The following is a 43,629-nucleotide window of genomic DNA, read 5'->3' as shown; positions in this document are numbered from 1 at the left end:
CCTAATATTAAATTAGTTCAGTATTTTTTTGATAAACTCTCGTCTATCGATATTTTTATAAACTCGGCACTCGAAAGTGCTCGGTTATCTCTTTGTGATGTCTTTACCGTTAATGTCAATGATCTTTATCTATTTCTGATCTAATTCGCAAATATTGTTTTTGGCTCTATTTGCTTTTTTAAAATTAAACCATCGATGTGGAGAATAAGGGAGTCGAACCCTTGACCTCCTGCGTGCAAGGCAGGCGCTCTAGCCAGCTGAGCTAATTCCCCCTCTAGTAGACTTCAGATTTTAGATCTCAGATTACAGACTTTATGGTCTGACATCTGATGTCTTATATCTTCCCGTCTTATAATTAGTAGTCTCGGGCAGGCTCGAACTGCCGACCTCTACATTATCAGTGTAGCGCTCTAACCAGCTGAGCTACGAGACTCTGTTATGAGTAATTAGTGATGAGTAATAAGTAATACTTCTTGCTCCTCTTCATTCCCCAATCTCTTTCCCTAATACTAATTTCTAGTGGGTTTTGTATTTTTAATATAATCAACCAAACAAAAAACTAAAGCTTGAACTTTAAGTAAGTTCTGTATCTTGCGATACTAATTTTTTTATCGTCTTTAAGACGCTCTAAAATGAGATGTTCCAGCCGCACCTTCCGGTACGGCTACCTTGTTACGACTTAGCCCTAGTTACCTGTTTTACCCTAGGCAGCTCCTGTTACGGTCACCGACTTCAGGTACCCCAGACTTCCATGGCTTGACGGGCGGTGTGTACAAGGCCCGGGAACGTATTCACCGCGCCATGGCTGATGCGCGATTACTAGCGATTCCAGCTTCATAGAGTCGAGTTGCAGACTCCAATCCGAACTGAGACCGGCTTTCGAGATTTGCATCACATCGCTGTGTAGCTGCCCTCTGTACCGGCCATTGTATTACGTGTGTGGCCCAAGGCGTAAGGGCCGTGATGATTTGACGTCATCCCCACCTTCCTCTCTACTTGCGTAGGCAGTCTCACTAGAGTCCCCAACTTAATGATGGCAACTAGTGACAGGGGTTGCGCTCGTTGCAGGACTTAACCTAACACCTCACGGCACGAGCTGACGACAACCATGCAGCACCTTGAAAAATGTCCGAAGAAAAGTCTATTTCTAAACCTGTCATTTCCCATTTAAGCCTTGGTAAGGTTCCTCGCGTATCATCGAATTAAACCACATAATCCACCGCTTGTGCGGGCCCCCGTCAATTCCTTTGAGTTTCATTCTTGCGAACGTACTCCCCAGGTGGCTAACTTATCACTTTCGCTTAGTCTCTGAAGCTTGCGCCCCAAAAACGAGTTAGCATCGTTTACGGCGTGGACTACCAGGGTATCTAATCCTGTTCGCTCCCCACGCTTTCGTCCATCAGCGTCAGTTGTTGCTTAGTAACCTGCCTTCGCAATTGGTGTTCTAAGTAATATCTATGCATTTCACCGCTACACTACTTATTCCAGCTACTTCAATAACACTCAAGACCTGCAGTATCAATGGCAGTTTCACAGTTAAGCTGTGAGATTTCACCACTGACTTACAGATCCGCCTACGGACCCTTTAAACCCAATAAATCCGGATAACGCTTGCACCCTCCGTATTACCGCGGCTGCTGGCACGGAGTTAGCCGGTGCTTATTCGTATAGTACCTTCAGCTACTCTCACGAGAGTAGGTTTATCCCTATACAAAAGAAGTTTACAACCCATAGGGCCGTCGTCCTTCACGCGGGATGGCTGGATCAGGCGCTAACCCATTGTCCAATATTCCTCACTGCTGCCTCCCGTAGGAGTCTGGTCCGTGTCTCAGTACCAGTGTGGGGGATCACCCTCTCAGGCCCCCTAAAGATCGCAGACTTGGTGAGCCGTTACCTCACCAACTATCTAATCTTGCGCGTGCCCATCTCTATCCACCGGAGTTTTCAATAAAAAACGATGCCGTTTCTTATATTATGGGGTATTAATCTTCCTTTCGAAAGGCTATCCCCCTGATAAAGGCAGGTTGCACACGTGTTCCGCACCCGTACGCCGCTCTCAAGATCCCGAAAGATCTCTACCGCTCAGCTTGCATGTGTTAGGCCTCCCGCTAGCGTTCATCCTGAGCCAGGATCAAACTCTCCATTGTATGTTTGTCTGACTCACTCAAAGTTTTTTAACGCTTTAGTTTTTCCTTACTTGGTTGTTATATTGTATGTCAATGATCTTTATATCTTCCGCTTTTCAACGAAGCAATCTTTCTGTCAGTGTCGCTCCGTATTTGCGAGTGCAAAAGTAAAACTTTATTTTGATTCGACCAAATGTTTTGAAAGAAAATTTTAAAGTTTTTTAAGTAACCTTAATCTCTTTCCTAACCCTCAATCCCTCTACTCCTGCGCTCCCTTAATTGGGACTGCAAAGATACAAACTTTATTTTAACTTGCAACTTTTAAATCCTAAAAATTAAAAGTTTTTTTTTCGTCTGTCTCTTTCGTAAAGTATAATGTTTATGCTTATTTAAAAGCTCTTCTGCGCTTACTGAATCCCTTTCGTTTTTCAGTGGGGCAAAGATAGAAACTTCATCCATTACCCGCAAGTTTATTTAACATAAAATTCATATTCAGGTAATGTTTTATCCTTAAAGCACTGGTACTATGAGAGAAAAATTTTAAACATTTGTTTGGGGATTGGAGGGAAAGGATCCAAGGGGATGAAAGTTGGAAAGAAATGGGGTGTTTTTATATGATATACCATCTCTATAATGATGGGTAATGGGTAATGGGTAATGGGTAATGGGTAATGGGTAATGGGTAATGGAAGGTATACATTATATATAATACATGGGCTAAGTTTTCAGAATTATTTTGAAATAGGTTTGGGCTAAAGCCAATGGCTGGGCGTTTATTTTATTTGAGTGGGCTAAAGCCCACTCCTATTGATGGATTTCTGTACGTTGGAAATTATAGATAGAGGTTTATTTTAATAATGCGATGTTGAGATCCTTAAGGATGACAAAAATGGTGCGAGGGAAAATAGATAAATAAAGAGAATGGAGGATATGATGGTTATTCTCTAAGATTGTTTTATAGAAAAACGCTGTGTTTTTTTTTATTTCCCACAGAGGACACGGATTTTCACAGATGATAGTGCTGGTTGTATTGTGAATAGCTTTCTGGTATATCTAATTGAAAGAGCCACTCGATCTTCTTAAAGGAATAGGTAGCTTTTGTGGGAGTTCTTACCGGAATAGAAGATTAAACCTCGCCAATGACAAAGACTTCAGGAGATGTGATGTATACTTATATATAAGAAGACAGGTTTTTATAAAAACCATCCTCTATTACTTATTACTCATTATTTATAATATATGTCCACTACCCTAGCCCCGATAGTAACGGTTACCCCGCAACAAGGTTTGGAGAGGTGGAGGGTTTGAACCTTGGAGGGTAAAGGCGTGAGGAGTAAGAGTGGATAGCGGGAAATAGCTCCGGAAAAGTTTTATGGAATAATTTTAATTGATTAGGATAATTAAAAACAAGATCAAATTTGAAAAAATTCATTTTTTTGCTGGAGTCGTTAAAGATTTTTTAATCTATTATATCTTAAAAACGAGAATTTCAATGGCTATAAGTCATAAATACAGTGACTTTTTACGTTGTCATTAATCAATTGATCCTTATCTGTTAAGACAATAAACATAGAAATAATTTTTTCTCAAATGATAGTACTATTTTTGTTAAATTTGCCGTTTTACATAGAAATGTAAGAACATTTTATTTTTATATATATTTTAAAAAACTGCATACTTTTTGTTTGTGCTAATTGCCTGAAGAAACGAATGATGTTAAACAACAACTCCAAAAAACACTATTTTTTATTTTTTTTCCTGACCATTACCAGCTTCGCATATGCTCAAAACAGGGCCAGCGGAAAGATTGTTGATGCCAAAAACAACAAAGAGGTAAACAAAGTTGATATTTTTATTAACGATAGCAAGGCTCCAATCCTTACAACAACTTCGGGAAGTTTCAGTGTTCAGTCCGACAGTATTATTCAAAGGTTAAGATTTGCCAGAAAGAACTATACCACAGAAACTATTGACGTTACTCCTGAAAATGCGGAAAATATTTTTGTTCAGCTTTCTCAGGCCAAGGTAAGCAATATTCAGGAAGTTGTGATCCAGGCTGGAAAACCTAAATATAAAAGCAAAAAGGAAAACCCGGCTTATGCCATTATGCAAAAGGTTTGGGCTCAAAAAAGAAATAACGGTCTGGAAAAGTTTGATACTTATTCTTACAAAGAATATGAAAAGACTCAATTTGACCTTAATAATATAGACAGCGCTTTTATGAAGAAGAAAATCTTCAATAAGCTGGATTTTATTTTTGATTACGCAGATTCTACTGCCAGTGGAAGGCTTGGCCTTCCTATATTCCTAAATGAAGCTGTTTATGAAAATTATGGTAAGAATAAGCCGGACAAAGACAGTAAAAGAACATTGGTTGCTCAAAAAACTTCAGGATTTCAAGATAATCAGGTCATTACTGTTTCCGCAAAGAACCTTTACAGGGATATCAATATTTATGATAATACTTTAAATTATTTTGATATTGGATTTCAGAGTCCGGCAGGAACAGATGGATTCGGAACCTATGACTATAATCTTGTAGATACCATTTCTATTCGTGGAGAAAAGGCTTTTCAGATAAGATATCAGCCTAAGCGTAAGGATGTGCTGGCATTTCAGGGAAATCTTTATATAGATACAGATACTTATGCTGTTCTGGGAGCGACTTTAAGATCAACACAAAAAATCAATGTTAATTTCGTGAATAGTGTTTATACGCAACTGGAATATGACAATCCGGATGAAACAACATTCCTTCCTAAGAAATTGGTTACTGAGGTTGAGATGAGTCCTTTTTCAAAGAAGAAAGGATCTAAGAGTATTATTGCGCGAAAATCTGTTGATTATTCTAATTATGAATTCAACATTCCTCTTGATCCGAAAGTTTTCAAACGAAAAGAAGAAGAATACGATGATAAGTTTACTGATAAAGAGGAAGCTTACTGGACAAAGGCAAGACCTGATACTTTATCTAAATCTGAACAGGGTGTTTATAAAATGTTGGATCAATTACAACAAACGCCTAAATTCAACCGTATGGTAAAATTATTTGAGACTCTGGGTTCCCGTTATTATAATGCTTTTAAAGGCGTGGACTTCGGACCTATTTTCTCCATATATGGCAGAAATGAAGTGGAAGGAGACAGAATCAGAATCGGGGCAAGATCTTATTTTGGTTTGAATGACCCTTGGAGAGTTCAATTCTATACTGCTTACGGATTTAAAGACCATCAGGTAAAATATGGAGCTGAAGCACGATATATGTTCAACAGGCTTAATCGATTTATGATTGGAGCCGGAACCAGCAGAGACATTGTTCAGCTAGGAGGACAGCTTACATCTGGTGACGGAGTGGCATCACGTTCTTTATCTTCAAGTACGTTTTTTGCGAGAGGAGAGAATATTTCTTTAAGTTCTGTAAATCAGACAAGTGTTTTTGCTGCTATTGAACCCTGGAAAAACATACAGATAAGAGTTGATGGAGTTATGCAAAGTATCAAGTCTGCCATTCCGGAAAAATTTAACCTTATGTATTATCAGCCGGATGGTCAACTAAGAAAAACGGTAAATGATTCTCATGTTACCATTAGTTTGATCGCTAAACCGGGCGCAAGATTTTCCCAAACCGGAATTGACAGGTATCAGGCAAGAAACCTGGCTCCTACTATTGTACTAAGATACACAAGAGGTATTGAAGGTTTATTCAATGCTGATTTCAACTATGATAAGCTGCAGTTTATGTTCTACAAACCATTTTTGATCGGAACATTAGGGAAAACCGTTGTGAGTTTCGAAGCCGGTAAAAATTTCAACACAGTTCCTTTGGCTTTACAGAATATTATTCCAGCTAACCTTTCTTATGGTTTGGTTCCGAATACGTTCTCACAGCTTAATTATTATGAATTTGTAGCCGATGCTTATACGACTCTTCATTTGGAACACCATTTTAATGGTAAAATATTGTCTTATATTCCTTTAATCAAAAAGCTAAAGTTTAGAGAAGTAGCTTTTATACGAGCAGCTTACGGGACTTTGAGCGATGCATCCAAAGCAATTAATGTGGAAGGTTTTAAATACTCTGCTCCAAGTGAACATATTTACTATGAATATGGATTTGGTATTGAAAACATTGGTATTGGAAACTTAAGATTATTCAGAGTAGATTTTAACTGGAGAGGAAATTATCTTGACAGACCTGATATTTCAAAATTTGGCGTTAAGGCTGGAATTCAGGTAGGATTCTAAGTAAATAATATGATATAAAGAATCGGCGGCTTCTTCGAAGCCGATTATTTTATTATTCTTTAAAAATTAACACTGGCAAGGCATAATTTCTTCTACTGCATTTGGGCAGTATTGTTGCTGCCAAGGAGTAAGCCCACACCATTGAGCACATGTTGTTGCCAAAAAATCAGGACACATATAGTCATTTCCTGCAATGATTGACTTCAATTGCTTCTTTGTAATTTTTTTATAATTTTTCACATCTATAGAATAATTTGCATTAGATACACTCACAAGGCTCTTCAAAGATATTACTCGGACAATGTAACTTTTGCCATGTAGTCCAACGGCACCATGCATTACAAGAACTTGCTACAGGAGGACAGTTTCCTGCCCCACCATTAATTACTTTCAGATTCTTTTTTGTTAATTTTTTCAGATTTTTCATAGTATTTAGTTTTAATTAATTATCTATTCTATATATTTTTTGATTTCTAGAACTCCTCTAGAATTTATTGAAGCAGATAAATTGAAAAACACTGCTTCTCAGAAACAATGCCTTCAGCTTTATTTTTATTTATTCATCGCAAGGCATACATAGCACTTCAAGTAAACAACGTTGTCTCTGCCGCGGTGTCCATCTGCACCAATTGAAACAATCATCTGTTACAGGAGGGCAATATTCTGAACCTCCGTTAATATTTTTCAGGCTCTTCTTTGTAAGTCTTTTTAAATTCTTCATAGGATTCTATGTCAATTTTCTGACTGTTTATATGAAATAGACTAGCAGTCGCAAGGCATATCAATAACCGCATTGGCACAATGAGCTTTTTGCCATGCACTCCATCCACACCATTCGCTGCACCATGAAGCTGGAATTGGACATCTCTCCCCTCCAGCAATTGTTTTCAGCTGTCTTTTTGATAATTTTTTTAAATTTTTCATAGTATTAGTTTTAATTTGTTACCTACTCTATAAGCTTTTCGGCTTCCGCATGTGATTTGTTATTTGATATACAGCAAATATATAAATATTTCACTGCCCGTAGATTATTTATAATAAATTTAACTTTTAGATAAGAAAAACAAAAAAAAAGCCTCAGCAAAAATGCTGAGGCTTTAATTTTTATAAAACGCTTACAATTATGCGTTTGGCTCTACAGATACGAAAGATCTGTTGTTTGCTTTCTTTCTGAAAACTACTTTACCATCTACTAATGCAAACAAAGTATGATCTTTACCGATTCCCACGTTATCACCTGGGTGGTGCTGAGTACCTCTTTGTCTAACAAGGATGTTTCCTGCAATAGCAGCCTGTCCTCCGAAAATCTTCACACCTAATCTTTTAGAGTGAGACTCTCTACCGTTCTTGGAACTACCGACTCCTTTCTTGTGTGCCATTTTATTACTGGATTATTTGTTAAGTGCTTTAAATTGATCGATATTCTTAATGATAGCAGCATCTACTTCTTCATGAGTAAGGATCTTCTTTTCTAATTCAACTTTAACTGCTTTACCTAAAGTAATTAAAGTTTCTCTGTTCTCTTTAGACTGAGACAAGTTGTTTTTCTTTAAGTGATAGTTCAACTCGTGATCTTCACTAAAGTTAACAGTTGCGTTGTCAGAAAGAACTTCAGACTTTACAGTTTCTTTTTTAGCTGCTTTTTTAGCTCCGCCTTCAAATCCTGTAATACCAGTGATTACGATTTGAGTTAAAGATTGTCTGTGACCGTTTTTAACTTTGTAACCTTTTCTTCTTTTCTTTTTGAAAACGATTACTTTATCAGCTTTTACGTGGTCTAGGATCTCTGCTTCCACAGTGATTCCGCTTACAGCTGGGGCGCCTACAGTGATTGCTCCGTTTACAGTAAGAAGAACTTTATCGAAAGAAACTTTTCCTCCTTTGTCTCCTTTTAAACGGTTCACAAACAACTTCTGGTCTTGCTCAACTTTGTATTGAAGCCCTGCTATTTCTACAATTGCAAACATTGTTTATAAATTTTTAGTTATTTCGAGGTGCAAATATACAAATAAAATTCTAATCACCTTACAATCAAAGCAATGTTTTTTATTGAAAAAATATATTCACTATGTTTTGAATAATTTTTACTACTAAAGTGCTCATACATAAAAGATAATTTCTTACCTTCGTTTTACCAACTAAATAATTATATGAAAAGAAACTTTAATCTCTGCTTTATAGCAGGCGCTATTGCTGCATCATTCCTGACAGCATGTAGTGATGACAAAATGGAAGAAGCTGCTCTTCCTCAACAGGAAAGCCTTAGTGCAAAAATTGAACAACCTGGAGCCGTTGAAAAAAATTGCTCTTATGTTGATAACAACTGGAGCTCCAATTCTGTTTTAATGACCGGACTTCAGAATGCCACAGACACCAATTTTATGAATGCTCAAATGACTAAAATTGCAAGTTTATGGGGAAGAAGCAATCCTACTCTGCGTTTTGTGAACGATGCATCCAATTTTAATTCAACGTATAATGCGATTTCCTATTCTACAGGAAAAATCTATTATGGATACGCCATCTATTATGATGCAAAAGCAAAAGGCGGTGATATTGTCAATGCGATGATTCTTGCTCATGAGTATGGACATCAGCTACAGTATATCTTTGGACTTCCTTCAGTCAATGAAAATACGGCAAGACCTAATGAGCTTGAAGCTGACGGTTTCGCAGGATATTATCTAAGAAGACCAAATGGTTATAACAAAACAAATTTCTCTGAAATTGCCGCTGCTTACGAATTTGCTCAAAGCATTGGAGATTATCAAACCAGTAGCCCAGGACACCATGGTACTCCTGCACAGAGAAGATCAGCTGTTCGTTTAGGTTTCCTTTTAGGACAGTATGACCTTAATGCATCCAACTTTGATTACAATTTCTTCTATTATTACCAGGGAGTTCTTAATGGAACTTACAAAATGGCTAAAAACAAGGTAAACCCAGAAATTGACGCCTACATGAGCCAATATATAGATGAATTAAGAAAAATTCAGTCCGGAGAAATTTCAGCGGAAGAATTTAAACATCTTCAATAAAGAAACATTCATTTTTAGCATATTTAAGAAAGGAGGCAGATCATCAGGTTCTGCCTCTTTTTATTTGATTTGAAAAATAACGGAAGTTTATTTACTTTTGACCCCATATCTATCATAATGAACAGAGATCTCTATATTGACTTCGCCAAAGGATTGGCTACCCTATCCATTATCTTTATCCATACAGCTTTCTGGTCGGGGCAGTTTTATATTCCTGCAGAAGTAAGGGTCTTTTCCCTTGTTTTTGATGTTGCTTTATTTTATGCATTAAGCGGAATCACTTCAGGAACTAATATTGAGAAAACGTTCTATAGATTGCTCAAATTACAGATCACTTATATGATCTTTGTGACTTTTCTGTTCTTTTTGGATTATTTCTTTAAGGTATTTGGTCTTTCATTCTTTTCTTTGGAGTGGCTGCAGAGTTTTTATTCAACATTTGGATCAAAATATTCCACAACCAGCATTTCAACCATCCCTCAATGGCAGAACCTGGGCAACTGGTATCTTCATCAATATACCAATGCTGATACTTTCCCAGTAGTAATGGGAAGCTTTTGGTATCTTAAAGTCTATTATATTCTTACCGTTTTAGGAGTATTAATCTTAAGATTTTTCCCAAATCATATCAATTGGTTCATTGGGCTTTGTATAGGCCTCACTTTATTATTCAACATCTTCCCGGAATATTACCCAACAGGACAGGTGGGCTATGTAGCCTTTTACATGACAGTATTCTTAATTGGAAACAGAATGCGTGGAAAAAAGATTCCCACTAAAATTGTTCCTGTTTTATATACCCTTGTAGCAGTAGCTTTAATATGGATGTTCTGGTATTACGGAAATGAAATTTTCTATAAGATCAATAAGAATAAATTTCCGCCACAGATTCCTTATATTATTTGGGCGCAGTTTTCATTAGTTACCTTATTCGTTCTTTATAAAAGATTAAAAGTCACTAAAGAAAATCTCATCACTTATATAGGTAAAAATGCTATCTTCTTCTATTTTGCACAGGGGATAAGCTCTTCCTTAATTTACTTTCTGGTGGTTCCTCTGAAAGAAAATATGCCTTGGTGGCTCTTGATGGTTATCATTTATATCATTAATATTATTCTAGCATTCGCTATTTCTGCAGGATTGAAAAAAGTAGATGCATTGGGATGGAATATTCTTGAATTTTTAAAAAAGAAAACAGCTGTTAAAGACTAATTTTCTTACTAAAGGTTCCTGAAAGATCAATTCTGAGACCCAAAGTGAAAACACTCTTTTCTCTTTCTCCTGCTGCTGTTTTTCCCATAGAAAATCTTTGTTCGCTATAAATTTGAGCAAATCTGAAGGGAGAATATGAAAGTCCTACAATAATATCATTCTTTTTGAATCCGGGATCCAGGTGATATTGTTCTGATATATCCTTTAGATCCGGAACGTAAAGATTATATCCTGCTAAAACCGAGAACTTCTGGAATTTATATTTCCCGAAGACTTCTACTCCTTTGGCATTGAAAACGGTTGTAAGAGGTAATGATCCCATCGCAGGATCAAGGTAAGAACCTTGAGAAAAATCTCCATTTTTCTGTACTACTCCAACAATACTAAAATCGATGATTGGTCCAATATATTTAGTTCCTAAAGAAAAATAAGTAGGTTGCCCTGTTAGCCCAATAATTCTTCCGGCATTGACAAGATCGTCACTAAGTAAAGCTCTGTTATAAGCAGCTCCTGCAAAAAAACCTTCTTTTATCTCATATTGAAGAGAAGCTCCGAATCCATCAATAAACTTAGCATTATTTCCTCCTCTGGCCTGAATCTGCCCACCAATATAGAATGGGCCGAAATGATTTCGATAAATAACTGCCTGATCTGCGCGCCCGGTTCCTGTTTCTCCACCATCCGTTCCTCCGATAAATGTGGCGGATGCCCGTGCTCCAAAAACATTAAACCGGTCTGTATAAGCAGTAACATCACGATAAACACTCCATTGTTTTCCGATGGTAAGGGTTCCGAATTTTCCGAAATCTAATCCTAAATACCCGAGACGGTTACCAAAAACCTGATGTTTTTGTGCTGACTCTACACTAAAAAAACCGCCTGACAAATTTCCGTCAACATTAAAGGAGGTACCTCCTTTAAACATATTCAACTGAATTTCGCCTCCTGCAATAAACCCAAAGTCACGTTTTTTAATATTTACTTCCAATCCAATTCTGGAAGCATTTTCCTGAAGTTCCAACTTATTATCATATGCCGCCAAATGTCCGCGAAGGCTTGCATAGGGCTTGAACAAGATTTCAAGTGAATCTTTTGTCTCCTGCGCCTGCATGTTTCCTACCCCTATAAAAAGTAATAAATATCCTATTGACAAACAGAACGGTCTCCTTATATTCATTCGAATGATTATCTGATTATTAGTTTCGTTACTAGATAGAAATTTAAGAAAAAATATAATAATCCAAGAGCTTTGCCATTTATAAATACGGCATAAAACAAGCGCCTCGTTAAACAAAACCTAACAGAATATAAATTCTACCTCATCAAAAGTACCGAATATGCCTAATTTGTTTTAAATTTACAAAAATTTAAAACATGTTTAAGTTGAAACTCCCAACCGATCCAAGGTGGGCAAACATTGCGGAAGGAAACATCGAAGAAATTTTAACGGATCATGCATGGTGCGAACAAAAAGCGGCTACCAATGCCATTGGTCTGATCACAATGCTTCCTGAATATCCGGAGATCGTGACAGAACTTCTTGCTATTGCCCAGGAAGAGCTGGATCATTTCAATCAGGTTCATGAGATCATTAAAAAGCGCGGGTATCAATTTGGAAGAGCCAGAAAGGATGATTATGTAAATGAACTTGCCAAATTTATCATCCAAGGAAGCAGAGAGGATCTTATTGTAGACAAAATGCTTTTTGCAGCCATGATTGAAGCCAGAAGCTGTGAAAGATTTAAGGTTCTTACTGAAAATATCAAAGATGAAGAACTTAAAGTCTTCTACAGAGAGCTTATGATCTCTGAAGCCAACCATTATACAACTTTCATTGCATTTGCAAGACAGCTTGGAGATCCTGAAAAGGTAAATGAACGATGGGAAGCCTGGCTGGAATATGAAGCCAATATCATTAAATCCTACGGAAATAAAGAAACCATTCACGGTTAAAAATATAAACAGTAAAGAATAAACGTTGAAGAAACCAAGCTTTGAAAGTATTGCCAATCTATTCCTGAAAAACTTTTTTCAGGGGCTGGTTATCATTGGACCAATCGGACTTACAATTTTTGTAATTTGGTATATTGTAAGCGCAATAGACAATCTTGTTCCTTCACTTGCAAAACAGGTTCCGGGGCTTGTTTTCGTTTCAATCATATTACTTACTGCTATTTTAGGCTATCTTGGAAATAAATTTGTGGTGGGAAAATTCTTTTTTGACACCATGGATAGCTTACTGGAAAAAACACCGGGAGTAAAACATATTTACACTCCTACCAAGGACGTCATGTCCTCTTTTGTGGGTGACAAGAAAAAATTCAACGATCCTGTATGGGTAAAAACGAATGAAAATCCGGAAATCTGGAGAATCGGCTTTTTAACTCAAAAAGAAATGTCGGACGTTGACAAGCATAATTACGTTGCGGTATATTTACCCCATTCTTATGCCATTTCGGGCTGGGTAATTGTTACTGAAGAAAAAAACATCAAACCTGTAGTAGGAATGACTGCTGCTTCTGCTATGAAGTTTGCAGTAAGTGGCGGTGTTGCCGGGTTCCATTCTGATGAGAATATATTTAAAGCACCGGAATAATACCTATTCTTCTTTAGATGTACATTGATGAATTTGAAAAATATTTTCAAACACATTTTCTTTTACACACAATTTAAAAACATACCAACCCATGAATTTACCGTACGCGGAACCTTTCCGCATTAAAATGGTGGAAGAAATCCACCAATCCACAAGAGCTGAAAGAGAACAATGGCTTAAAGAAGCAAATTACAATCTCTTCAATCTAAAATCTTCACATGTTTATATCGATCTTTTAACAGATTCCGGAACCGGAGCAATGTCTGACAAACAATGGGCTGCATTGATGACTGGAGATGAAAGCTATGCAGGGTCCCGTTCTTTTGAGCAGCTGCAGAATACTGTTGAAAAAATTACCGGATTCAAATACTTATTACCTACTCACCAAGGAAGAGCTGCTGAAAATGTACTATTCTCCGTTTTGGTGAAAGAAGGTGATGTAGTTCCCGGAAATTCTCATTTCGATACGACAAAAGGACATATTGAGTTCAGAAAAGCACATGCCATCGACTGTACGATTGATGAAGCTTTTGATATCAATGACCTTCATCCTTTTAAAGGAAATATCAACCTTGAAAAACTTGAAGAAGTTTATAAAAGCAATCCTAAGGAAAATATCCCTTTCTGTCTGATTACAATTACCTGTAATTCTTCCGGAGGGCAGCCTGTCTCTCTGGAAAATATGAAAGCAGTAAAAGCTCTTTCCGACCAATACGGTATTCCGGTATTTTTTGATTCCGCAAGATTTGCAGAGAATGCATACTTCATTAAGAAAAGAGAGCAAGGGCAGGAAAACAGAAGCATCAAAGAGATCTGTAAAGAAATTTTCTCTTATGGTGAAGGAATGACAATGAGTTCTAAAAAAGACGGGCTCGTAAATATTGGAGGTTTTATCGCTTTAAATAACGAAGAAATCTTCAGAAAAGCATCAAATTTCACTATCATCTATGAAGGGTTCATTACTTATGGAGGAATGGCTGGAAGAGACATGGCAGCTTTGGCGGTAGGTCTTAATGAGGCTACAGAGTTTGCTTATCTCGAAAGCAGAATTTCTCAGGTTGAATATCTTGGAAACAAACTTATTGAGTATGGAATTCCGGTTCAGAAACCCATCGGAGGACATGCTGTTTTCATTGATTCTTTAAATTTCCTTCCTAATGTTTCCCGAGAGGAATATCCGGCCCAGACTTTAGGTCTTGAGATCTATAAAGAAGCTGGAATCAGAACTGTAGAAATCGGAACTTTATTGGCAGACAGAGATCCTGAAACGAGGCAAAACCGTTATCCAAAACTGGAATTGGTACGTCTTGCGATCCCTAGAAGAACTTATACCAACAATCATATGGACTATATTGCTGCCGCAATAAAGAACGTATATGAAAGACGTGAAGAAATCGCGAAAGGGTATAAAATTACATGGGAGCCTGAAATATTAAGACATTTTACTGTGCAGCTTGAAAAAGCATAAATATAAAAACAAGCCGGAATTGATTTCCGGCTTTTTTATATTGTTCAATTATTCCACAAATACCTTTCTCAAAATCTCACTTATAGATCTTTATATTTTTACTCTTTTCATCTAATTTCTCAAAAACCAAGAATCAATTTAATTCATTTTTTAAAAATAATGAATGATTTTAATTTACTTTTGTACCATAAAAACAGACCGAAAAGTATTTAAACACCAACCTGAAAAAAACCATTATTCCGAACATGAACAAAATTGCTGTCGTGGGCGCTGGTATTTCCGGCTTAAGCATGGCGAATTATCTTGAAAAATATAACATTGATTACCATATTTATGAAAGAAGAAAAAAAGAAGATCTGGCAGGTCATGGCTTTCTTATCCCACAGGAAGGCATTGAGTATCTAACCCAGATTATAGATCCTGCTCTTCTTTTTAAACACGGAAGCTTTCTGAAAAAATATATACAATATTCCCATACAGGAAAAAAATTGGCAGAAAAGGACCTCAACAATGTATTTGCCATTTCAAGACATTCACTCATCCAGCTTCTGTCAGAAAACATCTCTCCTGAGAAAATAACATATAATGCCACAGTAATTCCTTCTGATACAGAAAAAGGAAAACTGAAGCATTCTGATGGAGCAGCTATAGATGCTGAAATAGCAATTGTTTCTGACGGTTCCAGAAGCAGAATCAGAAGAAATCTTTTTAAGGATGAAAAAATGAGACAGGTAAGAGAAAATGAGGTGGTTAATATTATTAAAAATCAAGACATCGCAGCTTCTATTGAAAATGATTTCATGAAATTCCATCACGATCAGGGTGGACTTACTTTTGGAATTCTTAAGCTTTCTCATGATACCATTCTTTGGTACTCTCAGTTTGACAATGAAAAATATAAAGTCAATGAACACACGGCAGAGAATCTGAAAAAGTATATGCTTGAACTTTTTGCAGACTGGCATCCTTTAGTATCCTCCATTATACAACAATCTAACTATGAAAATGTACATTTATGGTGCGTCTACGAACTGGAAGAACTTAATCCTTTCTATAAAGATAACATTGTATTCATCGGAGATGCAGCCCATCCGCTTATCCCTTTTACCAGTCAGGGAGTAACCTCAGCATTGAAAGATTCTCATACACTGACTAAATATTTAGTTGAAGAACACTCTATTAGAGAAGCTTTCCGCAAATATGAAATGGAAAGGAAGCCTGAAATAGAAATCCACATCAATAATGGCAGAATATTATTGAACCAGTTTCTTCTCCCGACAGACCAACACACAGACAATATTTTACCCATATCTTACAAATAAAAAAAATGTTCACCAATAACGATATCAATTTTGAAGCTTTAAAAAGAAAAGCCTATAACGGAAGATGGGCCACCCTGGAAGAAGGAATTATCCCTTTAACAGCTGCTGATCCGGATTTTAGAACGGCTCCTGAAATAGAACAGGGAATCATTGATTATATAAAGGACGGCTATCTGAGCTATGGCCCGTTTTCCGGACTTCCTGAATTTAAGAAAAGTGTGGCCGATCATTTTAATCAGGAAAAGCATGGTAACTTTACTTCTGAGAATGTACTTGCTGTTAATAGCGCTGCACAGGGAATGTTCCTGATCGCTAAATATGTTTTACAACCTGGTGATGAAGCCATCATTCTGGATCCTGTAGATTTTTTATTTAAAAAATCTGTAGAAACGGCTGGTGGAATCGTAAGGCTGTGCCCGGTAAATACCCAAACCGGTGAAATTGATTTTGAGAAACTGGTTTCTTTAATTAATCCTCATACTCAACTGATAAGCATCTGTAATCCGCACAATCCACTTGGCAAGGTATATTCCAAGGAAGTATTAAAGAAGGTTTCAGAGATTGCTTCAGCTCATGATTTATGGGTAATGAGTGATGAAATATGGAGTGATATTACTTATGATAACAGGGATTTTCACACCTACTCATCTGTTTCTGAAGAAGCCAAAAGAAAAAGTTTTACTGTATATGGATTCTCAAAGTCATTTGGAATTGCAGGATTGAGAATTGGAGCTGTTCTATGTAATGATCAGGAAGTTCTTGAAGATTTTACAGAAAAATCCAATTTCAACTCTACGATAGAAGGTGTTTCTACTCTATCACAGATTGCAGGAAGTGTGGCATTGGAAAAGGCCAAACCTTGGTATAAAGAGTTTTTAAATCACTTAGAACAAAATAGAAATCTGGCTTTCCAGCTTCTGAATGGATCAGGACTTGTAACCCCTAATCTTCCCGAAGCTACTTTTGTATTATTTCCGAAGATTGAAAATGGAATGTCCAGCGATCAGTTTGCCCAACATGTTTTACAACATGGAAAAGTAGCCATTGTTCCAGGTTCGGAAAGATGGTTTGGAAAAGGAGCTGAAGGGCACATCAGAATATGCTTTTCTACTTCCAAAGAAATTCTGGAAGAAGGTATTAACAGAATCATTACCAGCTTTTAATGTTGAAAATTTTAATTAAATCAAATATTTTAATTATTATTTTACTTTCATTTAACATAAACAAGATTAAATTAAGACATTCATAACAAATATTTAATTTAAGTATTGATTTACAAATAAATATTGATAATTTTGAGTTAACCATCACTCAAAATTATCAATATGAAGATAAAATACATAAGCGTCATTTTTCTTACGGCATCTTCACTATCTTATGCTCAGCAGGTAAAAGATACCCTGACAAAAGAATCTAAAATAGATGAAGTAGCTATTACCGGAAGCCGAAACAAAAAAAGAACGGTCATTAATACTCCTGTTCCTATTGATGTTATCGATATCAAACAGGTAAGCCAGGCGACGGGCCAGGTAGAAGTAAACCAACTTTTACAGTTCTCTGCCCCTTCCTTTAATTCTAATAAACAATCCGGATCGGATGGTGCCGACGCAGTAGATCCGGCTACATTAAGAGGGCTCGGCCCGGATCAGACTCTTTTACTCCTTAATGGAAAAAGATACCATCAATCTTCCCTGATTAATCTTTTTGGAACCAAAGGAAGAGGAAATACGGGATACGATATGAATACCATTCCTATCGGAGCAATTAAACGGGTTGAAGTGCTGCGTGACGGGGCTTCAGCTCAATATGGTTCGGATGCGATCGCCGGAGTCATTAATGTTATCCTTAATGATCGGGATAAAGGTTTTGAAGGAAATGCTTTTTATGGAATGAACCTTTTTAAAAGTCCGGGAAATAATGATGTCATTTCCGATCATAAAGTTGATGGAATTACATTTGATTTCAGCGGAAACCTGGGAACGAAAATAGGCAACAAGGGAGGTTTTGGTAACTTCACTGCTGAATTTATCAACAAAGACTACGCAATCAGAAATGCTAATCCTGAAATCTACAATGATCCTCCAGCTCCAAGACAACGCTTTGGAGATGCAAAAGCTCAAAATGTATATTTCTTTGGAAATATTGAGCTTCCTTTAACTGATGGGCTAAAGTTCTATTCCCGCCAGGGCTTTTCACACAGAAATACCAAAGCTTATGCATGGACAAGAACAGCGGATGATGATAAAAATATCCCTTCGATATATCCAAATGGATTCAATCCTATTGAAAATACAAGTATTACAGATTTTACCTTTGATAATGGGTTAAAATTCAAAGTTGCCAATTGGGATGTTGACTTTTATAATGCGTTTGGAAATAACAGATTTACTTATCAAATCGACCAAACCCTCAATGCAAGTCTGGGGGCAAAATCCCCCACCAGCTTTAATGCAGGAGGGCATTCGCTTTTACAAAATACAACAGGTTTTAACGCCGTTAGGCAATTTAAAGTTTTGAAAGGTCTGAATATTGCGTTTGGATCTGAATTTAGATATGAAAAATTTAATATTATAAAAGGTGAAGAAGCTTCATATGCGATGTATGATATTAATGGAAATGTTGTAACCGCTGACACGCCGAAGAATTTATGGGTAGAAGTGCCGGGTTCTGATCCTGTGCGCTATCGCCCAGGAGGTTCACAAGGATTTCCCGGTTACTCAATTGATTTAGGTAAAAGCAGAAATAATTTTGCTGCCTATCTTGATACGGAACTTGACATAACAGATAAATGGATGGTCAGTGTGGCAGGAAGATTTGAGAATTACAATGACTTTGGAAGTACATTAAATGGTAAATTTGCCACCCGCTATGCCATTACCCCGCAGTTTGCTTTTCGAGGATCTGTTTCCACTGGTTTCAGAGCCCCTTCTTTAGCTCAGAAATATTACAGTCAGCAATTTACCAACTTCCAAGGGGGTGAGTTAGTGACAATTCAATTGGCTTCAAATGACAGTGATCTTGCTAATAAACTTGGAATAGAGCAACTCAAGCAAGAAACTTCAGTAAATGGAAGTGCAGGATTTACATTCAATACCGGAAAATTTACAGCAACAGTTGATGGATACTATATCAGTGTAAAAAACAGAATCGTTTTGACAGGCTATTTTCCAAGAGAAGAGCTTCCTACAGAACTTCAACAACTCTATCCTTTTATAGATCAGGTTCAATTTTTTTCCAATGCCATAGATACCAAAACTAAAGGTATCGATGTCATATTAAGCTATAGCGAAAATCTGGGATCAGGAAAATTAACGGCTACTTTAGCAGGAAATTATAATGATATGGAAATCACCAGAGTAAATACTTCTGAACAGCTGAAGGGAAAAGAAGATACTTACCTAAGCCCAAGAGAAAGAGCTTTTATTCTTGCTTCTGCTCCAAAAACAAAAGTTAATTTAAACCTCAACTATAAGATCAGTAAATTCAATGTAAATCTTCAAATGGTAAGATTTGATAAAGTAACACTAATTGGATATGATGATTCAGAACAGGTATACAATCCCAAAGTAACCACTGATATCTCTTTTGGGTATGAATTTTCAAATAATCTCAATCTTACTCTGGGAAGCAAAAACATATTCAACAGGTACCCAACTTTGCAAAGTGCACACGTTAGTGATGGGAATACAGAAGCCGGTGGAATTTTTGATCCGGTACAGATGGGATTCGCAGGAAGGCAGGTTTTTGCCCGACTTAATTTTAAATTTTAATAAAGGTAGGAATTGGAAAAGGGAGCAGAAAGTTCCTATTTGACAATTATTGACTGATAATTATTTAACAAAAAAAGAGCCGGGTTGCACATCTTCAACCCGGCTTTTTCTTATTTCTTTGAAATTCTATAAAGTTTTCCACTATCTGTGACGGCGTAGAGGTTTCCATCCATTCCGTCCAGTACATCTCTGAATCGTTCACTTTGGCCTGCAAGAAGGCGTTCCTCTCCTACCACTTTATTATCTTTCATCACAATCCTGTTAATATGCTCACCACTCAGGCATCCAATGAAAAGGTTTCCTTTCCATTCTTCTATATTTCCGGTATAGAAAGTAACTCCGCTTGGAGAAATTACCGGATCCCAATAATAAACAGGTTGTTCAGTACCTTCTTTCTGGGTAATACCCTTTCCTACTTTAGCCCCGGAATATTCAATCCCATAGGTTACATCTCCCCATCCATAATTTTTTCCTGGCTGAATAAGATTAATTTCATCACCTCCTCTTGGGCCCATTTCCACATCCCAAAGGTTTCCATTTGGGTCAATAGCTAAACCTTGAGGATTACGGACTCCATAAGCATAAATTTCAGGTTTATATCCTTGCTTTCCTATAAATGGATTTCCTGGAGCTGGCAATCCGTCTTTGGTGATCTTAATGATCTTTCCTAAATAATTATCTGTTTTCTGAGCATAGACCCTTGTTTCTTTATCAGATCTTTCTCCGGTACTAACAAATAAATTTCCATCTTTATCAAAAACAAGCCTACTTCCATAGTGTTTATCTCCATCATAAGAAGGTTCTGCGCGGAAAATCACTTTTACATCTGAAATTGATTTAAAATCCTCTGATAATTTTCCTTTTGCTACAGAGGTAAGGTTTCCTTTTCCAAATGGCTCTGAAAAACTAAAATAAATAGTAGAATTGGCTTTAAAATCAGGATCCAATGCTACATCAAGCATTCCCCCTTGTCCTTTAGAGTCTACCTTTGGAAAGCCTTCTATCTTGGAGACCTGTTTTCCATCTTTTGATACAACATTCATAGATCCTCGTTTATCTGTGATGAGGAACCTTCCATCCGGTAAATTAATAATTCCCCATGGCTTCCCAAGGTCTTTATTCAATATCTCCACATTGTAAGCGGTATTTGTTTTTACGGCCTTTATCCGTGTTTGTCCTTTAAATGCAGGCTGATATTCAGAATTGGGTTTTTCTGTCTCTACGCTCCCTTCATTTCCGGTTTGTTGGGCATGTGCATTATTCTTTTTACACGAAGATAAAGTCAGAAAAAGACTAAGCATTGGAATATAAAATTGATTGATTTTCATACTATTATGATTAGGTGTTCGAAAATGAATGGAAAAATAATGCCATAAAATAGCTTATTCAAACTTTAAGACAACAACTATAATACATAGTGTGAACAAAAAGAACTAATGTGGAAAATATTCATCATCAAAACTTTATCACGCCTAATAATTTCTTTCGTATTTTTGTTCTATACATTCTTTCTTATGGATTTCAAGCTTCAATCAGAATACAAACCCACCGGGGATCAGCCCCAAGCCATTGATAAATTAACTGCAGGAATAGAGATTGGTGAAAAGTACCAGACTCTTCTTGGGGTAACAGGATCCGGGAAAACCTTTACGGTTGCTAATCTTGTTCAAAATGTTCAACGTCCTACCCTCGTTCTTGCCCATAATAAAACCCTGGCAGCCCAGCTTTTCATGGAGTTTAAAGAATTCTTTCCTGAAAATGCAGTGGAGTACTTTGTCAGTTACTATGACTACTATCAGCCGGAAGCTTATATTGCCACAACCGGAACTTATATTGAAAAAGACCTGAGTATCAATGAAGAAGTTGAAAAATTACGTCTTTCTGCTACAGCAAGCCTTCTTTCGGGGAGAAGAGATGTTCTTATCGTAGCTTCCGTTTCATGCATTTACGGTATTGGGAACCCAACGGAATTTCATAAATCTTTAATTTCCATTGCTATTGGTGAAAAAGTTACGAGAACAGCACTCCTTCATTCTTTAGTGAATGCATTATATGCCAGAACATTAAATGAGTTTCAAAGAGGAACGTTTCGTGTAAAAGGAGATGTCATTGATGTTTTCCCTGCTTATACAGATAATGCGATCAGAATCCAGTTTTTTGGGGATGAAATTGAAAAAATTCAAAGTTTTGATCCTGTTAGCGGAAATGTAGAGGATAATTTTGACCAAATTCAGATCTATCCGGCGAACCTTTTTGTTACATCAAAAGAAACACTAAATGGAGCGATCAAAGATATTCAGGATGACATGGTAAAACAGGTAGATTTCTTCAGCTCTATAGGAAAACCATTAGAAGCCAAAAGACTTCAGGAAAGAACAGAACTGGATCTGGAAATGATCAAGGAGCTTGGATATTGTTCAGGGATAGAAAACTATTCCCGATATCTTGACGGCAGACTTCCGGGAACAAGACCTTTCTGCCTGATTGATTATTTCCCTAAGGATTTCTTAATGGTTATTGATGAAAGCCATGTAACAGTTCCACAGGTTCATGCAATGTATGGTGGTGACCGAAGCAGAAAAGAAGCATTAGTAGAATATGGATTCAGGCTTCCTGCAGCGATGGATAACAGGCCTTTAAAGTTTGAAGAATTTGAAGCCATTCAGAATCAGGTAGTCTATGTTTCTGCAACTCCAGCGGATTATGAACTGGAAAAAACAGGAGGGGCTTATATTGAACAGATTATCCGCCCTACCGGACTTCTTGATCCTATTATTGAAGTAAGACCAAGCTTGAATCAGATTGATGATTTAATGGAAGAAATACAGAAAAGAGCTGATGCTGATGAAAGAGTTCTGGTGACCACCTTAACCAAAAAAATGGCGGAAGAGCTCACCAAATACTTCACCAAATTCGGGATCAGGACAAGATATATTCATTCCGATGTTGAAACGCTGGAACGTATCCAGATTATGCAGGACTTACGGTTAGGGCTTTTTGATGTTTTGATTGGGGTCAACTTATTAAGAGAAGGTTTGGATTTACCGGAAGTTTCATTAGTTGCTATTTTAGATGCTGATAAGGAAGGAATGCTGAGAAGCAGAAGATCCATGATTCAGACCGTGGGGCGTGCTGCAAGAAATATCAACGGAAAAGCCATTATGTATGCTGATAAGATCACCAAATCTATGCAGGCAACGTTGGATGAAACCGAATACCGCCGTGCAAAACAGATGAAGTACAATGAAGATAACGGCATGGTACCCAAAGCACTGAATAAAAAAATATCTGAAAATCTTGTGGGTAGAAGCAAAGATTTTCCAGATGAAAAATATACCCAAAAAGAAATTCTTCAAAAGGTTGCTGAAGTTAAAGCTACTTACGCCAGTGATGAAGTTGAAAAGATTATTGAACAGAAGCAAAAAGAAATGGAAGCGGCAGCTAAAAATCTCGATTTTATTAAAGCGGCTAAGCTGAGAGATGAAATTGCAGCTTTAAAGGCTTAGAATAATTCATAAAAAAAATCGGCGGCTTCTTCGAAGCCGCCGATTTTATATCATAAAACAGAACTTTCTTTATAATCCGTTTCTTACGGAAGCTCTGATCGGAGCTAACAGATCCATCAAACCATTTAATTTAATTTCATAAACAGTTGACAACTGCATGCCCAATTTACCTTTAGGCATTCCATTTTTATTGAACCATTCCAGATAACTTATCGGAAGATCAATCAAGACTGTTCCTTCATATTTGCCAAATGGCATTTTAAAAACACAGATTTCTTTTAATATTTCCGGATTTATTCCCTCCACTTTTTATATAATTAAATCAATTTATTACTTCATTCTGATTGGGTAACTCCAGATCAGGAGGCGCATTCTCATCAGCAAATTCATTTCTGTATACCTGTATCAAAAGAAGGGTAAATGAGATCAGAATAGGGCCAAAAATAAGTCCCATAAAGCCAAACAGGTTCATTCCCATGATAATTCCAAATACCGTATTCAGAGGATGGATATTTTCGAGTTTCTTTAAAAGTGTAAAACGAAGCAGATTATCTGTAAGCCCTACTACCACTACACAATAAATTGCAAGACCAAGCCCTTGTGCGGTGTCTCCTTCTGCAATCATAAATATACAGACCGGTACATACACAATAGCCGTTCCTACAACCGGAATAACAGAAGAAGCTGCAGTCAGAGCAAATAATAACACAGCTCCCGGAGCTCCAAAAATCAGATATCCGATAAGTGATACGATTCCCTGCCCAATAGCAACTACAGGAATACCAATTGCATTGGCCATGATGAGTTTCCTTAGTTTCTCGCCCAGCAATGAAACGTTTGATCGTTTTAAAGGCGCCGAATTCGTTAGAATTCTCTCAAACAATCTCGGCTTTTCCAACATAAAATACAGGATAAAGTACATGGACATTATTACTGTCAGGGTATTGAATGTCCCACTCAATGCTGAGGTAGAAAATTTCCCTACAAAGCTTTTCAGCTTATCCATATTTTCCTGACTCAAAATATCAAAACCTGTTTTGGTTTGGATATAAGAATGTATTTTATCCAAAAATACATTGAATTTGTCCATATAAACCTGTGCATTTCCTAATTTATCAATAATGAGATCTGCAATGAAATAAATAGGCAGGATCAGCACGATAAGGCTTGCAAACATTAATGCAAAAGCTGCAAGAGAAGGTTTCCACTTTTTTTCTTCCTGAAGATAGAAATTATACTTTCTGCAAACCACATAAATGGTAATAGCCCCTAAAACTGATGGAATAAACAAGGCAAGATTAAAGCAGACTAAACCTGCCAACACCAAAATAATGGCGAGCAAAGACATCTGCTTTATGGCAACACTGCTTATTTGATTGTCTTTATTCATCAATTTTTATTTTATTTTTATTGTTTTGTATACATGATTTGTCTCGGCTTTCCAACAAAAGCACAATAAGCAGAGTACATTACGACCATAATGAATGGCGCCGTTAAAATAAACCCGATTCCACATAAAATAATACCTGCCAGTGAGATTAAAAGCCCAAGGAAACTTACTCCTAATAGTGTTCCGTAATTCTCTTTTGCAATATTGAATGACTTACTTAAAGCATCAATAGCTGAAGAGTTTTCAAATAATAAGATAGGATATCCTAATAAAAGAAATGGATAAATAAAAATAAACGGAAGAAAGCAAAGCGTCAATGCAACAGAAGAAATAATCCCTGAAAGGAAGCTATAGATCAATATATTTACAAAATTCTGGCGGTATCCAATGAAAAGGTCAGAGAATTCAATCGGATTTTTGGTATTAAATTTATTCACCATATAGATCAAACCTACATACAGCGGAGTCAATAACAGTAAAAAAAGACTGGAAAACGTCATATACATTGAGAACCCAGGAGTTTCCCAATATCTGAAATTCCCATAATCACCCGAAGTTTTCATTTCTTCCATGATGGCTGCAGAATTGAAACCGGTAAGACTTTGGATAACAATCCCTCCAACGATATAAATTATCATGGCAACAATAGCGTACCCAAAAACACCTTTATACATTTCAAAGGCATGTGAAATGATTGATCCCGTTTCCCTACTGGGAACAGAACCTTGCTGATCAAATTCGTTAAATTCAGACATAGTTTAAATATTTTAATGATTTTATCAAATTTAACTTTTTTTGATAAAAAAACACATTAAACCTAACTGAATTTTAGCTTTTCTCCGAAAATATTGTTTTATATAAAGAATAAATCATAGCATTCCAGAAAGGAAACGTGAAAAGTCCTCCAATTAAAAACAAACTGAACCCCAGGTATTTAAACAGAACAGCAACGAAGACACACACCATGATTTCTACAAAATACATTTTAAGAGCTTTAAAATTTAAAGAAATGGCTTCGAATATCCTTTTATTGGTAAAAAACATCAATGGAGCTACAAATACCGTCACTGCTACCCAAATAATGGCCAAAAGAATCGTAGGAACTGTAAACCTATAAATCATAAACCAGAAAAGATAATATCCCAGATATTTAAAAAAGTTAATTCCGTTATACCCTACAAACAAATCTCCCAGTTCAATTTTTTCGTTAAGATCCAGTTTTCTGAAGATCTGGAACATTCCCAGATTCAGAGGATATAGAAATGCTGTAGTTGCCCAGATGGCAAGAGTAAACATCTGATAGTTTTCGGTAGCACTTAATTGTCCTATCTTTTCCATATAGGCCTTTGTTCCTTCTTTCAAAGCTTCCGTAAGCACCTGATTCTGCTCCCATATTCCATACCTGTCTCCGAAGAAGAAAAGAGAGGTAAGAAAGATTCCAAAAAATATCATTGAAAACATCAACTGAAAAACCAGTGTTTTATTCCAATAGAAAAAAGCCTGCTTCAATATAAAATCAATTCCCGGTTTCTGAGGATATTTACTCTGCATCATAAAAATTTTATGCAAAAGTAAACATCAATAAGTATTTTTGCCGAATGTTTTCAGTGAATCATCAAAAATTTATGGAAATGGACGAGCTTTCCCTTCAGAAGGTTCCCTATTTCTTTGTGATCGATTTCCTTTCAGAGAAGGTGGAAATCTATAAAGAAAATGAGATCGAAAAATCAGGGTTATTAATTGATTTTCAAATGTTTTCAACCACAAAACAGAAACAAGCGCTTGATAAAAAAGTAGAATGGAAATTCTTTCCGGAGACCCTGGAAAGCTTTAAAACAGGATTTGATAAAGTTCAGAAAAATATTCGTCTTGGGAATTCCTATCTGGTAAATTATACCCGAAAAACTGAAATTGAGACCAATTTAAGCCTTAAAGAAATTTTTTATCACTCCGAGGCAAAGTACAAGGTTTTTTATAAAGATTTTTTTGTATTTTTTTCTCCTGAAACTTTCGTAAAGATTATTGACGGAAAAATTTTGACTTATCCTATGAAAGGCACTATTGATGCCTCCATAGAAAATGCGGCAGAAATCTTAAAGAATGACCCGAAGGAAAAAGCTGAGCATTATACGGTGGTAGATTTGCTCCGTAATGATCTAAGCATGGTAGCAGATAATGTACGTGTAGATCAGTTTCAGCATATTGACTTCCTCAAAACACGGCAGAAAGATTTATATGCCATGAGTTCGGAAATTTCAGGAATATTAAAACCTGAATTTGACGGAAAATTAGGAAGTATTATGCAAAAATTGCTTCCTGCAGGATCTATTTTAGGTGCCCCAAAACCTAAAACGCTGGAAATAATCCTGGAGGCAGAAGGCTATGACCGAGGATATTACACGGGAGTTTGTGGCTGGTTCGACGGTGAAAATGTCGACAGCTGTGTAATGATACGTTTTATTGAAAAAGAGGACAATAAGCTCTATTTCAAAAGCGGAGGCGGTATAACGCACATGAGTAAATTAGAAGACGAATATCAGGAAATGAAAAATAAAATCTATGTCCCAATTCATTGAAAGCATTAAGGTAGAAGATCAGGAGATTTTTCTATTAGAACTCCATCAAAAACGTGTTAATCAAACATTCTCTCATTTTGGAAAAGAGGGTTCTATTGATCTGGCCAAAATCTACAAAAATCTGGAGCATGATGAAGACGGGCTTTTCAAGCTAAGAATTTCCTATGATCTTGACAAAAGAATTCGCACTCAGATGATTCCTTACGCGATCCCTGAAATTCAGGATTTCCAACTGGTAGAAAACAATAGTTTCGATTACTCATTCAAATTTGAAGACCGCAAAGAATTAGATAAAATGAAGATGAAATCCAAAGCGGAGGAAATCATCATTGTGAAAAATAACCATATCACCGATACTTCTTTTTCCAACCTTTTATTTTTAAAGGGTAAAGACTGGTTTACTCCAAACTCTTATCTTTTGAATGGAGTACAAAGACAACATCTTTTGAAAAATAAGAAAATAAAAGAGGCTGAAATTACTCTACAAAATATAAAGCAGTTCAGCCACTTTCAACTCATCAATGCTTTAAACGACTTTGATGATATGTTTATCTATCCTATTGACAGAATTATGAATCTGCCAGGAAATGAAGAATATCTTGATCTTTAGTTTTCTTTCATGAAATTAAAGTAAGCTTTCTGAATGTCAGCACTGTTTTTCCCATAAGTATTTACTTCCAGGATTTTTGGTTGTGCATCAGGTTTGAAGAAGTTCTCCAACACTCTGTCCAACGTCAGTTCATCTTCCACCTTAATGTAAGAGAAGCCGAAATGCTTGGCTAAATGCTCAGCATTTTTACGGTGTTTGGTGGCAATAAATTCGTCTAACGTATTCGGGTTGGCATTTCCAGGTCCCGGAATAATCTTGAAAATATTCCCTTCTCCGTTGTTGAAGATCATAATTCTTACAAAAGGAGGAATATACTGGTTCCAAAGACCATTGATATCATAAAAGAAGCTTAAATCACCGGTAATCAACAAAGTTGGATTGGCATTTTTAATGGCAAATCCCATTGCAGTGGATGTTGAACCATCAATTCCGCTGGTTCCTCTGTTGCAGTACATTTTTCTTTTGCCAAAATCGAACAACTGTGCATATCTGATCCCGGATGAATTGCTGAAATGAATATTATAGTTTTCAGGAACAGTTTGTGCTGCTTTATTAAAGAAATAAAAATCTGAAAATTCTACCGTATTTAAAAATTGCTGGTGCTTGGCATCTTTTTTATCTCTCAAAACATCCCACAAATTAAAATAAGGCCTTGGCTCCAGGTTAATGAACTTTAATAATTTGGAAAAGAATATCTCAGGTTTTACCTCTATTTTCTCTGTCAATGAGAAATATGTATCCGGCTGCCAAACTTCATCCAGATGCCAGTGTTGCTTTGGCCTTGCGCTTCTCAGAAACTGTTTTACTTTTTTGGAAACCACATTCTGTCCTATCGTAATTAACAGGTCCGGAGCATAGGTTTTATAATCTTCTTCTGTAAAATTGAAGATATAGCGGTCTATATGTCTGAAAAACTTCTCATGATACAAATTGGAATTTGCTTCGCTGAGTACAACTACAGAATGGTTTTTAACCAGTTGTGTCAACTGATTTTCCAATTCTGGGCTGTAATCTCTTGTTCCCACTAACAACATAATCCTCTGAGACGTATGCCAATCTGCAATCAGGTTGGATGGGATCTCATACTCTTTATGCTTGATTGTTTTTTCAACCGTCGGAAAAGTTGGAAGCTCTGATACCAGTTCATATAATGGCTCTTCCAAAGGAATATTGATATGTACCGGTCCTTGCTTTTCAAAGCAAAGCTCGATAGCCTTTTTAATTGTATCAAAATTAATATCTTCCGCATTCTCCTTACTGTCTTCCAGTAACTGAAAATCTCCGTAAGAATGCTGATGAAAAACATCCTTCTGCCTGATCGTCTGCCCATCAAAAATATCAATAAAATCTGTTGGCCGGTCGGCTGTCAGTACCAAAAGGGGAATGTTCTGGTAAAAAGCTTCCGTAACCGCCGGATAATAATTGACTACTGCAGATCCACTGGTACAGGTAATTGCTACTGGTTTTTTCTCACTTTTAGCCATCCCCATTGCTACGAAAGCAGCACTTCTTTCGTCTACAATACTGTAACAATTAAAGCTGTCTATTTCTGAAAAATGAATCGCCAAAGGAGCATTCCTTGATCCCGGTGAAATTACAATGTCTGCAATTCCGTACTGCTGAAGAAGATGTGCAAGTATTTGGATACTTCTCTTAGAAGAATATTTTTTCATACAGCAAATTTAACTTATAAATAATGATTTTAAAATCATTTAAATTAAAAAAAATGTAATTTTGCTATTCGTAAATTTCTAAAAATGGACAAAATACCTAGTGTAGACCTGCGTGATTTCCTTTCGGGTAACCCGGAACGCAAACAGAAATTTGTAAATGAAATCGGAAAAGCTTATGAAGAAATTGGTTTTGTAGCCTTAAAAGGCCACTTTCTTGATGACAACCTTGTAGAAGATTTATATGGAGAGGTAAAAAACTTTTTTGACCAACCAGTGGAAACGAAACAAAAGTATGAGATTCCAGGAATTGGTGGTCAGAGAGGGTATGTAGGATTCGGTAAAGAAACTGCAAAAGGTTTCAAAAAAGGAGACTTAAAAGAGTTTTGGCACTTTGGACAGTATCTGTCTGAGGATTCAAAATACAAAACGGAGTATCCTGACAATGTAATCGTTGATGAACTTCCGAAATTCAACGAAGTAGGTAAAGAGGCATTCCAAATGCTTGAAAAGACAGGACAGTATGTTCTAAGAGCATTAGCACTGCACCTTGGCTTAGATGAGTTCTATTTTGACGATAAAATAGCTGAAGGAAACTCAATCTTAAGACCTATTCACTATCCACCAATCACTGAAGAACCGGATGATGCCGTAAGAGCTGCAGCTCACGGAGACATTAACCTGATCACTCTTTTAATGGGGGCACAAGGAAAAGGTCTTCAGGTTCAGAACCACAACGGAGAATGGATCGATGCGATCGCAGAACCGGATGAATTGATGATTAATGTTGGAGACATGCTTTCAAGACATACTAACAACAAATTAAAATCTACGATTCACAGAGTGGTAAACCCGCCAAGAGAATTGTGGAGCACTTCAAGGTTTTCAATTCCTTTCTTTATGCACCCTATCAGTGCCATGTCATTAAATGCTCTTGATAATTGTGTAGACGAAAACAATCCAAAATTATACGAAGACACTACTGCAGGAGAATTCTTGCACGAGAGATTAATCGAATTAGGATTAATAAAAAAATAATCATAATGAATAATAGTCAGTAATTAAATTACTGACTATTTTTTTTATCCTGTTATACAATAAAACTCTGGACAAGGAGTAGGCTGCGTGAAAGTACCCCAAGGACAAATACAAGTATAACTACTGCCACCTCCACCGGGGTTACCACCTCCGCCAGGATTTCCAACATAGGGCACACAGTTACCGCCTGAACAGATATATCCAGGTGCACAACCACCTGTACCAGGCAATTCACCATCAAAACAATAAGCAGGGCCCATGTCTCCTGCAATCATTTTCTTTTGTTCTTCTCTTGAAATTTTTTTGAAATTTTTCATAGTTTTTGGTATTTAGTTTTTCCTACTCTATAAGCTTTTCGGATATCGCTCTTCTAAAATTAATTTTTATTTCTCTAATAATCAAACATTTGCATACAAAAACCACATGATAAATATTTTTTTTAATAATTTTTAATTTTTCTCACATGATAATTCATTTAATTGAAAATATTTTATTTAATTTTGCTATACTATCAAATTTTTAATTAAATCTATATGAAAAATCTAAAAAAACTAAGAAAAGACCAGTTGAAAGGCATTTCCGGAGGAGCTCAATTGCCTGTACCAGAATTCTGTATGTACTATTGCAACGGAACTGTGATTTGTGCAGATTGCAGTGATGATTTTAAATGCCCTGTTACAGGTGGAGAAACAATGTAAGGAACTTCAGCAAGATGTAAAAAGCCGCTTTGTTAAAGCGGTTTTTTTATTGTCTCATATTCAGCTACAACAAAAATAAAATACTAGTATACAAATACTTATCAATATTTTCATATCTTTATTTAAACCAAAATCATGCAATATGAAACATTTAAAGAAATTAAGTAAAAACAAATTGAAGACAATTTCCGGAGGAATAAGTTTCCCTTATCCCGGAGAATGTTTTTATGGGTGTAGTGACGGTAAACAGTATAGAGAATTATGCAGAGTAGAATTCTTTTGCCCTGACGGTGAGCAGCCTATTATTTATTAAAACCAAAAAACGCTTCTTTGGAGCGTTTTTTAATATAACTTAATCAAACAGCCTTAGTTGCTGATCTTTAGTTCCTGTAAAGTTAGCCGTTGACAGTTTAGGAAATTCTTTCCCTTCAAAAAACTTTTTCCGTCCTATTTTAAAGGTAGTGTGAATCATTTCAGCGATATTCCCCTCTCCTCTCTGCCTTTCAAAATATCTTTTATCCCCCAGCTTTCCGCCACGCATAGAGCGGATCAGATTCAATACTTTCTGTGCTCTGTCTGGGAAATGAGATTCAATCCAATTGACAAAAACAGGTTCTACGGTATCATTCAATCTAACTAATGTATATCCAAATCCCAATGCTCCGGCATCAGAAATTGATTTTAAAATATTCAAAGGCTCATCACTATTCAACCCTGGAATAATTGGCGCTACCATTACGTGTACAGGAATTTTATTTTCAGAAAGGATTTCAATAGCTTTTAGTTTATTGGGAGCAGAACTTGTCCTTGGCTCCATTTTTCTTCTCAGTTCTTCATTGATGGTAGGAATACTTAAGGAAACAGAAACCAGGTTTTGTTCCGCCATCGGTTTTAAGATATCCAAATCCCTCAGTACTAAGGCATTTTTTGTCAGAATATTGACAGGATGTCTGTAATCGAGACAAACCTGCAATAATTTTCTGGTAATTTCAAATTGTCTTTCGGCAGGCTGATAGCAATCGGTGTTTCCAGAGAGTAAAATAGGAGCAGCTTTATATCCTCTTTTCTGAAAAAACTTCTCCAACAGTTCAGGAGCATTTTTCTTCACCATGATCTTTCTTTCAAAATCAATTCCGGCACTGTATCCCCAATATTCATGCGTAGGCCTTGCAAAACAGTAGGAGCAACCATGCTCACAGCCTTGGTAAGGATTCATAGAATATTCCATCGGAAGATCCTCACTTTTCACCTGATTCACAATGGTTTTGGGAAACACTTCGGTAAAAGAAGTCTTTACGGTTTCGAAATCTTCATCTTCAGGCTCATAGGTATACCTGTCGAAACGATTGATAACGTTTCGCTGAGCTCCCTGACCTTTTATGAAATTTTCGTTTGACATTCTGATGTAAAATTAGAATGGATTTTTTATAAAATAATGAACTTTAACATTTAAGTTTTCCACAAAAAAATCCAACACTTTCAAAAGCGTTGGATTTAAACATAATTTAATATATTTTTTTACTACTTCAGCGCGTAAAATTCCACTCCGTGTGTTTCGTCGTCGTGGTTCTTTTCATCAAAGTGTCTGTGATAATCTGAATAACTATCACTATATTTTTTATCTTTTTTTGTCAATATTTTTTTGATGCTTATTAAACTTAATACTGCCAAAAGACCAACTCCCCCTGCCAGTAAAACTCCAACTTCTTTTTTCATATTTTCTTTGATTTATTGTTTTTGATATTGCAAAAAGTGTACCTATTTTATTCTTCTGAATTATAAATTTTGTTAACATTAAGCTATATTTTTAAGAAAATTATAATCAGTTATTTTTCTTATCTTTAGAAAAGCAATGGTTTAATTATTGTACTTATCAACAAAAATATTATTATGGAAAATCCAGAAAACATCGACAGAATGACCACCTTAAGCCAAGTCATGAAAACGCTTTCTGAAAGAGGGATACACAGAGAGTTTAGAATGAATGAAAACTGCGAGATGAAATTCGAAAATTCTGAAAAAATCTATACTCCTTCTGAACTGACTATTTTAAAGACCTATCGTTTTGAAGGTGATAGTAATCCTGACGACAATGCCGTATTATACGTCGTGAAGGATGATGCTGGAAACCGTGGGATGATTATCGATTCTTATGGCGCAGACAGTAATTATCCTGGTGCGGAATTTGATGAATTTCTGAGAGAGATACCAATCCTAGAAAGTGATGAATTCAATTTTTAAGTATTGAACCTCAATATTTATTTTTTAAACCATTAAGGATTTTTACATTAAAAATGATTTTCCGCCAATCGCAAAATCAACTTAGTATTACCCTTAATGGTTTAAAAAATTACTTCTCTCCGGAGTTATCTTTCTTTTTAAAAATGCCATTTAAGAAACCTTTCTTCTCCTTTTTCTCTTCCTGAGGCTGAGAAGTATTTTTTTTGTGTTTGATTTCTTTTTTAATATCCTTTACCGATTCTTTCATGTCCTTCACTGAAGAAACTGCACTTTTTACTGTTTTTTCTGTTTTTTCAACATTCTTTCCAATAAGTGTCTTCTTCAATCCCTGTTCAATCCCTTTCCAGAAAAGATTAAAGAATGACTTTGTAGGATCGCGTTCCACATTTTCCACTGTTACTGATTCTGGATAATTTCCAGAGTTCGATTTTAAGAAAACATTCGCGACAGCAGTTAAAAAGCCTTTCTTCTCATGATTATTTTTGTTCAGAACAGCAATCTTCAGGTCTTTATGTTTTAAATTAAATGTTCCGTGCAATCCGGCTGGATTTCCTTTAAAATTAAACAGCATTTCCTGAATCGTTCCTGCAGTGGCTGTTACATGCAGATAAGGCCTGATAAACGGATTGATACCATTTGCCGGAAGATTAGAGGTCTTTCCTGAAATTGTAAAATTATCATGCTGATCCCCAACATCAAAGCCCCAGTTCACTGCCAGAGGTGAAAGGTTCATGAAGGAACAATTGATCTTAATATCAACTTTGGTAGGTCTTCCCTTTGCCTTAGCAGAGTTTAGATTTTTGACATTCATATTAAAATTACTGAATGTAAGTTTTCCCGGTCCAATACTTTCAGGAGTATCTTCTTCGTATACCAAAACTGAATTCTTCAGATCCAGCGTATTGATATTCATAGGAATTTTAATGGAACGAAGCATTTTAGAATACAGTGCTTTAATTTTCGGATCATCTTTCGGTATTTTACTCCTGAAAATATTAGCATCTGCGGACTGGATCTCCACATGGGAAGCATTAATGTACTTATGTTGTGAAAACAGCTCCCAATCTCCCTCAGCAGTCACCTGCCCAGCCTTTAGATCATATAGATCCCTCTCCACAGGTATCATTTTGATAAACTGGTTTCTCGAAACAAGAGGCTTCATTGCAAAGTTATTGATCTGTATTTTATTCTTATTCAGCTTCAAAAGTCCAAGGTTGATATTGTAGAATTGGGTTTTATAAGCCAAATTACGGGTCGTTAGGAAATAATCTTTGACTGTAAAAGAAAGCCCTTCATTATTTGCTTTCGGGCTTATCTCAATACCGTTTACAGTAGCATTCAGATCATGAAAAGCCAGTGGTTCTTTTCCTTTATCATAAGTAAGGTTTGAGTTCTTCAAAGATACTTTTCTTACCATGACAGACTGTATGATCCCGGAATTGGTATTTTTCTTTGGTTTAATCTCCCCAGCCTTTATCGTTCCGTTTGCATTTTCAACCAGAACGTCTTTAACATCTAGATTCAGTTTTTTATTAATAAATTCCAGTTTATTGATATTAAAAGCAATATGGTTGGATTTTAAATCCATTGTCATTTTTCCGTTGGGCTGAGAACCGGGGGTCAATGAAAGATCTCTGATTTCTCCGTTAGTAGGTTTCAAAGCAATGCTTCCAATTGCAATGTTCTGATGATCAGCATATACAATATCTTTCCCAGAGAATGTAAAATCCTTATATGCAACCGGAATCACCTGCTCAGAAGTTTCTTCATTGAACACAAGTTGACTGATATTCAGATTCAGATTTCCAGCAGACAGAAGTTTGTTTCCATCCGGCTTGTTAATTTGAGCCACAGCATTTTTAAGCTTTATATTCTCAAGATTAACTTCAAAGTCAGAGTTCCTCTTTTCTTTCTTAATCTTTTTTACACCAGTATTATACACTGTGAAAATCGGGCTCTGAAAGTACGCATCAGCAAGAGAAACTTTATTTTTCTGTAAAACCACATCTTTAAACTCCATTGTTGGAATAGTAAATTCAAACAGTTGAGTTTTTTGAGGATAAAACTTTTTAAACTGAGTAAAAGAAAGCAACGGAATCAGCTTAAAGTTTTCAACAGCCATCTGTCCATCAGTAGTATTGATGGTATGAATAGTAATGGCATATATGTTATCGGGTCTGAAAAAGAAATTTTGTCCCTTAATACTGTATCGATCAAAAACAATAGGTAGCTTATCTTCAACTGACTCTTCCGTCATCTGCAGATTTTCAACCATAAGATCAAGTTGTTCTACAGATAAAAACTTTTGCTTGGTATGTTTGAAAATGGCAATTTTCCCATCATTGATCCTGATATTTTCAAATAAGAAAGGATTTCGTTTTTTTCCTTTTTTTTGGTCAACAGGTTTGGCTAAAATGACATTCAGATTGGGTTTTGCCAACAACAGATCTGAAGAACTTATTGTTTTATTGAAAATAGCATCATAAATTCCGAAACGGTTGACTTTTAATGTATCAATCGTTCCCTGAAGCCCAATGACATTCGTATTTTGTGGGTTCTTGGAGTTAACAGAAATTCCCGTTGCCAGAATATTTCCTGTACTAAGATCCACATCCAGATTTTTATAAGAAACCTTGTAGTCTGTATTTTTTTTAATGTATTCGGGGAGTTGGGTTTTAAGCCAAAAATTCAGTCCGAAATTTGCAGCAAGAAGCAATCCCGCCAGGATTCCCAAACTGATTAATAGCCTTTTAACCCACTTTTTCATATTTGTGATTTGGTTGAATAACTTATGATGAGATTAATTTTTGATTTCCAGCTCTATTACATAGCCTTCATGCCCTCTTACATTGATAAAATTCCCACCTTCAAATCCAAGATACTGTCCTTTTATTCCTGTAAGCCTTCCGGTAAATTCCGGTTTCTTATCTAAAGTAAATGAAGTTACTTTCTCCGGTTTTTCAAATGGGTAATCAAATGCCCAAAGTTCTTCTCCTTCACTGTAGAACTTCTGGAAATCCTCAGGGAAATATTCCTTGATCTTTTGTCTGAAATCTGCAAGATCTATTTCTCCTTCAAAGTCATCCTGAAGCATCTTTCTCCAGTTTGTTTTATCTGCTAAATGTTCTTTTAATGCAACCTCTATCATCCCAGCTTCATAACGGTTCTCAGTTCTTGCAATAGGCAAAGCAAAAGTGGCACCCTGATCAATCCATCTTGTAGGAATCTGAGTATTTCTCGTCACCCCTACTTTTACATCTCCGGTATAGGCCAGATACACCGTATGAGGCTGTAACTGAATTTCTTTTTCTACTTCAAGATCACGTTCCGCCACTCCTAAATGAGCTGTAGAAAGCTCCGGGCGAATGATGGTATCACTGGCGTAAGGACTTTCAAAAAAGCAGCTTTTACAAAAACCCATTCTATAAATAGGTTTATTTTCACCACAGTTTACACATTGAAACCCTACATGCTTAATGCTTAATTCTTTCCCCAATAACTCATTAATATGAATCAGATCTCCTGAAAGATTCAAATAATATTGGATGGGTTTAGCATCGTAGCTTATCATTTTTAAAATTTGCCCTTGAAACTGCATATTATATTTATATTACTTTTTTACGTAAATTTAATGATTATATTTTTCAAAAAGTAAAATTTATATTTTTGTATTCATAAAAAACCATTGATGATTTATCTTGTAACAGGCGGTAGCGGGTTCATCGGTTCCCATTTAGTTGAACAATTATTAAGAAATGGACATTCTGTCATAAACATTGACAATTTTGATGATTTCTATAGCTATCAGATCAAAATTAAAAATACTTTAGAGTCTATTGATATAATTCCGGATTTTGAATTCTCTGATAAAGAGGCTGATATTCAACGTCTGGTTTCCCTCTCCCAATCTGATCAATATTCCCTTTATTATCAGGATATCAGAGACAAAAAAGGGCTTGAAAGTATTTTCAGAAATCATCCCATTGATATGGTGATCCATCTGGCGGCATTGGCTGGAGTTCGCCCCTCCATTGAAAGGCCTTTGGATTACGAAGAAGTGAATGTTCGCGGGACAATGAATCTTTGGGAATTGTGTAAAGATTTCAATATCAAAAAATTCATTTGTGCATCTTCATCAAGCGTTTATGGGAATAATGAAAAAGTTCCGTTTTCAGAAACAGATAATGTAGACTATCCTATCTCTCCTTATGCTGCCACTAAAAAATGTGGGGAAATCCTTGGCCATGTGTATCATCATCTTTATCATATTGATATGATCCAACTAAGGTTCTTTACCGTTTATGGTCCAAGACAGCGCCCAGACCTTGCTATACATAAATTCACAAAGCTGATTTCAGAAGGCTTAGAAATTCCTTTTTATGGTGATGGAACCACCGCCAGAGATTATACCTATATTGATGACATTATTGATGGAATAACCAAATCTGTGTTATATCTGGAAAACAATTCCCATGTTTATGAAGTTCTTAATTTAGGAGAAAACCAGGTTGTCACTTTAACGGAGATGGTAGCCACTATAGAAGATGCCCTGAATATGACAGCCCACAGAAAAATTCTGCCAATGCAACCTGGAGATGTCACAAAAACCAATGCTGATATTACCAAAGCAATGACTTTAATAGGATATAAACCTGACACAGACTTCCAAAATGGCATAAAAAAATTTGTGGAATGGTTTTTGAGAAAACGACAATAGTAAATTTCTGACATGACTGCCATGCAGTTGGTGACAGTCGTTTGCAAGAAAATATTATAAAAAGAATTGAAAATCAAGTATAAAAAAGTTTATTATACAACCTATTTTTATACTTTTGCAAAAAATTAGAAAATTATGTACTGGACATTAGAATTAGCTTCCTATCTAAGTGACGCACCTTGGCCAATGACAAAAGCAGAGCTTATTGACTACGCAATCAGAACTGGTGCACCTATGGAAGTAGTGGAAAACCTTCAGGCCATTGAGGACGAAGGAGAAATTTATGAATCTATCGAGGAAGTTTGGAGCGATTATCCAACAGACGAGGACTTCCTTTGGAACGAGGACGAATATTAATAAAGCGATAAGCTTTAGGCTGCTTGCTTAGAGCTTTTTTGCCCTTTTTATATATTAACTACACGATAAGCGTGTCATTAAAACGCTTAAAGCATCTTGCATTAAGCATAAAGCAAAAAATTTATGAGTTTTTTAAACAAAGTTCTTAAAGGGTTTTTGGGAGACAAAAAAGCGCAGGACCTAAAAGAAGTAAAAAAAGTTGTAACAAAAATCAAGGCTGTAGAGCCTAACATCCAACAATTGTCGGATGATGGACTGAGACAAAAAACTGCTGAGTTTAAAGCAAGTATTAAATCTGCAACCAGCAATATCACAGCTCAAATAGAACAGATTAAAGAGCAGATAAAAAATTCAACAAACGTTGACGAGAAAGAAGCTCTTTTCTCAAAGATTGAGTCTCTAAAGAAAGAATCATACGAAATTGAAGAAAAAGTTCTAGTTCAGGTTCTTCCGGAAGCTTTTGCATTGATCAAAGAAACGGCAAGAAGATGGGCTCAGAATGGAGAAATTCGTGTAACAGCAAGTGACTGGGATAGAGAACTGGCTGCTGCAGGGAAAGATTTCGTTAGCATTCAGGGAGACCAAGCTGTTTGGAAAAACTCATGGGACGCTGCCGGAACTCCAGTAGTTTGGGATATGGTCCACTATGATGTTCAGTTTATCGGGGGTATTATTCTTCACAGTGGTAAAATTGCCGAAATGGCAACCGGTGAAGGTAAAACTTTGGTAGGAACATTACCTATTTACTTAAATTCTCTTCCGGAAAGAGGGGTTCACGTAGTAACTGTGAATGACTACCTTGCCAAAAGAGACTCCGCTTGGATGGGACCTCTTTATCAGTTCCATGGAATGTCTATCGATTGTATCGATAACCACCAGCCGAACTCGGACGGAAGAAGAAAAGCATACAACTCAGATATTACTTACGGAACAAATAACGAATTTGGTTTCGATTACCTGAGAGATAACATGGTAACTTCACCTTCAGAACTGGTACAAAGAGAATTAAACTTTGCCATTGTGGATGAGGTGGATTCCGTATTGGTAGATGACGCAAGAACACCGTTGATTATTTCAGGTCCGGTTCCTCAGGGAGACAGACAGGAATTTGATGTTCTTAAGCCTTCTATCGACAGAATCGTTGAAGTTCAGAAAAAAACAGTTTCTACCATCTTCAATGAAGCGAAAAAATTAATCGCGGCAGGAAACACAAAAGAAGGAGGATTCAAATTGCTTCAGGCATACAGAGGTCTTCCTAAAAACAGACAATTAATTAAATTCTTATCGGAAAGCGGAAACAGAGCATTGCTTCAGAAAGTTGAGGCACAATACATGCAGGACAATAACCGTGACATGCCGATCGTAGATAAAGATCTTTATTTCGTTATTGAGGAAAAGAACAATCAGGTAGACCTTACAGACAAAGGTGTTGAATACATGTCTCAAGGGAACTCTGATCCAAACTTCTTCGTACTTCCGGATATCGGAACTGAAATTGCTGAAGTAGAGGCTAAAAACTTATCTAAGGAAGAGGAATTCGAAGCTAAGGAAAAACTTTTCGGTGATTTTGCTGAAAAATCTGAAAGAGTTCACACGATGAGCCAGCTATTGAAGGCGTATACATTATTTGAAAAAGATGATGAATATGTAGTCATTGATGGTGAAGTAAAAATCGTTGACGAGCAGACAGGCCGTATCATGGAAGGAAGACGTTATTCTGATGGTCTTCACCAGGCAATTGAAGCGAAAGAAAATGTGAAAATTGAGGCAGCTACTCAAACTTTTGCAACCATTACGCTTCAGAACTATTTCCGTATGTACAACAAACTTGCGGGGATGACAGGTACTGCTGAAACAGAGGCTGGTGAGCTTTGGGAGATCTACAAATTAGATGTTGTGGTTATTCCAACCAACCGTCCTATATTAAGACATGACAGACAAGATTTAGTTTTCAAAACTAACAGAGAAAAATATAACGCTGTAATTGAAGAAATTGAAAAATTAACGGCACAGAAAAGACCTGTACTGGTAGGTACAACTTCTGTTGAAATTTCTCAGTTGCTTTCAAAAGCACTTCAGTTAAGAAAAATTCCACACCAGGTATTGAACGCTAAGCTTCACAAAAAAGAAGCAGAGATTGTTGCAGGAGCTGGGCAGCCGGGAGTTGTAACCATTGCAACGAACATGGCAGGACGTGGTACGGATATTAAATTATCTAAAGAAGTAAAAGATGCAGGAGGTCTGGCTATTATTGGTACTGAAAGACACGATTCAAGACGTGTTGACAGACAGTTAAGAGGTAGAGCTGGTCGTCAGGGAGATCCGGGAAGTTCTCAGTTCTATGTATCTCTTGAAGACAACTTAATGCGTCTATTCGGTTCTGAGAGAATCGCTAAAATGATGGACAGAATGGGTCATAAAGAAGGTGAAGTGATTCAACATTCTATGATCAGCAAGTCTATTGAAAGAGCTCAGAAAAAAGTAGAAGAGAACAACTTCGGAACAAGAAAGAGACTTCTTGAGTATGATGACGTAATGAACAAACAACGTGACGTTATCTACAAGAGAAGAAAGAACGCTCTATTCGGAGATCACTTGAAATATGACATCACGAACATGATTTTCGATGTAGCCAACTCTATCGTTGCGAAAGGAAAAGCTACAGGAAATTATAAAGATTTTGAATATGAAATCATTAAAACATTTACAATGGAATCTCCGGTTTCTCAAAATGATTTTAATAATAAAACCATTCAGGATCTAACGAACATCCTATTCAAAGCTGCTCAGGAAGATTATCAAATGAAGCTGAACCTATTGAAGGAAAAATCATTCCCTATCATTGAGAATGTATACCAAAACCAAGGTTCAATGTTTAAGATGATTCAGGTTCCTTTCACAGACGGACACAAAACGATGACTATCGTGGCAGATCTTAAGGAAGCTTATGATACTCAGTGTGAAAGCTTAATCAATGATTTTGAAAAGAACATTACTTTATCTATTATTGATGAAAACTGGAAGCTTCACCTTCGTGAAATGGATGACTTAAGAAGATCTTCTCAGGGAGCTGTGTATGAGCAGAAAGATCCACTTGTAATTTACAAACAAGAATCTTTCCACTTATTCAGTGAAATGATGGAAAAATTAAACAAAGAGATTATTTCTTTCTTATACAAAGGAGAAATTCCTGCATAAGAAATAATTAACAATATTATTAAAAAACCGCTCTGGCATTGGCTAGAGCGGTTTTTTGTTATTGATTGTATAATAATTGTATGATAAATATCAATCTTATTATTTATTTAGAATAGTTAAAAACAATATATTTGCAAAAAATATTGACTGCTTCATGAAGCTAAAAACTGCTAAACGCTGGTTTAATTGGCATAAATGGACAAGCCTTATCTGTACCGTTTTTCTACTGTATCTCTGTGTAACAGGTTTACCGTTGATCTTTCACGAAGAAATTGAACATCTTTTGGAAGACAACAAAGAAGCCTTAGCTCAAAATCATGAAAAACTGAGCTTAGATAAACTTGTAAAAATTGCTGAGTCCAGATATCCGGGAGAGAAGGCAAGATTTGTTTTCTGGGATGAAAATGAAAAAAACAAAGTCCTTTTTGATATTGTTGATCAACCTAACGCTCCATATGAAAAAAGTAAATATTTAGTTTTGAATGAATATACCGGCGAAGTTTTAGGAGCTCCCAGAACAGACGGTTTAATGAATATCATTTTAAAACTCCATACAGATATGTTTCTCGGTATACCGGGGAAACTTTTTTTAGGATTAATGGGAATACTTTTCATGATATCCATTGTTTCAGGAATCGTTCTTTATGGGCCTATTATGAAAAAGTACGACTTTGGAATGGTCCGTAAAAATAAATCCAAGAGACTTAAATGGCTGGATACTCATAACTTATTGGGAATTGCCATTACTGCGTGGATGGTTGTCGTAGGATTTACAGGGGTAATCAATACTCTTTCTGATGTAATTGTTGGTCTATGGCAGCAAGGCCAGCTGGCAGAAATGACCGCTCCTTATAAGAATCAGAAGCCATTGACCGGACATTTCAGTTCATTGGAAGATGCTAAGAAAGCAGCAGAAAATACGATTAAAGATATGAAAGTATCTATAATTGCTTACCCAGGCACTGATTTCACAAGTAAACACCATTACGCAGTTTTTATGCGTGGAAATACTGAACTTACTTCAAAACTTTTAAAACCTGTGCTAATAGATGCCAAAACCGGAACTGTAACAGATTCCAGGGATATGCCATGGTATGTTAATGCACTTTTTATTTCTGAGCCTCTACATTTTGGAAATTATGGAGGCATGATACTAAAGATTGTATGGACCGTTTTTGATGTTTTTACAATTCTTGTCCTCATCACGGGTCTTTATTTATGGATTGCCAGAAGAAAGTCTGAAAAACAACAAATGAAATTAATGACGCCCAAAAATACAGGAAGATGAAAAATAACTTTCTAAAACTTTGGGGAATGCCTATCCTACTTGCTTTCATATCCCTATTCGGATTAATCGCAGCATTACTGGGTGATGGTTTATGGGATGTACTAGGGTGGCTGACACTTTCTATCCCTTTATTTTTGATTATAAAACACTATTATAAATAATCCTATTCCAATGAAAAAGATAATACTGAGTGCATCCATACTTTCAAGTGTAGTAGTTCTTGCGCAACAGAAAGACACTCTAAAAACTAAAAGCATTGATGAAGTAATCATCAGCACTTATGTGAAAAAAGACAGTGAATATTCCAACAAAATGCCTTTAAAAGCGATAGAAGATCCGCAAGTATATTCTTCAATAGACAAAGGAGTACTGGAAAATCAATTGTTATTTACAGTAGATGATGCATTCAGGAATGTTGCCGGTGCACAAAAGATGTGGAGCGCAACAAACAGAGCGGGAGACGGAGGAGTCTATCTAAATCTAAGAGGTTTCGTAGCAGGAAATTCTATAAGAAACGGAATGGTTGCTCCTATTACAACGTCTATGGATGCCATTAATGTGGA

The 43,629-nt window shown here is 36.3% G+C and carries 40 protein-coding genes, 2 tRNA genes and 1 rRNA gene (1 of these 43 running past the window's edge); 22 read left to right on the top strand and 21 right to left on the bottom strand.

Translation table 11 applies throughout. From position 1 onward, the window contains the following. Positions 1-198 precede the first annotated feature (198 nt). From NBX25_RS02345 to NBX25_RS02335, 3 genes are all read right to left on the bottom strand, one after another. Positions 199-272, bottom strand: a tRNA-Ala gene (locus NBX25_RS02345). An 87-nt stretch (positions 273-359) separates the two neighbouring features. Beyond that, positions 360-433 (bottom strand) — tRNA-Ile (locus tag NBX25_RS02340). A 197-nt stretch (positions 434-630) separates the two neighbouring features. Further along, a 16S ribosomal RNA gene (locus tag NBX25_RS02335) occupies positions 631-2,147 on the bottom strand. A 1,689-nt stretch (positions 2,148-3,836) separates the two neighbouring features. Between NBX25_RS02335 and NBX25_RS02330 the strand changes: the two genes are divergently transcribed. Next, a complete protein-coding gene (locus tag NBX25_RS02330; protein ID WP_250252676.1) occupies positions 3,837-6,371 on the top strand; it encodes a DUF5686 family protein in 2,535 nt (844 codons plus the stop codon). Positions 6,372-6,437: 66 nt separating this feature from the next. Here NBX25_RS02330 and NBX25_RS02325 read toward each other — a convergent pair whose 3' ends face one another. The 6 genes from NBX25_RS02325 to rplU form a co-directional block, all read right to left on the bottom strand. Further along, the gene (locus NBX25_RS02325; protein ID WP_250252675.1) at positions 6,438-6,578 is read right to left on the bottom strand and encodes a hypothetical protein; all 141 of its coding nucleotides are present in this window, start codon (positions 6,576-6,578) and stop codon (positions 6,438-6,440) included. Positions 6,579-6,630: 52 nt separating this feature from the next. Then, positions 6,631-6,798, bottom strand: coding sequence for a bacteriocin-like protein (locus NBX25_RS02320; protein ID WP_164464429.1), 168 nt, complete (start codon positions 6,796-6,798; stop codon positions 6,631-6,633). Between the two features lie 129 nt (positions 6,799-6,927). Then, positions 6,928-7,092 (bottom strand): bacteriocin-like protein, encoded by a 165-nt coding sequence (locus tag NBX25_RS24860; protein WP_410493973.1) that lies wholly within the window; start codon positions 7,090-7,092, stop codon positions 6,928-6,930. Positions 7,093-7,133: 41 nt separating this feature from the next. After that, entirely contained in the window at positions 7,134-7,295 is a 162-nt protein-coding gene (locus NBX25_RS02315; RefSeq protein WP_141395633.1) for a bacteriocin-like protein, read from the bottom strand. A 197-nt stretch (positions 7,296-7,492) separates the two neighbouring features. Next, positions 7,493-7,750, bottom strand: a complete 258-nt coding sequence (gene rpmA / locus NBX25_RS02310) for a 50S ribosomal protein L27 (RefSeq protein WP_123858271.1) — start codon at positions 7,748-7,750, stop codon at positions 7,493-7,495. A gap of 12 nt (positions 7,751-7,762) precedes the next feature. Beyond that, positions 7,763-8,338, bottom strand: coding sequence for a 50S ribosomal protein L21 (rplU, locus tag NBX25_RS02305; RefSeq protein ID WP_123909653.1), 576 nt, complete (start codon positions 8,336-8,338; stop codon positions 7,763-7,765). Between the two features lie 183 nt (positions 8,339-8,521). On the opposite strand from rplU, the gene NBX25_RS02300 reads away from it, so the two are divergent. Beyond that, positions 8,522-9,409, top strand: a complete 888-nt coding sequence (locus tag NBX25_RS02300) for a neutral zinc metallopeptidase (protein WP_123909652.1) — start codon at positions 8,522-8,524, stop codon at positions 9,407-9,409. A gap of 117 nt (positions 9,410-9,526) precedes the next feature. Then, positions 9,527-10,621 carry an acyltransferase family protein gene (locus NBX25_RS02295; protein ID WP_250252674.1) on the top strand — a complete coding sequence of 365 codons (1,095 nt, stop codon included), beginning with the start codon at positions 9,527-9,529 and terminating at the stop codon, positions 10,619-10,621. Here the strand turns inward: NBX25_RS02295 and NBX25_RS02290 are convergent. Beyond that, on the bottom strand, positions 10,611-11,798 hold the full coding sequence (locus tag NBX25_RS02290) for a porin (RefSeq protein ID WP_250252673.1): 1,188 nt from the start codon (positions 11,796-11,798) through the stop codon (positions 10,611-10,613). The two genes, NBX25_RS02295 and NBX25_RS02290, sit on opposite strands and share 11 nt — an antisense overlap. A gap of 197 nt (positions 11,799-11,995) precedes the next feature. On the opposite strand from NBX25_RS02290, the gene NBX25_RS02285 reads away from it, so the two are divergent. The 6 genes from NBX25_RS02285 (at position 11,996) to NBX25_RS02260 (ending at position 19,777) form a co-directional block, all read left to right on the top strand. Further along, a complete protein-coding gene (locus tag NBX25_RS02285; RefSeq protein ID WP_123909650.1) occupies positions 11,996-12,574 on the top strand; it encodes a MiaE family protein in 579 nt (192 codons plus the stop codon). Between the two features lie 25 nt (positions 12,575-12,599). After that, positions 12,600-13,217: a DUF502 domain-containing protein gene (locus tag NBX25_RS02280; protein ID WP_123858277.1), complete on the top strand. Its 618-nt coding sequence runs from the start codon at positions 12,600-12,602 to the stop codon at positions 13,215-13,217. A gap of 91 nt (positions 13,218-13,308) precedes the next feature. Further along, positions 13,309-14,685, top strand: coding sequence for a tryptophanase TnaA (gene tnaA / locus NBX25_RS02275; RefSeq protein ID WP_123858278.1), 1,377 nt, complete (start codon positions 13,309-13,311; stop codon positions 14,683-14,685). A gap of 245 nt (positions 14,686-14,930) precedes the next feature. Further along, a complete protein-coding gene (locus NBX25_RS02270; RefSeq protein WP_250252672.1) occupies positions 14,931-16,007 on the top strand; it encodes an FAD-dependent monooxygenase in 1,077 nt (358 codons plus the stop codon). A 5-nt stretch (positions 16,008-16,012) separates the two neighbouring features. After that, positions 16,013-17,170, top strand: coding sequence for a pyridoxal phosphate-dependent aminotransferase (locus NBX25_RS02265; protein WP_250252671.1), 1,158 nt, complete (start codon positions 16,013-16,015; stop codon positions 17,168-17,170). Positions 17,171-17,332: 162 nt separating this feature from the next. Further along, complete coding sequence (locus NBX25_RS02260; RefSeq protein ID WP_250252670.1) at positions 17,333-19,777, top strand: TonB-dependent receptor plug domain-containing protein; 2,445 nt, start codon at positions 17,333-17,335, stop codon at positions 19,775-19,777. Positions 19,778-19,887: 110 nt separating this feature from the next. On the opposite strand, the gene NBX25_RS02255 is transcribed toward NBX25_RS02260, so the two are convergent. Then, a complete protein-coding gene (locus tag NBX25_RS02255; RefSeq protein WP_250252669.1) occupies positions 19,888-21,105 on the bottom strand; it encodes a PQQ-dependent sugar dehydrogenase in 1,218 nt (405 codons plus the stop codon). A gap of 186 nt (positions 21,106-21,291) precedes the next feature. Here NBX25_RS02255 and uvrB point away from each other — a divergent pair, with 186 nt between their 5' ends. After that, positions 21,292-23,283, top strand: a complete 1,992-nt coding sequence (gene uvrB / locus NBX25_RS02250; protein WP_123909644.1) for an excinuclease ABC subunit UvrB — start codon at positions 21,292-21,294, stop codon at positions 23,281-23,283. 69 nt (positions 23,284-23,352) lie between these two features. Here uvrB and NBX25_RS02245 read toward each other — a convergent pair whose 3' ends face one another. From NBX25_RS02245 to NBX25_RS02230, 4 genes are all read right to left on the bottom strand, one after another. Beyond that, positions 23,353-23,580 (bottom strand): DUF3820 family protein, encoded by a 228-nt coding sequence (locus NBX25_RS02245; RefSeq protein ID WP_123860621.1) that lies wholly within the window; start codon positions 23,578-23,580, stop codon positions 23,353-23,355. Between the two features lie 25 nt (positions 23,581-23,605). Then, on the bottom strand, positions 23,606-24,673 hold the full coding sequence (locus tag NBX25_RS02240) for an AI-2E family transporter (RefSeq protein WP_250252668.1): 1,068 nt from the start codon (positions 24,671-24,673) through the stop codon (positions 23,606-23,608). Between the two features lie 17 nt (positions 24,674-24,690). Continuing rightward, positions 24,691-25,428, bottom strand: a complete 738-nt coding sequence (locus NBX25_RS02235) for a beta-carotene 15,15'-monooxygenase (protein ID WP_123909642.1) — start codon at positions 25,426-25,428, stop codon at positions 24,691-24,693. A 73-nt stretch (positions 25,429-25,501) separates the two neighbouring features. Continuing rightward, entirely contained in the window at positions 25,502-26,227 is a 726-nt protein-coding gene (locus tag NBX25_RS02230) for a hypothetical protein (RefSeq protein ID WP_123909641.1), read from the bottom strand. 44 nt (positions 26,228-26,271) lie between these two features. Here NBX25_RS02230 and NBX25_RS02225 point away from each other — a divergent pair, with 44 nt between their 5' ends. Beyond that, positions 26,272-27,249, top strand: coding sequence for an aminodeoxychorismate synthase component I (locus tag NBX25_RS02225; protein ID WP_123909640.1), 978 nt, complete (start codon positions 26,272-26,274; stop codon positions 27,247-27,249). Continuing rightward, positions 27,233-27,859 (top strand): aminotransferase class IV, encoded by a 627-nt coding sequence (locus tag NBX25_RS02220; protein ID WP_250252667.1) that lies wholly within the window; start codon positions 27,233-27,235, stop codon positions 27,857-27,859. Before NBX25_RS02225 ends, NBX25_RS02220 begins: the two co-directional genes overlap by 17 nt. Here NBX25_RS02220 and menD read toward each other — a convergent pair. After that, positions 27,856-29,532 carry a 2-succinyl-5-enolpyruvyl-6-hydroxy-3-cyclohexene-1-carboxylic-acid synthase gene (gene menD / locus NBX25_RS02215; RefSeq protein ID WP_123909638.1) on the bottom strand — a complete coding sequence of 559 codons (1,677 nt, stop codon included), beginning with the start codon at positions 29,530-29,532 and terminating at the stop codon, positions 27,856-27,858. The two genes, NBX25_RS02220 and menD, sit on opposite strands and share 4 nt — an antisense overlap. Positions 29,533-29,616: 84 nt before the next feature. Between menD and NBX25_RS02210 the strand changes: the two genes are divergently transcribed. Next, a complete protein-coding gene (locus NBX25_RS02210) occupies positions 29,617-30,567 on the top strand; it encodes an isopenicillin N synthase family dioxygenase (RefSeq protein WP_250252666.1) in 951 nt (316 codons plus the stop codon). A 44-nt stretch (positions 30,568-30,611) separates the two neighbouring features. Here the strand turns inward: NBX25_RS02210 and NBX25_RS02205 are convergent, their stop codons facing one another. Beyond that, positions 30,612-30,884 (bottom strand): bacteriocin-like protein, encoded by a 273-nt coding sequence (locus NBX25_RS02205; protein ID WP_123909636.1) that lies wholly within the window; start codon positions 30,882-30,884, stop codon positions 30,612-30,614. 216 nt (positions 30,885-31,100) lie between these two features. Here NBX25_RS02205 and NBX25_RS02200 point away from each other — a divergent pair, with 216 nt between their 5' ends. Together NBX25_RS02200 and NBX25_RS02195 are read left to right on the top strand one after the other, a co-directional pair. Continuing rightward, positions 31,101-31,265 (top strand): bacteriocin-like protein, encoded by a 165-nt coding sequence (locus NBX25_RS02200; protein ID WP_164464428.1) that lies wholly within the window; start codon positions 31,101-31,103, stop codon positions 31,263-31,265. Between the two features lie 142 nt (positions 31,266-31,407). Beyond that, entirely contained in the window at positions 31,408-31,578 is a 171-nt protein-coding gene (locus NBX25_RS02195; RefSeq protein WP_123909635.1) for a bacteriocin, read from the top strand. Between the two features lie 39 nt (positions 31,579-31,617). On the opposite strand, the gene NBX25_RS02190 is transcribed toward NBX25_RS02195, so the two are convergent. After that, the gene (locus tag NBX25_RS02190; protein ID WP_250252665.1) at positions 31,618-32,664 is read right to left on the bottom strand and encodes a PA0069 family radical SAM protein; all 1,047 of its coding nucleotides are present in this window, start codon (positions 32,662-32,664) and stop codon (positions 31,618-31,620) included. A 122-nt stretch (positions 32,665-32,786) separates the two neighbouring features. Beyond that, positions 32,787-32,981 (bottom strand): hypothetical protein, encoded by a 195-nt coding sequence (locus NBX25_RS02185; RefSeq protein WP_066691102.1) that lies wholly within the window; start codon positions 32,979-32,981, stop codon positions 32,787-32,789. 174 nt (positions 32,982-33,155) lie between these two features. Between NBX25_RS02185 and NBX25_RS02180 the strand changes: the two genes are divergently transcribed. Further along, positions 33,156-33,506, top strand: a complete 351-nt coding sequence (locus NBX25_RS02180) for a hypothetical protein (protein ID WP_123909632.1) — start codon at positions 33,156-33,158, stop codon at positions 33,504-33,506. Between the two features lie 109 nt (positions 33,507-33,615). Here the strand turns inward: NBX25_RS02180 and NBX25_RS02175 are convergent, their stop codons facing one another. After that, positions 33,616-36,273: a hypothetical protein gene (locus NBX25_RS02175; protein WP_250252664.1), complete on the bottom strand. Its 2,658-nt coding sequence runs from the start codon at positions 36,271-36,273 to the stop codon at positions 33,616-33,618. A 33-nt stretch (positions 36,274-36,306) separates the two neighbouring features. Beyond that, positions 36,307-37,104, bottom strand: a complete 798-nt coding sequence (locus NBX25_RS02170; RefSeq protein WP_123858295.1) for a DUF2797 domain-containing protein — start codon at positions 37,102-37,104, stop codon at positions 36,307-36,309. Between the two features lie 90 nt (positions 37,105-37,194). Here NBX25_RS02170 and NBX25_RS02165 point away from each other — a divergent pair, with 90 nt between their 5' ends. From NBX25_RS02165 to NBX25_RS02140, 6 genes are all read left to right on the top strand, one after another. Beyond that, on the top strand, positions 37,195-38,223 hold the full coding sequence (locus tag NBX25_RS02165; protein WP_250252663.1) for a GDP-mannose 4,6-dehydratase: 1,029 nt from the start codon (positions 37,195-37,197) through the stop codon (positions 38,221-38,223). A 135-nt stretch (positions 38,224-38,358) separates the two neighbouring features. Next, a complete protein-coding gene (locus tag NBX25_RS02160) occupies positions 38,359-38,580 on the top strand; it encodes a DUF2795 domain-containing protein (protein WP_002662059.1) in 222 nt (73 codons plus the stop codon). A 123-nt stretch (positions 38,581-38,703) separates the two neighbouring features. Beyond that, the gene (secA, locus tag NBX25_RS02155; protein ID WP_250252662.1) at positions 38,704-41,778 is read left to right on the top strand and encodes a preprotein translocase subunit SecA; all 3,075 of its coding nucleotides are present in this window, start codon (positions 38,704-38,706) and stop codon (positions 41,776-41,778) included. 154 nt (positions 41,779-41,932) lie between these two features. Continuing rightward, positions 41,933-43,066: a PepSY-associated TM helix domain-containing protein gene (locus tag NBX25_RS02150; RefSeq protein ID WP_123909626.1), complete on the top strand. Its 1,134-nt coding sequence runs from the start codon at positions 41,933-41,935 to the stop codon at positions 43,064-43,066. Continuing rightward, complete coding sequence (locus NBX25_RS02145; RefSeq protein WP_164464427.1) at positions 43,063-43,227, top strand: hypothetical protein; 165 nt, start codon at positions 43,063-43,065, stop codon at positions 43,225-43,227. The genes NBX25_RS02150 and NBX25_RS02145 overlap by 4 nt, the downstream gene beginning before the upstream one ends. A 10-nt stretch (positions 43,228-43,237) precedes the next feature. Then, positions 43,238-43,629, top strand: partial view of a TonB-dependent siderophore receptor gene (locus NBX25_RS02140; RefSeq protein WP_250252661.1) — the beginning only. Its footprint extends 1,816 nt past the window's final position; 392 of the gene's 2,208 nt are visible here — the first part of the coding sequence; the start codon lies at positions 43,238-43,240; its stop codon lies beyond the right edge, outside the window.

The organism is Chryseobacterium sp. Marseille-Q3244 (genome assembly GCF_940807095.1).
In the GTDB taxonomy this organism is placed as follows: Bacteria; Bacteroidota; Bacteroidia; order Flavobacteriales; family Weeksellaceae; genus Chryseobacterium.
Note: the sequence above shows the minus strand (reverse complement) of the source record. Positions and strands in the feature narration are given on the sequence as shown.

Bases quoted from the DNA above. Each gene is read 5' to 3' on its own strand.
- NBX25_RS02200 (WP_164464428.1), top strand. From the start codon at position 31,101: ATGAAAAATCTAAAAAAACTAAGAAAAGACCAGTTGAAAGGCATTTCC.
- NBX25_RS02290 (WP_250252673.1), bottom strand. From the start codon at position 11,798: ATGAATATAAGGAGACCGTTCTGTTTGTCAATAGGATATTTATTACTT.
- NBX25_RS02285 (WP_123909650.1), top strand. From the start codon at position 11,996: ATGTTTAAGTTGAAACTCCCAACCGATCCAAGGTGGGCAAACATTGCG.
- NBX25_RS02160 (WP_002662059.1), top strand. From the start codon at position 38,359: ATGTACTGGACATTAGAATTAGCTTCCTATCTAAGTGACGCACCTTGG.
- NBX25_RS02255 (WP_250252669.1), bottom strand. From the start codon at position 21,105: ATGAAAATCAATCAATTTTATATTCCAATGCTTAGTCTTTTTCTGACT.
- NBX25_RS02205 (WP_123909636.1), bottom strand. From the start codon at position 30,884: ATGAAAAATTTCAAAAAAATTTCAAGAGAAGAACAAAAGAAAATGATT.
- NBX25_RS02240 (WP_250252668.1), bottom strand. From the start codon at position 24,673: ATGAATAAAGACAATCAAATAAGCAGTGTTGCCATAAAGCAGATGTCT.
- NBX25_RS02190 (WP_250252665.1), bottom strand. From the start codon at position 32,664: ATGTCAAACGAAAATTTCATAAAAGGTCAGGGAGCTCAGCGAAACGTT.
- NBX25_RS02220 (WP_250252667.1), top strand. From the start codon at position 27,233: ATGTCCCAATTCATTGAAAGCATTAAGGTAGAAGATCAGGAGATTTTT.
- NBX25_RS24860 (WP_410493973.1), bottom strand. From the start codon at position 7,092: ATGAAGAATTTAAAAAGACTTACAAAGAAGAGCCTGAAAAATATTAAC.
- NBX25_RS02210 (WP_250252666.1), top strand. From the start codon at position 29,617: ATGGACAAAATACCTAGTGTAGACCTGCGTGATTTCCTTTCGGGTAAC.
- NBX25_RS02195 (WP_123909635.1), top strand. From the start codon at position 31,408: ATGAAACATTTAAAGAAATTAAGTAAAAACAAATTGAAGACAATTTCC.
- NBX25_RS02265 (WP_250252671.1), top strand. From the start codon at position 16,013: ATGTTCACCAATAACGATATCAATTTTGAAGCTTTAAAAAGAAAAGCC.
- NBX25_RS02185 (WP_066691102.1), bottom strand. From the start codon at position 32,981: ATGAAAAAAGAAGTTGGAGTTTTACTGGCAGGGGGAGTTGGTCTTTTG.
- uvrB (WP_123909644.1), top strand. From the start codon at position 21,292: ATGGATTTCAAGCTTCAATCAGAATACAAACCCACCGGGGATCAGCCC.
- NBX25_RS02145 (WP_164464427.1), top strand. From the start codon at position 43,063: ATGAAAAATAACTTTCTAAAACTTTGGGGAATGCCTATCCTACTTGCT.
- NBX25_RS02175 (WP_250252664.1), bottom strand. From the start codon at position 36,273: ATGAAAAAGTGGGTTAAAAGGCTATTAATCAGTTTGGGAATCCTGGCG.
- rpmA (WP_123858271.1), bottom strand. From the start codon at position 7,750: ATGGCACACAAGAAAGGAGTCGGTAGTTCCAAGAACGGTAGAGAGTCT.
- rplU (WP_123909653.1), bottom strand. From the start codon at position 8,338: ATGTTTGCAATTGTAGAAATAGCAGGGCTTCAATACAAAGTTGAGCAA.
- NBX25_RS02330 (WP_250252676.1), top strand. From the start codon at position 3,837: ATGATGTTAAACAACAACTCCAAAAAACACTATTTTTTATTTTTTTTC.
- NBX25_RS02295 (WP_250252674.1), top strand. From the start codon at position 9,527: ATGAACAGAGATCTCTATATTGACTTCGCCAAAGGATTGGCTACCCTA.
- NBX25_RS02315 (WP_141395633.1), bottom strand. From the start codon at position 7,295: ATGAAAAATTTAAAAAAATTATCAAAAAGACAGCTGAAAACAATTGCT.
- NBX25_RS02230 (WP_123909641.1), bottom strand. From the start codon at position 26,227: ATGATGCAGAGTAAATATCCTCAGAAACCGGGAATTGATTTTATATTG.
- NBX25_RS02260 (WP_250252670.1), top strand. From the start codon at position 17,333: ATGAAGATAAAATACATAAGCGTCATTTTTCTTACGGCATCTTCACTA.
- secA (WP_250252662.1), top strand. From the start codon at position 38,704: ATGAGTTTTTTAAACAAAGTTCTTAAAGGGTTTTTGGGAGACAAAAAA.
- NBX25_RS02225 (WP_123909640.1), top strand. From the start codon at position 26,272: ATGTTTTCAGTGAATCATCAAAAATTTATGGAAATGGACGAGCTTTCC.
- NBX25_RS02165 (WP_250252663.1), top strand. From the start codon at position 37,195: ATGATTTATCTTGTAACAGGCGGTAGCGGGTTCATCGGTTCCCATTTA.
- NBX25_RS02180 (WP_123909632.1), top strand. From the start codon at position 33,156: ATGGAAAATCCAGAAAACATCGACAGAATGACCACCTTAAGCCAAGTC.
- NBX25_RS02150 (WP_123909626.1), top strand. From the start codon at position 41,933: ATGAAGCTAAAAACTGCTAAACGCTGGTTTAATTGGCATAAATGGACA.
- NBX25_RS02320 (WP_164464429.1), bottom strand. From the start codon at position 6,798: ATGAAAAATCTGAAAAAATTAACAAAAAAGAATCTGAAAGTAATTAAT.
- tnaA (WP_123858278.1), top strand. From the start codon at position 13,309: ATGAATTTACCGTACGCGGAACCTTTCCGCATTAAAATGGTGGAAGAA.
- NBX25_RS02300 (WP_123909652.1), top strand. From the start codon at position 8,522: ATGAAAAGAAACTTTAATCTCTGCTTTATAGCAGGCGCTATTGCTGCA.
- NBX25_RS02235 (WP_123909642.1), bottom strand. From the start codon at position 25,428: ATGTCTGAATTTAACGAATTTGATCAGCAAGGTTCTGTTCCCAGTAGG.
- NBX25_RS02170 (WP_123858295.1), bottom strand. From the start codon at position 37,104: ATGCAGTTTCAAGGGCAAATTTTAAAAATGATAAGCTACGATGCTAAA.
- menD (WP_123909638.1), bottom strand. From the start codon at position 29,532: ATGAAAAAATATTCTTCTAAGAGAAGTATCCAAATACTTGCACATCTT.
- NBX25_RS02270 (WP_250252672.1), top strand. From the start codon at position 14,931: ATGAACAAAATTGCTGTCGTGGGCGCTGGTATTTCCGGCTTAAGCATG.